The 47,923-nt window shown below is 60.3% G+C and carries 42 protein-coding genes, 1 tRNA gene, 1 other RNA gene and 1 riboswitch; of the genes, 18 read left to right on the forward strand and 26 right to left on the reverse strand.

The features are described 5' to 3' along the window. Positions 1-158 precede the first annotated feature (158 nt). The 4 genes from GOB87_RS10925 (at position 159) to hpnK (ending at position 4,508) form a co-directional block, all read left to right on the forward strand. Complete coding sequence (locus tag GOB87_RS10925) at positions 159-794, forward strand: ABC transporter substrate-binding protein (RefSeq protein ID WP_166316449.1); 636 nt, start codon at positions 159-161, stop codon at positions 792-794. 98 nt (positions 795-892) lie between these two features. Further along, entirely contained in the window at positions 893-2,083 is a 1,191-nt protein-coding gene (gene hpnI, locus GOB87_RS10930; RefSeq protein WP_166316452.1) for a bacteriohopanetetrol glucosamine biosynthesis glycosyltransferase HpnI, read from the forward strand. Between the two features lie 144 nt (positions 2,084-2,227). Further along, positions 2,228-3,655 carry a hopanoid biosynthesis associated radical SAM protein HpnJ gene (gene hpnJ, locus GOB87_RS10935; protein ID WP_194303326.1) on the forward strand — a complete coding sequence of 476 codons (1,428 nt, stop codon included), beginning with the start codon at positions 2,228-2,230 and terminating at the stop codon, positions 3,653-3,655. A gap of 7 nt (positions 3,656-3,662) precedes the next feature. Then, complete coding sequence (gene hpnK, locus GOB87_RS10940; protein ID WP_166316455.1) at positions 3,663-4,508, forward strand: hopanoid biosynthesis-associated protein HpnK; 846 nt, start codon at positions 3,663-3,665, stop codon at positions 4,506-4,508. A gap of 7 nt (positions 4,509-4,515) precedes the next feature. Here hpnK and GOB87_RS10945 read toward each other — a convergent pair whose 3' ends face one another. Further along, positions 4,516-5,613: a cysteine desulfurase family protein gene (locus GOB87_RS10945; protein ID WP_166316458.1), complete on the reverse strand. Its 1,098-nt coding sequence runs from the start codon at positions 5,611-5,613 to the stop codon at positions 4,516-4,518. A 496-nt stretch (positions 5,614-6,109) separates the two neighbouring features. On the opposite strand from GOB87_RS10945, the gene GOB87_RS10950 reads away from it, so the two are divergent. The 3 genes from GOB87_RS10950 to crcB all read left to right on the forward strand — a co-directional run bounded on the left by GOB87_RS10950 (position 6,110) and on the right by crcB (position 8,566). Continuing rightward, a complete protein-coding gene (locus GOB87_RS10950; RefSeq protein ID WP_166316562.1) occupies positions 6,110-6,775 on the forward strand; it encodes an alpha/beta hydrolase in 666 nt (221 codons plus the stop codon). Positions 6,776-6,883: 108 nt separating this feature from the next. Next, positions 6,884-8,164 (forward strand): tyrosine--tRNA ligase, encoded by a 1,281-nt coding sequence (gene tyrS, locus GOB87_RS10955; protein ID WP_166316461.1) that lies wholly within the window; start codon positions 6,884-6,886, stop codon positions 8,162-8,164. A 6-nt stretch (positions 8,165-8,170) separates the two neighbouring features. Next, positions 8,171-8,566 (forward strand): fluoride efflux transporter CrcB, encoded by a 396-nt coding sequence (crcB, locus tag GOB87_RS10960; RefSeq protein WP_166316464.1) that lies wholly within the window; start codon positions 8,171-8,173, stop codon positions 8,564-8,566. A 17-nt stretch (positions 8,567-8,583) separates the two neighbouring features. On the opposite strand, the gene GOB87_RS10965 is transcribed toward crcB, so the two are convergent. The 4 genes from GOB87_RS10965 to ssrA all read right to left on the reverse strand — a co-directional run bounded on the left by GOB87_RS10965 (position 8,584) and on the right by ssrA (position 11,910). Continuing rightward, on the reverse strand, positions 8,584-8,976 hold the full coding sequence (locus GOB87_RS10965) for a VOC family protein (protein ID WP_166316467.1): 393 nt from the start codon (positions 8,974-8,976) through the stop codon (positions 8,584-8,586). Between the two features lie 131 nt (positions 8,977-9,107). After that, complete coding sequence (locus GOB87_RS10970) at positions 9,108-10,799, reverse strand: fumarate hydratase (protein WP_166316470.1); 1,692 nt, start codon at positions 10,797-10,799, stop codon at positions 9,108-9,110. A gap of 46 nt (positions 10,800-10,845) precedes the next feature. Then, positions 10,846-11,400 carry an SspB family protein gene (locus tag GOB87_RS10975; RefSeq protein WP_166316473.1) on the reverse strand — a complete coding sequence of 185 codons (555 nt, stop codon included), beginning with the start codon at positions 11,398-11,400 and terminating at the stop codon, positions 10,846-10,848. Positions 11,401-11,583: 183 nt separating this feature from the next. After that, positions 11,584-11,910: a transfer-messenger RNA gene (ssrA, locus tag GOB87_RS10980) on the reverse strand. 81 nt (positions 11,911-11,991) lie between these two features. On the opposite strand from ssrA, the gene GOB87_RS10985 reads away from it, so the two are divergent. The 3 genes from GOB87_RS10985 to GOB87_RS10995 all read left to right on the forward strand — a co-directional run bounded on the left by GOB87_RS10985 (position 11,992) and on the right by GOB87_RS10995 (position 14,217). Beyond that, complete coding sequence (locus GOB87_RS10985; protein WP_166316476.1) at positions 11,992-12,987, forward strand: methyltransferase; 996 nt, start codon at positions 11,992-11,994, stop codon at positions 12,985-12,987. Between the two features lie 80 nt (positions 12,988-13,067). Beyond that, positions 13,068-13,976, forward strand: coding sequence for an FAD-dependent thymidylate synthase (thyX, locus tag GOB87_RS10990; protein WP_166316479.1), 909 nt, complete (start codon positions 13,068-13,070; stop codon positions 13,974-13,976). Then, a complete protein-coding gene (locus GOB87_RS10995; protein ID WP_166316482.1) occupies positions 13,969-14,217 on the forward strand; it encodes a hypothetical protein in 249 nt (82 codons plus the stop codon). Before thyX ends, GOB87_RS10995 begins: the two co-directional genes overlap by 8 nt. A 7-nt stretch (positions 14,218-14,224) precedes the next feature. Here the strand turns inward: GOB87_RS10995 and GOB87_RS11000 are convergent, their stop codons facing one another. Together GOB87_RS11000 and GOB87_RS11005 are read right to left on the reverse strand one after the other, a co-directional pair. Then, positions 14,225-14,797 (reverse strand): hypothetical protein, encoded by a 573-nt coding sequence (locus tag GOB87_RS11000; RefSeq protein ID WP_166316485.1) that lies wholly within the window; start codon positions 14,795-14,797, stop codon positions 14,225-14,227. Positions 14,798-14,818: 21 nt separating this feature from the next. After that, positions 14,819-16,078, reverse strand: a complete 1,260-nt coding sequence (locus GOB87_RS11005; RefSeq protein ID WP_166316488.1) for an aminopeptidase — start codon at positions 16,076-16,078, stop codon at positions 14,819-14,821. Positions 16,079-16,225: 147 nt separating this feature from the next. On the opposite strand from GOB87_RS11005, the gene GOB87_RS11010 reads away from it, so the two are divergent. From GOB87_RS11010 to GOB87_RS11020, 3 genes are read left to right on the forward strand one after another with little or no spacing between them, the layout of a single operon-like run. After that, entirely contained in the window at positions 16,226-16,420 is a 195-nt protein-coding gene (locus tag GOB87_RS11010; protein WP_166316491.1) for a hypothetical protein, read from the forward strand. Beyond that, entirely contained in the window at positions 16,417-16,965 is a 549-nt protein-coding gene (locus GOB87_RS11015; RefSeq protein ID WP_194303327.1) for a hypothetical protein, read from the forward strand. The genes GOB87_RS11010 and GOB87_RS11015 overlap by 4 nt, the downstream gene beginning before the upstream one ends. Positions 16,966-16,974: 9 nt before the next feature. Beyond that, entirely contained in the window at positions 16,975-17,520 is a 546-nt protein-coding gene (locus tag GOB87_RS11020) for a Dabb family protein (RefSeq protein ID WP_194303328.1), read from the forward strand. Between the two features lie 51 nt (positions 17,521-17,571). On the opposite strand, the gene GOB87_RS11025 is transcribed toward GOB87_RS11020, so the two are convergent. After that, positions 17,572-19,065 (reverse strand): lipopolysaccharide biosynthesis protein, encoded by a 1,494-nt coding sequence (locus tag GOB87_RS11025; RefSeq protein ID WP_166316494.1) that lies wholly within the window; start codon positions 19,063-19,065, stop codon positions 17,572-17,574. A gap of 204 nt (positions 19,066-19,269) precedes the next feature. On the opposite strand from GOB87_RS11025, the gene GOB87_RS11030 reads away from it, so the two are divergent. Further along, positions 19,270-20,352, forward strand: a complete 1,083-nt coding sequence (locus GOB87_RS11030; protein ID WP_166316497.1) for a glycosyltransferase family 2 protein — start codon at positions 19,270-19,272, stop codon at positions 20,350-20,352. 28 nt (positions 20,353-20,380) lie between these two features. Here GOB87_RS11030 and GOB87_RS11035 read toward each other — a convergent pair whose 3' ends face one another. The 8 genes from GOB87_RS11035 to GOB87_RS11070 form a co-directional block, all read right to left on the reverse strand. After that, positions 20,381-21,298: a glycosyltransferase family 32 protein gene (locus GOB87_RS11035; RefSeq protein ID WP_166316500.1), complete on the reverse strand. Its 918-nt coding sequence runs from the start codon at positions 21,296-21,298 to the stop codon at positions 20,381-20,383. A gap of 103 nt (positions 21,299-21,401) precedes the next feature. Continuing rightward, positions 21,402-21,493, reverse strand: a tRNA-Ser gene (locus GOB87_RS11040). Between the two features lie 103 nt (positions 21,494-21,596). Continuing rightward, complete coding sequence (gene ribH, locus GOB87_RS11045; protein WP_166316503.1) at positions 21,597-22,079, reverse strand: 6,7-dimethyl-8-ribityllumazine synthase; 483 nt, start codon at positions 22,077-22,079, stop codon at positions 21,597-21,599. Continuing rightward, positions 22,076-23,380 (reverse strand): 3,4-dihydroxy-2-butanone-4-phosphate synthase, encoded by a 1,305-nt coding sequence (gene ribB, locus GOB87_RS11050; RefSeq protein ID WP_166316571.1) that lies wholly within the window; start codon positions 23,378-23,380, stop codon positions 22,076-22,078. Before ribB ends, ribH begins: the two co-directional genes overlap by 4 nt. 8 nt (positions 23,381-23,388) lie before the next feature. Continuing rightward, a complete protein-coding gene (locus tag GOB87_RS11055) occupies positions 23,389-23,991 on the reverse strand; it encodes a riboflavin synthase (RefSeq protein ID WP_166316506.1) in 603 nt (200 codons plus the stop codon). A 7-nt stretch (positions 23,992-23,998) separates the two neighbouring features. Beyond that, positions 23,999-25,045, reverse strand: coding sequence for a bifunctional diaminohydroxyphosphoribosylaminopyrimidine deaminase/5-amino-6-(5-phosphoribosylamino)uracil reductase RibD (ribD, locus tag GOB87_RS11060; protein ID WP_166316509.1), 1,047 nt, complete (start codon positions 25,043-25,045; stop codon positions 23,999-24,001). 93 nt (positions 25,046-25,138) lie between these two features. Continuing rightward, positions 25,139-25,300, reverse strand: a riboswitch (FMN riboswitch). 147 nt (positions 25,301-25,447) lie between these two features. Continuing rightward, the gene (locus GOB87_RS11065) at positions 25,448-26,062 is read right to left on the reverse strand and encodes an O-methyltransferase (protein WP_166316512.1); all 615 of its coding nucleotides are present in this window, start codon (positions 26,060-26,062) and stop codon (positions 25,448-25,450) included. Positions 26,063-26,098: 36 nt separating this feature from the next. Then, positions 26,099-26,725, reverse strand: a complete 627-nt coding sequence (locus tag GOB87_RS11070) for a PadR family transcriptional regulator (protein WP_166316515.1) — start codon at positions 26,723-26,725, stop codon at positions 26,099-26,101. Between the two features lie 181 nt (positions 26,726-26,906). Here GOB87_RS11070 and GOB87_RS11075 point away from each other — a divergent pair, with 181 nt between their 5' ends. Next, a complete protein-coding gene (locus tag GOB87_RS11075) occupies positions 26,907-27,845 on the forward strand; it encodes an alpha/beta fold hydrolase (RefSeq protein WP_166316518.1) in 939 nt (312 codons plus the stop codon). A 34-nt stretch (positions 27,846-27,879) separates the two neighbouring features. Here GOB87_RS11075 and GOB87_RS11080 read toward each other — a convergent pair whose 3' ends face one another. From GOB87_RS11080 to GOB87_RS11090, 3 genes are all read right to left on the reverse strand, one after another. Continuing rightward, positions 27,880-29,397 carry a CYTH and CHAD domain-containing protein gene (locus tag GOB87_RS11080; protein ID WP_166316521.1) on the reverse strand — a complete coding sequence of 506 codons (1,518 nt, stop codon included), beginning with the start codon at positions 29,395-29,397 and terminating at the stop codon, positions 27,880-27,882. 187 nt (positions 29,398-29,584) lie between these two features. Further along, a complete protein-coding gene (locus tag GOB87_RS11085; RefSeq protein ID WP_166316524.1) occupies positions 29,585-31,735 on the reverse strand; it encodes a catalase in 2,151 nt (716 codons plus the stop codon). A gap of 159 nt (positions 31,736-31,894) precedes the next feature. After that, complete coding sequence (locus GOB87_RS11090) at positions 31,895-32,668, reverse strand: glycosyltransferase family 25 protein (RefSeq protein ID WP_166316527.1); 774 nt, start codon at positions 32,666-32,668, stop codon at positions 31,895-31,897. 305 nt (positions 32,669-32,973) lie between these two features. On the opposite strand from GOB87_RS11090, the gene GOB87_RS11095 reads away from it, so the two are divergent. Beyond that, complete coding sequence (locus GOB87_RS11095; protein ID WP_166316529.1) at positions 32,974-34,341, forward strand: NAD-dependent succinate-semialdehyde dehydrogenase; 1,368 nt, start codon at positions 32,974-32,976, stop codon at positions 34,339-34,341. Between the two features lie 48 nt (positions 34,342-34,389). On the opposite strand, the gene GOB87_RS11100 is transcribed toward GOB87_RS11095, so the two are convergent. The 4 genes from GOB87_RS11100 to GOB87_RS11115 form a co-directional block, all read right to left on the reverse strand. Then, complete coding sequence (locus GOB87_RS11100) at positions 34,390-35,250, reverse strand: glucose 1-dehydrogenase (RefSeq protein WP_166316532.1); 861 nt, start codon at positions 35,248-35,250, stop codon at positions 34,390-34,392. 111 nt (positions 35,251-35,361) lie between these two features. Then, complete coding sequence (locus GOB87_RS11105) at positions 35,362-36,690, reverse strand: cytochrome P450 (protein ID WP_166316535.1); 1,329 nt, start codon at positions 36,688-36,690, stop codon at positions 35,362-35,364. A 138-nt stretch (positions 36,691-36,828) separates the two neighbouring features. Further along, the gene (locus GOB87_RS11110) at positions 36,829-38,820 is read right to left on the reverse strand and encodes a transglycosylase SLT domain-containing protein (protein ID WP_166316538.1); all 1,992 of its coding nucleotides are present in this window, start codon (positions 38,818-38,820) and stop codon (positions 36,829-36,831) included. Positions 38,821-38,983: 163 nt separating this feature from the next. Beyond that, the gene (locus tag GOB87_RS11115) at positions 38,984-39,835 is read right to left on the reverse strand and encodes a uracil-DNA glycosylase (RefSeq protein WP_166316541.1); all 852 of its coding nucleotides are present in this window, start codon (positions 39,833-39,835) and stop codon (positions 38,984-38,986) included. Between the two features lie 174 nt (positions 39,836-40,009). On the opposite strand from GOB87_RS11115, the gene GOB87_RS11120 reads away from it, so the two are divergent. After that, positions 40,010-41,797 (forward strand): tetratricopeptide repeat protein, encoded by a 1,788-nt coding sequence (locus GOB87_RS11120; RefSeq protein WP_166316544.1) that lies wholly within the window; start codon positions 40,010-40,012, stop codon positions 41,795-41,797. On the opposite strand, the gene GOB87_RS11125 is transcribed toward GOB87_RS11120, so the two are convergent. Then, entirely contained in the window at positions 41,787-42,506 is a 720-nt protein-coding gene (locus GOB87_RS11125; protein WP_166316547.1) for a GntR family transcriptional regulator, read from the reverse strand. The two genes, GOB87_RS11120 and GOB87_RS11125, sit on opposite strands and share 11 nt — an antisense overlap. A gap of 304 nt (positions 42,507-42,810) precedes the next feature. Between GOB87_RS11125 and putA the strand changes: the two genes are divergently transcribed. Further along, positions 42,811-46,446, forward strand: coding sequence for a bifunctional proline dehydrogenase/L-glutamate gamma-semialdehyde dehydrogenase PutA (gene putA / locus GOB87_RS11130; RefSeq protein WP_166316550.1), 3,636 nt, complete (start codon positions 42,811-42,813; stop codon positions 46,444-46,446). Positions 46,447-46,661: 215 nt separating this feature from the next. Here the strand turns inward: putA and GOB87_RS11135 are convergent, their stop codons facing one another. Continuing rightward, positions 46,662-47,462 carry an MOSC domain-containing protein gene (locus tag GOB87_RS11135; protein ID WP_166316553.1) on the reverse strand — a complete coding sequence of 267 codons (801 nt, stop codon included), beginning with the start codon at positions 47,460-47,462 and terminating at the stop codon, positions 46,662-46,664. Between the two features lie 43 nt (positions 47,463-47,505). Continuing rightward, positions 47,506-47,670, reverse strand: coding sequence for a hypothetical protein (locus GOB87_RS11140; protein WP_166316556.1), 165 nt, complete (start codon positions 47,668-47,670; stop codon positions 47,506-47,508). Positions 47,671-47,923: the final 253 nt, after the last annotated feature.

Below are 47,923 nucleotides of genomic sequence, written 5' to 3' on the forward strand. Positions count from 1 at the left end.
ATGACGCTGCCCGATCGTTTCATCGACCACAACACACAGACCGCCCAATACGACGAGGCCGGGCTCAACGCGCCCAGCATCGTAAACACCGCTCTCAACGCTATCGGTATGGAGAGCGGACTCATCCTTGCCCCGAAAATGGCAGCCGGAGCCCAGAAATGATTCGTTTCCGTCTTCCCGCCCTGTCCGCTCTCATGCTGGGAGCGGCCATTTCCATCGCCAGCGTCCCCGCCGTCCATGCACAGGCCACCACCGCCGTGACGGCCCCCGTGCAGTCGCTGGATCAGGCGCTGGACACAATCCAGAAAAAGGAATCGGGCAGCTTCCAGGCGCGCACGCAAATCCTCGCCCCCGTGGTGGACCGCGTCTATGACCTCGAAGCCGTGCTGCGCTCCTCTGTGGGCGCCTCGCGCTACATGCAGCTTTCCGCAGAGGAAAAGCAGAAGCTGCTGGCCGCTTTCCGCGAATATACGGTGGCCCGCTATCTCTCGAGCTTCAAGCCCGGTTCGGACGCCAAGTTCACGCTCTCTTCCGAAGTTCGTCCGTCACCTGTCGGGTCTGATCAGATCGTGACGACCCATATCGGCTCGGCGGACAACATGCCCGGCACAGAGATCGATTACATTCTGCGTCAGGAAAATGGTGCGTGGAAGATTGTGGATGTGCTGCTGGATGGCCATATCAGCCAAGCTGCGGCCCAGCGCTCGGATTTCGGCTCCACTCTTACATCTGGTGGTGTGGATGGCCTGATCACCGTGCTGGAGCAGAAAGTGAAGACTTTTTCGGAGAACTGATTTCCGATGGCTGAGAGGCTGCCCGTCCGATGTCCTGCGTCCCGTGTCGTGCGGATGTGGGCGGGAACATATCAGATCATGACGCGGCAGCCTTCCTGATGAGTCTGTTCCATATTCTCGCGCTCGGTTGTGACGTTCTGGGTATTACGGGCTGCCTTCAGGCGGCCCTCGGCGCGGCCCTCGTGGTGTGTTTTCGTGCGCATGAGCGTAAAGAGCCGACGCTGCTCTCTCCGCTACCGGCTGTAACGGTGCTCAAACCCCTTCACGGGGATGAGCCGCTGCTGGATGAGGCACTGGAGAGCTTCTGCACGCAGGATTACCCCAATGTGCAGATCGTCTTCGGCGTGCAGCAGGCCAATGATCCGGCCATAGCTCTGGTGGAGCGTTTGCGTCGTCGGCATCCGGGCATCGACATGACACTCGTGGTCAATGGCGCCCAGCATGGCGAGAATCGCAAAGTCAGCAATCTCATCAACATGCTGCCCGCGGCCAAGCATGAATTGCTGGTCATTTCCGATTCGGACATTCATGTCGGCACGGATTATCTGCGACAGGTGGTGGCCAGCCTCCAGCGAGCCGGCACAGGACTGGTCACCACCCTCTACGCCGGGCTGCCAGCAAGCCACAGCCTGCCTCGGTTGCTGTCCGCCTGTCAGATCAACCACAACTTCCTACCCGGTGTGTTGCTGTCCCGTTATCTGGGACGGCAGGACTGTCTCGGCGCCACCATGGCGCTCTCGCGCACCACACTGACGGAAGTCGGCGGCTTCGAAGCCCTCGTCCCTCATGTGGCCGATGACGCTGTTCTGGGCCGACTGGTCCGCGCGCGGGGCGAGGACATCACCATCGCCGGGTGTCTGACATGGACTACCATCGCCGAGGAAACGTTCGGTGAGGTCATGCGTCACGAACTGCGCTGGGGTCGGACCGTCCGGGCGCTGGCGCCCATCGGTTACCTTGCCTCCTGTCTGCAACTGCCCCTGTTCTGGCTGTCACTTGCCGTCCTCCTGCAGCCCCACGCGGAATGGCCCCTGACAATCTTTTTGTGGGGATGGGCCTTTCGGGCGTGCTGTGCGTTTGTCATGGACCGGGCCGTGGGGCAGCGCTCTCTGCTGCCGCTCTTTCTGCTTCCCGTGCGGGACTGGGTTTCGGCGGCTATTATGGTGGGCAGCATGACCGGCTCACGTGTGGACTGGCGCGGACACACCATGCATGTCGCCCCGCATGTTTTACGCCCTCCGCCGCTCCCTGCCGCCAATGCTCCGCTCACACCGGGGAAGCGGCAGTAGAACGACTTTATTTCAGTTACACTTCGACATAACGGCCATGCGTCACAGCGTGGCTCCCACAGATGACACTTGCCACACAGAGACGGGAGCGATACCCCTCTGCAACTTTTGCGTCGGCAACACTCAAGACAAGGATCGCGCGCCATGGTGATGAAGACCCTGTTCCTCCAGCCGCCCACATTCGACGGCTTCGATGGCGGCGCAGGCTCGCGCTACCAGGCCAAGCGTGAGATCAAGTCATTCTGGTATCCGACATGGCTCGCTCAGCCTGCAGCCCTTGTCGAAGGCAGCCGTCTGATCGATGCCCCTCCCGCTGGCATCGGCATGGAGCCGATCCTTGAGGACGTAAAGAATCGCGATCTGGTGGTGATCCACACCTCCACGCCATCCTTCACCAAGGATGTCGAAGTCGCGCAGATGATCAAGGACGTGAACCCGAACATCAAGATCGGTTTCGTCGGCGCGAAAGTGGCGGTCCAACCGGAGGAAAGCCTGCTCAAGGCTCCCGTGGTGGACTTCGTGGCACGCAACGAGTTCGACTTCACGATCAAGGAAATCGCCGAAGGCCGCGACTTCAAGGACGTGGACGGCATCAGCTTCCGCAACAGCGAAGGCGTGATCGTCAACAACCGCGACCGCGCCATGATCGAGAACATGGACAGCCTTCCGTTCGTGACCGAGGTCTACAAGCGCGACCTCAAGATCGAAGACTATTTCATCGGTTACCTGATGCACCCCTACATCTCGATCTATACGGGTCGTGGATGCAAATCGCGCTGCACGTTCTGCCTGTGGCCACAGACGGTTGGTGGCCATCACTACCGCACGCGCAGCCCGCAGCACGTTGCCGCCGAAATCCGTCTGGCGAAGCAGTATTTCCCGCAGGTGAAAGAATTCTTCTTCGACGACGACACCTTCACAGACGACCTGCCGCGCGCCGAGGCCATCGCCAAGGAACTGGGCAAGCTGGGCGTGACGTGGTCGTGCAACGCGAAGGCGAATGTTCCCCGCAAGACGCTGGAAGTCCTCAAGGACAACGGCCTGCGTCTGCTGCTCGTGGGCTATGAGAGCGGCAACCAGCAGATCCTTCACAACATCAAGAAGGGTATGCGCGTCGAAGTCGCCCGTGAGTTCACCAAGAACTGTCACGAGTTGGGCATTAAGATTCACGGCACCTTCATTCTCGGCCTGCCGGGCGAGACGAAGGAGACGATTCAGGAAACCATCAACTTCGCCAAGGACATCAACCCGCACACGTTGCAGGTGTCCCTCGCCGCGCCGTATCCGGGCACGGCGCTGCACAAGCAGGCGATCGAGAACGGCTGGTTCGACGAATCCCATGCCGAACTGATCGACGAGAACGGCGTGCAGATGGCCCCGCTGCACTACCCGCACCTGTCGCATACGGAAATCTTCAACGGCGTGGAAGAGTTCTACAAGAAGTTCTACTTCCGCGCCCCGAAGATCGCCTCCATCGTCAGCGAGATGGTGCGCAGCCCGCAGATGATGAAGCGTCGTCTGCGCGAAGGGGTGGAGTTCTTCCACTTCCTGCGCGATCGCAACGCGGCCTGATCTCTCCATGCGGCGCGCGATCATCTCTTCGGATGATTTCGGCCTATCGGTCGAAGTCAACGAGGCTATCGAGATCGCGCACCGCGAAGGCGTCCTCTCCACCGCCAGCCTGATGATGGCGGGTCCGGCAGTGGAAGACGCCATTGAACGCGCAAAACGCCTGCCAACCCTCAAGGTCGGTCTGCATCTGGTCGTCATCGAAGGGCCGTGCGTTCTTCCTGCGGCACGTATTCCCCTTCTGGTCTCACCCGAAGGGCAGTTTCCATCCGATCAGTTGACGCTTGGCATCAACTATTTCTTCCGTCCCGATGTGCGTCGTCAGCTTGCCGCCGAGATCGAGGCGCAGTTTGCGGCCTTCACCCGCACGGGCCTCACGCTCGATCACGCCAACGCCCATAAGCACATGCACCTCCACCCCACAGTGGGCCGCATGATGATCGACATCGGTAAATGCTACGGCCTGCGGGCCGTGCGTGTGCCGCTGGAGCCGCCTGAACCCCTGATGGCGGCTGGCACCTATGTCGATACGCTGGGGGATGCGGCGCTGCGGCGATGGACCGGCCTTCTGCGGCATCAGGCCCGCTCAGCGGGATTGGTCACGAATGACTGGTGTTTCGGCATTGCGTGGACGGGTCACATGACCGCTGATCGTGTGGCGGCGCTGGCCGCGCATCTGCCCGACGGCGTGTCGGAAATCTATTTTCACCCAGCCACCAAAAAGAATGCGCTGCTGCAAAAGCTGATGCCGACCTATGACCACGAGGGCGAGTTGGCCGCACTGTGCAGCCCCGGTTTTCGCGCCGGGCTGGAGGATTCGCACACGCAGTTGATCCGCTGGAACAACGTCGTCTGAGGTCGCCTCAGGCGTTCTTGCGACGCTCCGCCAACCGGGCATAGGCCTCGATAAAACTGCCCACATCCGCCTCCGTCACATTCCACGGCAACGAGACACGAATGGCGTAATCCGCCAGATCGTCCAGTCCCATCGCGTGCAACACATGCGATCCTGACACCTTGCCTGACGAACAAGCCGCTCCTGTCGAGACACAGAATCCTGCGAGATCAAGCGCAATCAACTGGGAGTCGCGCCGCAATCCGGGCAAGGCGAGGCAACTGGTATTACCCAACCGAGGCGCACCCTGCCCGCACACCACCGCACCATGTTCCCGCGCAACGGCTTCCAGCCGATCCCGCATGGGCGAAAGATCGCGCATCTCATTCACAGCGACATCCAGCGCCGCCGCTAATCCGGCAATCGCGGGAAGCGGAGGTGTGCCCCCACGCCGTCCGCGCTCCTGTCCTCCACCCGCCTGAACCGGCGGCAGAACCACAGCACTTTCTCCCGCGAGCACAAGCGCAGCCGCCCCCTTGGGACCGCCAAATTTGTGCCCTGACAGCGCGAGACTATCCGCTCCGAGAGTGGTGATATTCACCGGCAGGCGTCCTACGCCCTGCACCGCATCGACATGCAACCGCGCACCTGCTTTCCGGCACAGCCGCGCTATCTCTGCAATCGGATGGATGACACCGGTTTCGTTATTGGCCAGCATGACGCACACGAGGGCATCGCCTTCACCTGCGGCAAGCTTCCGCTCCAGATCGGCCAGATCCAGTTGCCCGTCCGGCGTTACCGCGATCCATTCCACATCTGCGTCCGCAGGCGGCGCCTGCCGCACGGCGTCGTGCTCCGTAGCACCGATTAGCAGTCTGCGTCCCTGCCCCAATCCACGAACGGCCAGCACGTTGGCTTCCGTCCCACCGGATGTGAAAACACAGTTTTCCGTCGAGCCTCCCACCTGGTCCGCCACGACGCGACGCGCCCGATCCAGCACGGCGCGCGCCGCACGACCGGCCCGATGAGCGGAAGCGGGATTCCCTGTCAGATCAAGCGCTGCGAGCATGGCGTCACGAGCCTGCGGACGAAGTGGTTCGGTCGCGTTCGCATCAAGATAGATCACGACGCATCCCCGTTATTCACCCCGTCCATACGTTTTCTGACGATTTATGTGGCAAATCACCCACCTGCCCCGCTATATGTGGCCTTCGGGACACGCCTTCACGCAAAAGCACGAAGGCCATCACCGCATTTGTGGCGCATGATTGCGGACGATACGCAGCATGCCGGGGAAACGGAGTACCATGATGAGCAATCACGCGGGCAAGTCAACCGTTTCACACGGTCGCATCCCAACCGCGCCATCGGCTCCGTTCTGGTGAGACCATCCCGAAACCGGCTTCACATCTTCCTTACTATTCCGCGTCTCCGGGACAGACGCAAGTGATGCCGTGATGACAGTCCCGGCTGGTCGCACCGATGCGCACCGGCCTGTCTCCGTGACGCGAGACATCCTTCTCGACCCGACCGGCGGGCGCGGCATCGTCCCGGTCCGGATAAACTGCCAACCGGCTTCCGTCATGCCCGAAGACGCGAAGCCCCTATACCGTGGGAACAGAATGCCCGAGGTTATGTTTGCCGGCCCGGATGGCCGTCTCGAAGGACGTTATCACCATTCCAGCGATCCCAACGCGCCACTCGCGCTGGTGTTGCATCCGCATCCGCTGCACGGCGGCACGATGAACAACCGCATCACCTATGCGATGTACCGCTCATTCGAAAAAATGGGCTTCTCCGTCATGCGCTACAACTCGCGCGGCGTCGGACGCTCGCAGGGACGCTACGATGGCGGCATCGGAGAAATCTCGGATGCGGCGGCAGCGCTCGACTGGATGCAGGCGGTCAATCCGAACGCCTCCGCCCTGTGGATCGCAGGCTATTCCTTCGGTGCGTTCGTAGGCATGCAGCTTCTCATGCGCCGCCCCGAAGTCACGGGCTGGATCAGCGTTGCCCCTCCGGCCGCGCATTACGATTTCGGCTTTCTCGCGCCCTGTCCCTGCGGCGGCCTGATGATTGCCGGCGGCAAGGACGATCTGGCGCCCGAGCCTGCCATCCACAAGCTGGTGGACAAGCTCAACACCCAGAAAAACGTCACGGTGGATTACCGCGTGTTCCCCGACGCCGATCATATCTTCGCCAAGCAGGCAGATCAGGTGGTCGAGGCGCTGGAAGACCACGTCACCACCGCCATGTCACGCCGCATGCTCGCTCTCGCGGCCGACTGACCCCCTATACCGGGAAGGTCACTCCTTCCCGGTTTCCTCCCCTTGCGGTTCCGCCCTGACCGGTCGCGTGCTAGAGCATCGCCCGGCAGACGACACAGGACCACCGCAATGACCCAGCAGACCGAAAGCCGGCCCGTCGGCACTTTCCGCAGCCGTTTCATGCAGGAAGCCGAAGCCCGCGGCTTTGTTTTTCAATGCACGGATGCAGCGGCGCTCGACGCCGCCATGCTTGCCGGTCCTGTCTGCGGCTATATCGGCTTCGACCCCACAGCTGACAGCCTGCATGTCGGCTCCGCCACCCAGATCATGCTTCTACGCCTGCTCCAGAAGCACGGCCATCGCCCCGTGGCCCTGCTCGGTGGCGGCACGGCCAAGATCGGTGATCCCTCCTTCCGCGAAGAAGCCCGCTCCCTCATGAGCGAGGACACGATTGCCACCAATATCGCGGGCATCGAGCGCAGCCTGCGGCAGATGATGACCTTCGGCGACGGTCCTTCGGACGCCATCCTCGCCAACAACGCGGACTGGCTGGACAAGCTCTCCTATATCGACCTTCTGCGCGAAGTCGGCGTGCATTTCTCGGTCAACCGGATGCTCTCCTTCGACTCCGTGCGCTCGCGACTGGAACGCGAGCAGGGGCTGACCTTCCTTGAGTTCAACTACTCCATCCTTCAGTCCTACGATTTCCGCGAACTCAACCGCCGCTATGGCGTGACGCTGCAGATGGGCGGCTCGGACCAGTGGGGCAACATCGTCTCGGGCATAGACCTCGTGCGCCGCACCGACAGCAAGCAGGTGTTCGGTCTGACTGCGCCGCTGCTCACCACCGCCTCTGGCGCCAAGATGGGCAAGAGCGCCAAGGGCGCGGTGTGGCTGTCCGCCGACAAGCTGCCCGTGTTCGAATACTGGCAGTTCTGGCGCAACACGGAAGACGCGGATGTCGGCCGCTTCCTCAAGCTGTTCACGGACCTCCCGGTTGAGGAGTGTGACCGTCTGGGCGCATTTGAGGGCGCGGACATCAACGAGGCCAAAAAAATCCTCGCGACCGAAGCCACGGCCTTGTGCCACGGACGCGCCGCTGCGGAAGAAGCCGCGGAGACCGCGCGCCGCGTGTTCGTGTCCGGTCAGAGCGCCGCATCGCTGCCCACACGCACACTGCCACGCGCGGACCTGCAAACCGGTTTCCCCGCCTTCCGCCTGTTCGCAGAAGCCGGTCTTGCTTCCAGCAATGGAGAGGCCCGTCGTCTCATTCGGGGCGGTGGCGCACGTCTGAACGATGCGCAGATCACGGATGAAGGACAGGTCATCTCGCTGGCCGATGCCGTGGACGGCGCACTCAAACTGTCATCGGGCCGCAAGCACCACATTCTGGTGCGCCCGGAAGGCTGACGCATCATGTATCCAACGCTCGCGGTGGCTATCGGCGGCGCGCTCGGTTCGGTGCTGCGCTATCAACTCACCTTTCTGCTCACGCGGGAAGGCGAACTACTGCCCTGGGCCACCATCTTCATCAACATCACCGGCTCGTTTCTGATCGCGTTTCTCTCGGTACTCACCGCAGCCGATGGGCGGTTTGCGTCTTCCACAACCACGCGTCTGTTTCTGCTGGTGGGCATCTGTGGCGGCTACACCACCTTTTCGTCCTTCAGCCTCCAGACTTTCGATCTGCTGCGCGCCGACGCTCCGCTGCGCGCTGTGCTGAATATGGTGATTTCGGTTGGAATCTGCCTCGCCGCCACGGCGGCAGGCGCGGTGTGCGGCAGTCTTGTCAGTCGTCTCGGGCGGGGCTGAAGAGGGCTACGGCTTCCTCAGCCCTGATACGACGCAATCTCGATCAGATTGCCATCAGGATCGCGGCAATAGACCGAGGTGATCGGCCCAAGCGCGCCCAGACGCGCCACCGGCCCCTCCGTCACGCCAACGCCGCACTCACGTAAATGCTCGACCACATCCTCACTGGCGACAGCGGTGATGAAGCAGAGATCGCTGGACCCGCAGGTGGCGTATTCCGCCGTCTCCCACCCATCGCGCCCCTCAGGCCGCAGATTGAGCTTCTGCCCCCCGAATTTGAGCGCCGTGCGGTTGTGCCGTCCATATTCCTCGCGCTCCATGCCCAACACCCGCTGATACCACGAGGACGACACCTCGATGTCACGAACGGTCAGGACGACATGATCGAGGCGATCGACAGTAAAGCGCATGAGACGACACCTTGAAATCCAGAGCGTATCATCGGCTTTACCGTTCACGTGAAGGATAAAGCCGATCCACCCATTGGATGGTGCATCCGCAAGGAAAGCAACCCCTTGCGGAGAACGCCAGACAGCGCCGGTCAGGTCAGACCGGCGTAAAAGTCGTCACCCTTGTCATCAATCACGATAAAGGCGGGGAAGTTCTCGACCTCGATCTTCCACACCGCTTCCATGCCGAGTTCCGGATATTCCAGCACCTCGACCTTCTTGATGCAGTCCTTGGCCAGACGCGCCGCCGGGCCACCGACGGAGCCGAGATAGAATCCGCCATAGGTCTGACAGGCATCTTTCACGGCCTTGGAGCGGTTGCCCTTGGCGAGCATGACATAGGAGCCACCGGCTTTCTGGAATTCGGCCACATAGGAATCCATGCGCCCCGCCGTGGTCGGGCCGAAGGAGCCGGTCGGCATTCCCGCCGGTGTCTTGGCCGGCCCTGCGTAATAGACTGGATGATCCTTGAGATATTGCGGCAGTCCCTCGCCACGCTCCAGCCGCTCACGGAACTTGGCGTGCGCGATGTCACGCGCCACGACCATCGTGCCCGTCAGCGAAAGGCGCGTCTTGACCGGATATTTCGACAGTTCCTTACGGATCTCGTCCATCGGACGGTTGAGGTCGATCTGAACGGCCTCGCCCTCCAGATGCTCATCCGTCGTCTCCGGCAGGAAGCGCGCGGGATCGTGCTCAAGCTGCTCAAGAAACACGCCTTCCGCCGTGATCCTGGCCTTGGCCTGACGATCTGCAGAGCATGACACGCCGATCCCCACCGGGAAGGATGCGCCATGGCGCGGCAGGCGGATGACGCGCACATCGTGGCAGAAATACTTGCCACCGAACTGCGCACCGATGCCAAGCTTCTGCGTCAGCTTGAGAACTTCGGCTTCCATGTCCTTGTCACGAAATGCCTGCCCCATCTCGTTGCCCTTATCCGGCAGCGAGTCGTAATAATGCGTGGAGGCCATCTTGACGGTCTTGAGCGTCTGTTCCGCCGACATGCCGCCCAGCACAATGGCCAGATGATAAGGCGGGCAAGCGGACGTGCCGAGCGTGCGGATCTTCGCTTCCAGCCACTTCAGCAGCGTGTCCTTGTTGAAGATCAGCGCCCGCGTCTCCTGAAACAGGAACGTCTTGTTGGCCGACCCACCGCCTTTGGCGACGAACAGAAGATCGTACTGCTCGGGATGATAATCGCCCGGATTGGCGGCCACATCGACCTGCACGGGAAGGTTCGTGCCGGTGTTCTTCTCATCGAAAACCGTTAGCGGGGCCATCTGCGAGTAACGCAGCGCGGTCGTGGTGTAGGTTTTATAGACGCCGCGCGCGAACGCTTCCTCGTCATTGCCTTCGACCCAGACGCGCTGGCCTTTCTTGCCCACGACAATGGCCGTGCCGGTGTCCTGACACATCGGCAGCGCGCCACCAGCGGCGATGCAGGCGTTCTTGAGCAGGTCGAGTGCCACGAAACGGTCGTTATCGGAGGCTTCGGGATCCTTGAGGATGTTCGCCAAGGACTGGAGATGCGCCGGACGCAACAGATGCGCCACATCGTTGAAGGCTTCCGCCGCCAGTGCCGAAAGCGTTTCCGGTTCCACATGCAGAACCGTCTTACCGTTCAGCGTCGAGGTGCTGACACCACCGATGTCGAGCTTGCGATAGGGCGTCGTGTCCTCGTCAAGCTGGAACAGCGGCGCATAGGCAAAAGGCTTTACGCCCGGTGTGCCGGTCGGCGCGGCTTTCGGGGCAGCCTTGGCGGTGGTGGTCTCGACAGTCATGAACGCGGTCTCCGGAACGATCCGATCGGCTGTGGCAGATAGAGTATCAGCGCGAAGGCGGACCCTTTTTGCGAAAGGCATCGAGACTCACGACCGCGGCGTCGGTCTTCGGGGCGGCGTCCTCAGAGGACGGGGCTTCTTCCCCGTTCTCTTCTGAGACCTGCGCCTCCGGAGAGGTGGGCGCCTGCGTGTCCTCGTTTTCCGGCGGATTGAACCGCATGGAGAACTGGATATGCGGATCGGCAAAGCCGGTAATGGCCGCCACCGGGATCGTGAGTATCGAACCGACCCCGCCAAAAGAAAGACCGACCGAGACGCAGCGTTTCGTCCGGTCCACGGTCAGATCCCAGAACTGATGCTGCAACACGATCGTCATCTCATGCGGATACTGGGCGCGCAGACGACTTGGAATCTCCACACCCGGCCAGTCGGTGCGGAAAGACAGATAGAAATGATGCTCGCCCGCAAGCCCTTCGCGGCTCACATGTTCGAGCGCGCGTAGCATGACCTCGCGGTAAGCGTCCTCCATCCAGACATCATAGGGAAGCAGGCTTTCGGGCAGATCACCGTCATGGCCGCCACCTCCATGCATGTCGCTCATCGCAATTTCCTCCATTCTTCCGCGTCTGTCTGGCCATATCCAGCCATTTGCCGCCGCATACGCCCGGCGCGTTCCTCTCCGATGGATGCGGCAAAGACACAACGAAGGCAACCCGCCGTTGTCACGGCAGTGTCACCAAAGAGTGAAGGCCTCGGAGCCGAAGTCATGTGCAGAAAATCGAGGTGGGAGGGCTTCTGTTGCCCGGTGCCCTCCCGAACCGCGCTTATCGCTTATGCAGCGACAGCGAGCACCTCTGAGTTATCGTTGGCACTTGTGATTTAGCCCGATGACGGTGGTACAATGCCGGGCAAAAGAAACGCCTTTACCGCGCGTGTCGAGCCTGTTTCGTCCCCACACTCCCGCAAAAACCGGGAGGATCAATGGTGGAGACGCCGGGTACCGCCCCCGGGTCCACAACGCTTATTCTACGTTCCGTTTATCGCCATAGCCAAGAAGCAAGCTCCTCCTGCACTGAACAAGATAGGGAGAACCCGATACCCGCGCAAGCAGCACATCGAAAAAACATGCGGCTTCGCACTCAGGCGGGTATGTCCTGTTTTTCCGTCCATTCTCCCGGAGATGCCCCGACCAATGGTCTCGAATCGTTCTCGAATCGTGGAAAACATTGATATCCGCACCGCGGCAGGCCTGGAGATCGGAGCGCTGCACAATCCGATCGTTAAAAAAGAGGACGGGCATATCCTCTATGTCGATTATGCCCCCACCGAGATATTGCGACAGACCTTTCGGTATCCCGATGCTTCGCCAGACTCCATTGTCGAGACCGATATCGTATGGGGCCAAGCCCCTCTCGCCAGCAGTGTGGAGCAGCCGGTCGATTACATTCTCGCCTCCCATGTCATCGAACATGTCCCCGACCTCATCGGCTGGCTGAATGAATTACGGGCCGCCCTAAAAGACGGCGGTCAACTGGGACTGATCGTGCCCGATCGTCGCTTCACCTTTGATGCGCGTCGTAATGTCAGTTCACCTGGAGAAATGGTCGAAGCCTATCTTCTGGGATACCGGCGCCCTTCCATCCGACAGATTTTCGACGCCGCCGCCCTTTCCACAAACACACCCGCAGCCGAAGACTGGCCGGCCAATGGCATGACAGCAGGTGTTCCCGCCGAAATCCTTGAGCGCCTTCCCTCCCTGTTCGACTGGGTACGCACGCTTCACGAAACCCAGCACTATCAGGACGCCCATTGCTGGGTTTTCACCCCCGCCTCATTCCTCGACATGCGCGAATATCTGGCTGCCCTAAAGCTTTTTCCCTATGAAATCGAACGGATATTCCCCACTGAGGCTGGCGAGATCGACTTTGCCGTCAGACTACGCGCCGTCACCGGTTCTGAGGCCGTAAAGGACTCCATACAAACGGCCCGTCGCACGCTTACGCCCCATGAGGATGACGCCGTATCCCCCGCGCAGACTGCGGAGCGACAAATACACACACACGATGTCCGCATCGCGGCCCTACAAGAAGAAATCGCACAACTGAAAGCTTCATCAAGCTGGAAAATCACCGCTCCCATCAGAGCCGCCGTTTCTCTCCTACGCAATCAAACGACTGGAAACCCGTAACACCGGCCTGCGGGCTTGGACGGCTCTCGACCGACTGTTACACAGCGATCTATTCCCTTCCCCATGAGGCTCCGACACCCATGCCCCTGACAGACGCCCAGCGCGCCGAAATCGAAGCCCACGCACAGGCCTCCACACCCACGAAACGTCCCACCGTTGCGGCGCTTGAAGACATTCTCTTCACCGCGCACCCGGTGCTGGATCACGGTTTCGTTCGCGTGATCGATTACATGGGGGATGACGCCGCCATCGTGCAGGCGGCACGGGTGTCCTATGGACGCGGCACCCGCAAAGTGTCGGAAGATGCGGGCCTGATCCGCTATCTGATGCGCCACCGCCATTCCACGCCGTTCGAGATGTGCGAAATCAAGTTCCACATCAAACTGCCGATCTTCATCGCCCGTCAGTGGATCCGTCACCGCACGGCCAATGTGAACGAGTATTCCGCGCGGTATTCCATTCTCGACCGCGAGTTCTACATCCCCTCGTCCGAGCATATGGCGGCTCAGAGCACCAGCAACCGGCAGGGGCGTGGAGACGTTTTGGATGCCGAGACATCCGCCCGTGTGATGGATCTGCTGCGCGACGACGCCATCCGCTGCTACGACACCTATGAGAACCTGCTCGACACGGACAACGGTCCTGGCCTCGCCCGTGAACTGGCCCGCATGAACCTGACGCTGAACACCTACACCCAGTGGTACTGGAAGGTGGACCTGCACAACCTCATGCACTTCCTCTCCCTGCGCATCGATCCGCACGCACAATATGAAATCCGCGCCTACGCCGAGATCATGCTCGACATCCTGCGCGCATGGGTGCCCGTCACGGCTCAGGCCTTCACGGAATACCGCGTGGGGGCCGTCACGTTCTCGGCTTCCATGCTGGCTATCCTGCGCAGGATGCTGGCTGGCGAGACCGTGACGCAGGCAGATTCCGGCCTGTCGCGTCGGGAGTGGGACGAGTTTCAGGCTGCGCTGCGTGGCTGAGGAAGAACGCCAGCTCTTTACGGACGAAGTGCCTCCACCGCTGCGGTGGAAGCGCCACCTGTCTTTCGCGCCCTATGTCGCCGCCGCCGTCGCTCTCATCACGATATGGGGCGTGCTGGAATGGATGATGCCCGCCACCAGCGCCCCCGTCCCCGCCATCGTGCCGGTGCGCAATGCGATCGACCATTGGGAAGCGCGCCACGACACGCCGCCCCAGAACACACCCCCCACAACGCCCTGAGGGCAGCTTACTGCTGCTGCCCCTGCCCCGGCTGGGCACCCATTTCCTGCAACAGAACCTGCACACCCGTGGGATTGGACTGAAGCAGCTTCACATTGGCCGGATTGAGCTTCGGCGCCTTGCCGGACTGCTGGGCCTGCGGATTACTCGTGACGGCATATGTAATGCCGAACCCCGTCAGTCCCATCACGAACTCACGCGGCGTGAAACCATGCGCCCGCAGAATCGGGTCAATGCCCGGAACAGCCTGAACACGGGCAATCGTCTCGTTGAGGGAAATATGTCCCCCCGGCGCGGGCGGCTGCAAATTGGCATTGCGCAAAGCCTGAAGGGTGGCGGCCATGCGCGTGAGGAAATCAGGCGGAAGCCGCCATGAAGCCGCTTCCTGCACCTCCTGCCGCATCTGGGCCAGTTGCGCTTCGGTGGGCGGAGGTGGCTGCTGCGGCACATCCTGCGTCGTCGTTCCCTGATCCGTCACAGGACCGGACGACCAGACCGTCTGGGCATGGCCGACCACCGGCACCGCAGCAAGCAGCGCCGCCATAACGGCCGCAGCCCCATGCTTCTGTCGCATCCTCATGTCACGCACTCCCATCCTGTCTCAGACTGCCTCGACCCATTCACCACCGCGCATCAGCGGCGTCTCGCCTCCATCGGCTCCAACGCCCGTCACATCCGTTTCGGCTGAACCGATCATCCAGTCGATATGAATCAGGCTGCTGTTGGCTCCACGCCGGGCCAGATCCTCGGGGCTGCGACCGCCGTCCTCCGTCATGCATTCCGAATACGCCTGACCGAGTGCGATGTGGCTGGACGCGTTCTCATCGAACAACGTGTTGCGGAACAACAGCCCACTCCGAGAAATAGGCGAGGAATGCGGCACAAGGGCGACCTCACCCAGACGACGCGCGCCCTCATCCGTGTCGAGCACGCGGCGGAGCACATCCTCACCCTGTGTCGCGTGTGCCTCCACGATGCGGCCATCCTTGAACACAACCTCGATATTCTCGATCAGCGTGCCCTGATAGGACAGCGGTTTCGTGCTGCGCACCCGTCCCTCTGCCCGCTGCGCATGAGGCGTGGTGAAAACCTCTTCCGTGGGAATATTGGGATTGCACACAATTCCGTTCTTCGCCTCGCTCGATCCCCCCACCCAGAGATGACCGTCCGCCAGACCGAGTGTCAGATCGGTGCCCGGCCCCTTGAAGTGCAAAGCCGCGAAACGACGGGCATTGAGATCCGCCGCGCGGCGGTGAAGCTGTTCGTTATGCGCGGCCCACTCCGCCACGGGATCGGCCCCGTTCACACGGGACGCAGCAAAGATTGCCTCCCACAGCTTTGTCACGGCCACATCTTCCGGCTCGCCCGGGAACACTTCCGCAGCCCACGCCGGCGTGGCGGCCGCCACGATGTTCCAGTTCACGGCAAAGCTGGTGATGATTTCGAGCGCCGGCCGATTGGCGATGGAAGCCGCCCGGCTGGCACGTGAAACACGCTCGGGGTTCTGTCCCTTCAGAAGCGAGGGATTGCCACCCGTCACAGCCAGCCGCGCCGCACCGTCACGAAATCCCTGCGCCATGCCATCGGCCAGCCATGTGGCCGCCGTGTCGAACGTATCCTCAGGAGCATGGCGGTAGCGGGCGAGCGTGGCGTCATCGTCCCCATAGAGCGTCGTCACCAGTGAAGCTCCGGCGGCATAGGCATGCTCGGCGATCCGGCGCACCAGTTCCACCGCATCCAGTGGCGCGGTGACAATCACCTGCTGACCGTGACGGACATTGAGCCCGACATGCACGGCGGTCTTTGCCAGACGGTCGATGCCCTCACGGATATGGGGGGCGGTGGAACGGAAAGCGGCCATGCGCAGGATGATCCTTCGGTCTGTCAGCTTCAAAAGCGCCGAAAGGTGAGCATCCTCCCATCAAAAGCGCAAGCGGCTCCCATGCGCGGGAGGCAACCATTTCGTTGGCCCGGCATTGACTCTTCACCCAACCAAAGGACGCCGCTCATGAATGATGTCTTTCTGGCCGCCATTCTGCCGCCCTCCATCCCTCGTCCGCCGCCCATGCCACCGCCGGACCCCATAGATGAGCCACCACCACGGCCAGAACCCGACCCGGATGAAGGGGACCCGCCCCCCGAAGAGGAACCCTTTGTGCTGAACCTCCCGTTGTCATCGAAGGAAATCTTTTCCGCCTCATGATCGAGTCCCATCAGCCTCTGGCCATTCGCCTCATCAAGACCGCATCACGTCTTTCCTTCTTTGTGGCCAGCGCGATCCTCATTGTGCTGGCCTACATGCTCATCGCCTTCGGCGTGACGGACATGATCCACTCGCTCGGCAATCATGTCGCGGAAGGCAAAAATTTCATCCTGCGCACAGTCAGCTACGTGGTCGTGGCCGTCGCCATCCTCGACGTGGCCAAATATTTTCTTGAAGAGGAAGTCTTCCAGAACCGCGAAAAACAGTCTCTGGAAGAGGCCCGAGCCAGCCTGACGAAGTTCATCACCACCGTCATCATCGCGGTGTTCGTGGAAGGGCTGGTCGCCATGTTCGAAGCCGGCGACAAAGGCGGAAACTCCATTCTCTATGCTGCCGTCATTCTTGGCGTCGCTACGATTATCGTCCTCTCCCTTGGACTGTATCAGCGCATGAGCGTCTCGGCGGAACGCGATAAGGTTCATCAAGGCTTTGAAGAAAAAGATCGCCCCGTGACCGGATCGACCCCGGACGAAAACTCACGCTAAAACAGATCCATGACGGCATCCTTGAACAAAAAATCTCTTCTGCGCCCTATGCGCTGTGTTCTCACGCTTTTGATCCTTGCCCCGTTTGCACTGTCTGGCGCACACGCAGCCCCGCTGTCAGACGCTGCGATCGAGCAGCAAGCGCTCGCAGGCAAGGTCGGGACAGCCCAGTACACCGCTCCCGATTTTCACCCCGGCATCGTGCGCCACATGGTCATGTTCCGCTTTCGCCCGGAAACAACACAGGCACAGAAGGCGGAGGTGACACGACGCTTCCTTGCGCTGGCCAAGGCGTCCCGACGTTCCAACGGCGCCCCTGTCATCGCCTCACTTGAAGCCGGACCACAAAACAGTGGCGAAAACGCAGATGAGGGCCTGCAATATGGTTATCTCGTCACATTCCGCTCGGAAGGCGATCGCAACTTTTACGTGGGGCGTCCTGTCGTGACGGATGCGGCATTTCTCGATCCGGCGCACGATGCGTTCAAGACATTCGCCGGACCATTTCTGGAAAAAGCAGTGGTGTTTGACTTCACGGTATCCGCCACACAGTGATGAACAGGCGGTCTCTTCCTTTTCCTGAAAGAGAGGCCGCCTGTTCAAACATCATGCCGCGCTCTTGCGACGAAACTTACCGCCGACGCCGGAAAAGCGCTTGAGAATCTCATGCAGCATGTCGCGCCGGAAGAGCGCGAGAAGACCGACATACGCCGCACACATGACCACGCCAATGGCCATGCACTGACCGAAGTCCGTGGCGCGGATGCCCGGGATTTGTGCAGCGAGCAGACCAAAGGCAGCCGCCACGGTCGCGAAGAAGGCGGGCATGAAGTAGAATTCCGCGACAGTTGTCCACTTCACACCGTTTCTCATCAGGACGAGATACGAGGTGGCGGGGGGCCATGTGAAATAATAAATCGCAACGGCCAGAGCGACCCCCATGACGCCGTCCAACCATCCGCCCCCTATTACCAATGCGTAGAAAATTGGAGCAGCAGCAAGCATGTAGAAAAAGCTTCGTGAAAACTCACGACGGGCACTCAAAAGAGCGCCAGTAATCCAACTCAGAGCATCAAAAGGCAGTCCAATACTTAAAATTACAACATAAGGAACGGCCGCCATCCACCGTTCACCAAAAAGCAAGTGAAGCCCAGGTTTTGCGAGGGCCGCCTGCAAGAAACAAAATGGCATGACCAGATAGCCTAACAGTCGACAGGCCCGGATCACGGCTTCAACCTGACGAGGCGGATCATTACGAAACTGAGCCAAGGCTGGGAAGACTACATTACTAACATTACCCGCCAGCATCCGCACGGGTTGCGCCGCAAAACGAAAGGCAAAAAAGTAATAGCCAACGGCTGTTTTCGATGCGATCAATCCCAATACTATATAGTCACCTTGATTTACGAATTCAATCAAGGTTCTACTGAGCAAAACAAGAGTACTATTGCCGAATAAATACTCCACCTGTACGCGCCGGAAACTTCGGCCAATTTTTGGAGCAGAACGTCTCCAGAACCAGATGGCGCGCAATAGCCCAACAATAGGGAAAGGAAGGGCGAAAGCATAGGCTTTGAAGCCCAACGCCGCGAGCACAATAGTCAATATCTGCAAAGCAAGAATATCAAAAGTATTATATGTCGCAAGAAAACGGAAATCCATCTCCGCACGAATTCGGGCGGCGGGTACGGTCGCCAACGCTCTTAAAGGTGTGGCCAATGCCATGGCTATAATCAAACCGCTAAGTTCTGGCGAGTGGTACCAATAGGCGGCAACGGGTGCCATTGCGCACATACCGAGCATCCCCACTACGCTGATGATAAAACTCAACCAGAAGGCAGGCGCTTCCCATAAAGGAATAGATTTTTGACGCTGCAATAAAACCTCATCGATACCAAAACCAATGAGAGAATTTGCAATAGTCGTTACCGTAAAGGCCAATCCGATGGCCCCAAAATCTTCCGGCAGCAACAGGCGGGCAAGGATCAGCTGAGAGAAAAAACCGATACCTCTCGCGGCAAAGCTTTGCATGACCAGCCAAAGAAATCCACTGGTTGCCGCTTTGCCCACACTCCCTGATTTAGCCGTTGGCATCGTCATGACGCAGACCGCACGATTAAGAGGCACCTCTCAGCCTGCACCTGTCTCATCATCACTCCTATCTAAATTAACCACTCACCAAGGAATTAAATCACCATGTTTCTCGCGACAGAAAAAGGCCTTCATGCGAAAATCCTGCACACCATGATCGATTTTCAAGCTTATTAAAGCTATCACAACACCACATCGAAAGGAGGAAGGGCCATGTCAGAGATTGATGTTTTAATGTCTGTGTATAACTGTGAATCCTATATTTTAGAAACACTGCAAAGCATTCAGGGACAATCAATTCAGGATATTCGCATTATTATCGTGGATGATGGATCAACAGATCAAACAGCAAAAATAATTCAAAAAGAAGCCGAAAATGACCCTCGCATATTCTATTTTTATCAAAAAAATGCTGGCATCGTATCGGCTCTGACAACAGGCTTACAATATTGTTCCGCTCCCTTTATCGCCAGGCATGATGGAGATGACATCTCTCATCCTTTGCGCTTTGAAAAAGAACTGACTTATCTTAAAGAGAATGAAGATTGCGTCGCAGTAAGCTGTTATATTGACTTGATAGATGAAAAAGGTCACGCAATACCACGTGCTCCATACACATATCCTTTGGATACAACTGACCCTTATTCTTTTCCAGCAGTAGAGCCTTATATCTCACAGCCATTTCTTATGTTACGAGCCGACAGTCTCCATGCTATCGGTGGTTATCGATATCTGCGCAGTTCAGAAGATACCGATTTGTATTGGCGTCTGCGGGCCGTAGGTCGCCTGCATGTCTTACCAGAAGTCCTTGGAACCTATCGTATCCATGGAAACTCAACGACATCCGGATCAAAAAAGAACATGCGACAATCAGCCGTATGGTCTCAACTTGCAGCCATTTCCGAACAACGTAGATTAAACAATTATGCGGATAATTCTTTCACTCATGATTTCATGACCACCTTAAGCGAAGCCGAAAACTGGCGAGATATTCTTGACCGGGCTGGACAACAACTGACAGAAAATGAAAAAAAATGGCTTCAAACAGCGTGCGCAGCCAAATTTCTTGAGCTTTGCAAGATGCGAGCAACATCAGCCAGTAAAGAAGACTTGATATTTATCAGAACTGCTCTCGCCGATAATCCTGCCATTTCCGAAGGCGCTATCATGGAAATGACGCGCTTATGGAACAGCGGACAGAGGCGCGAAGCCATTCTTATGGCCATAGCACTGAAACAGCCCAAACTTGCTGCACGAGCGACAATAAGGAATCTTAAGAAGAGCCTCACATCATAATAATACTAGAATTCTTAAAACCTTACCTTCAATAATCCGGATGAACAAACGCCTTCTTCCCATTCAACCGCCACTTCAGGTTCAACCAGACCCGGTACAGGAAGAAGGCAACCTTCAGATGCAGCGGCAACACCACAACTGAATTCCGGTTGACGGAATAATGCCGCCCATCAACATGATTATCTCGCCCTGTTATGGCGTAAATCAGGTGAATATCCCGGTCATAACGATACAATTTGTGCCGATAGCGGCTGACCAAGGGGTAGATCGTATTTGAATACATAATCGGACCGGTCACGTTCAGCACACCGATGCGCCCCGTCAGATGCGTCCATGGACTATAATCATCCACCGCTTTCAACATGGCGGGGATGACAGCCCTTAGAAACGGATGCCCCTTACACCCGATGACGTGCCATTGTTGATACTCGCCACCGGGAATGGGAACGGCCTTACGGAGCCCCACTCCTTCGTCAGGTTGCCCCGGCTGATTCTGCCATTGCGTAAGGATGAAACCTTCATCCCCTGAAATGGAAGCGTCGATCTTTCCTTCGATTCCGCTTTTCACATCGAAATACAGCCCGCCCACCGCGTAAATGAGCAGGTACCGCAAAAAATCCGATCGTGCCGCCGCATATTCCGGATTGATGCGCTCATAATAAGCCAGCACCTCAGGGCTGTAATATTTGAGAATGAACGCTCGCGCGCTGGCTTCGTCATACTGACGGAACTCGTAATCAGGATTATTCGCCTTCATCTGATCGATGTAGCGTCGATAAACCTCGGGAATCGTGCCACCAAAATAAATATGATGAACAATTTTTGGGATTGTCTCACCTTCCTCAACAAACGGAACCAGCAAATCATAGTCCATGAGGCTGCGCGGTTTGTTCATCAAGGCGGTTCCATCTGTTTTATGCCAACAGATCAGCGCGTACGAACCCACGCTGATATTCTTTCTGTCTAGCGTCCAGAAAACCCTGCGTCCATGACAGAGAACATTCTGGATTAACAGATAATGCCTGTATTTATATTGGATATTTTGAAAATGGCGGAGGGGATGGGATTCGAACCCACGATACCAGTTTCCCGGTATAACGGTTTAGCAAACCGCCGCCTTCAGCCTCTCGGCCACCCCTCCGCAAGGCCCCGTCATATAAATCCTGACGAGACAGTGCGGGCGGGAACATAAGGTATCCCGCACGCGGCGTCAAACCCTCCCGCACGTCTTATTCACCCGTATTTCAGGCACGAATCTGCCGCAGAAGCGCGATGGATTCGACGCAGGCCGCCGCTGCCTCGCGCCCCTTGTTGTGCACGTCTTCGCGTGAGCGCGAAACCGCCTGCTCCTCGGTGTAGGTCGTAAGAATACCGAAGGCGATCGGCGTCTCTGTGGCCAGCGATGCCTGCTGGATGCCCACCGTCGCGCCAAGGCTGATGAACTCGAAATGCGCCGTGTCGCCCTTGATGACACATCCAAGGCAGATCACGCCTTCATACTTGCCGGTCTTGGCCAGCGTCTGCGCCAGCAGCGGAAGTTCGAATGCGCCCGGCGCGAGGAACACATCATCCGAAGCCACCTCAATCCCGTGCTCGCCCAGCCACTCGATGGACCCGCGACGCAGCCCGCCCGTCACGTCTTCATTGAAACGGCTGACCACCAACGCCAGACGCGGCGCGGGCGAGAGGTGCTGCGAAGGAATGGAGTCCGGAGAACGTGTGCTCATGATGTGACCTTATTCGAAGAAGGAGTGACCGAATCCGCCCGCAAGGCATGGCCCATGCGCTGACGCTTGGCCTCCAGATAGGCGCGGTTGAATCGGTTGGGAGTAATTTCCACGCCAACGCGCGCGCGCACGGTAAAGCCCTGCGTTTCCAGAGCCTGCACTTTGGCTGGATTATTCGTCATCAGATCGAGCGTAGTGATGCCGAGATCGCGCAGGATCGCACCTGCAGCCGCCCAGTCACGTTCATCGGTGGCAAACCCGAGATGATGATTGGCGTCGATCGTATCCAACCCCTGATCCTGAAGGGCATAGGCCCGGATCTTGTTACCCAACCCGATGCCGCGTCCTTCGTGACCGCGCACATAAAGCAGCACGCCACTCTCGGCCTCACCAATCCGGCGCAGCGCCGTGTGAAGCTGATCGCCGCAATCGCAGCGCATGGAGCCGAGGGCATCACCCGTCACGCATTCGGAATGCATCCGCACCAGTGGCACAGCCTCCTTCGCTGTCGGATTACCTTTTACAAGCGCCACATGCTCCACGCCTTTTTCGTCACGGAAGGCATGGACCACAAGATCCTCGCCGCCATACACGCTTGGCAGGGACGCTTCGGCCAGTTCCGCCACAACCGCACCTGCCGCAGGTGCGGTCTGAGCAACGGCAGCCTGAACAGTCTTGCCCACCACAGGGTCGAGGCCGTATGCGCGCACCCACTCCACCAGTTCGGCAATCGAGACGATGGGCAGGTCATGCTCACGCGCGAACACTTCCAGCTCCGGACGACGCGCCATCGTGCCGTCTTTGCTCATAATCTCACAGATGACCGCCGATGGCGCGCATCCGGCCAGACGCGCAATGTCGATGGAGCCTTCGGTATGACCGTTGCGTTCCACCACACCTCCGGGCGCGGCCCGCAGCGGAAAGACATGACCGGGCGAGACCAGATCGGCCGCCGTGGCGTCGGGGGCGACGGCCGCCTGCACGGTGCGCGCGCGATCATGCGCCGAGATGCCGGTGGTTACGCCGTCGCGCGCCTCAATGGATACTGTGAAGGCCGTGCCACGGGGCGCGGTGTTGTTCTTCACCATCATCGGCAGGCCGAGCCGCTCCACGCACTCCGCTGTGAGCGGCAGGCACACCAGGCCGCGCCCATGCGTGACCATGAAGTTCATCGCCTCGGGCGTCATGAACTCGGCCGCCATGACCAGATCGCCCTCGTTCTCACGGTCCTCGTCATCGACCATGATGACCATGCGACCGTCCCGAATGGCCTCAACCGCCCGCTTCAGCGGGAGAGGCATTTCGTTCATCACCGATACCGACATACGCTCTCCACATATTTCGCGATTACGTCCACCTCGACATTCACCGGATCACCCGGCAAGAGCGAGCCCAACGTGGTATGTTCCCACGTGTGCGGAATGATCATCAGCTCGATGGTGAAATCGTCACCCTCCGGCTCGCCCACAGCGTTCAGCGTCAGGCTGATACCGTCGAGCGTGATCGATCCCTTTTCGACCAGATAGCGGCGCAACGCGCTCGGCACGCTCATGACCAGCCGCCGTGCGTCTCCCACCATTTCAGTGGAGCGGAATGTCGCCAGACCGTCCACATGGCCCTGAACGATGTGCCCGGATAGCCGTGTGGTCGGTGTGACGGCCCGCTCCAGATTGACGCGGTCGCCTTCTTTCAGACGACCAAGCGCCGTTCGGTCCAGCGTCTCGGCACTGACAAAGAACTGGACACGTCCATGTGCGTCGAACTCGGTCGCGGTGAGGCAGACGCCATTCACGGCAATGCTCTCACCCAGAGCCACATCGGTCAGGCCCGTGTCGATATCGAGAACACGAGATGCCTCGCCCTCTCGCACCGCCGCGACCTTTCCAAGATGCTCGATAATTCCTGAAAACATCTGTTCCTCACACCAAGACCGGCGCGACAGGCGCATGCGCCCCGGCCAGTTCCCCGAACAGGGCCAGCGGTGTGTCCGCATGACGCTGTTCGACTGAAAATCTCTCGCTTCCGTCTGGCTGTATGCCAATCGTCAGCCAGTCGTCCCACACGTCCTGCTCCCGCAGGGTCGCAAGCAGTTCAGGCCCGGCTTCCACAAGTGCCCACAGCGCACCGGCTTCGGCCAGACGCTGCGGAATATCCCTGACATCATCGAGGAAGATCACATCAAAGATCTTTTCCGTCTGCTCCAGCCACGCGGAAGGCACTTTCTGCGTGCGCGAACACACGGCCAGCACCCTCTTTCTGCGCTCGGCATGATCGCTCACACGCCGCACATTCAGGCCGGGCAGATCGGCGCGGACCGTGCCGCCAGACGTCACCACGGCATCCGTGGCGCGACGCAGCCGATGCGCCAGATCGAGAGCCGCTGGAGAGGTAAAGGTTGTGCGCCCGACAGGAGGAATCATGCCGCCACGCTCATCCACTGCCTGCTTGACGGTGAGCCATGTGCGCCCCTGCGTGCTCCAACGGATAAAGGGGGCGATCAACCCGCGGCACTGCGCCAACAAATGTTCGCCATCGGGCAGATGTGTGTATTCGCGCTCCAGCCAGCGCACCGCGCGGCCAGCCGCTTCAAGCCGCGCCGCTCCACCGCCCGCCACCTGCGGGTTGGGATCGGCGCAGGCAATCCAGACCGTCTTCACAGGCGTTGCGAGCAGCGCTTCGGCACAAGGAGGCGTGCGACCGGTGTGATTGCAGGGTTCGAGAGTGACGATCGCCGTGACGATCCGGTCCGTCAGACCACGCTGCGCGCACTCATGAAGCGCGCGCGCCTCGGCATGGAATGCGCCAGCGCGATGATGCGCCGCAACAGCGAGGATCTGGTCATCCGCATCGAGCAGCGCGCAACCAACGGGCGGATTGGGAGCTGTGGCGCCAACGAAGCGACACGCCTCTCCAACCGCTGCGCGGAAGGCTTCACTTATCTGCTGATACTCTGAACGACCGGCCATCAACCTCGTCCGCCATACGACACGCACACGTCGACTCAGGGCAGACATACGGTTGCTCACACAGGACACACCATGTGCGCCTGTATCGTTCACCGCCGCTCTCTCTCATCCGGACTATACCGTCGGCTCCGGAATCACACCGGATCTGCTGACCCTTCCCCAGATGAGGAAGGCGCTCGCGGGCTTCCGATCCATCTCACAAGAGAAAAACCGGTTACCGCCGGTGGGGAATTGCACCCCGCCCTGAGAACGTCTTTCAACACTATGAAGGGCGTCTTTGCGAAAAAGCAACCCACTTTTGCCAATGCGTCACTTCACAACCGCTTAATCGTTGCGAATCCGATAGAAACGAAAAACCCGGAAGATCGGCATTTCCGCCAACCTTCCGGGCTGTTATGCGCTTCAACCTTCGAAGCGGCTGACCTCAATACCAGTTCCCACCGGAAGCAGGACGCTTGTGATGCCGGGCTTCTCCCGGATGGCGCGACCATAGCGCCGGACATCTTCCGTGCCGGGACGGATCATGTTGTCCGCCACCACAATCGCGCCGGGAGCCAGTTTGGGATAGAACGCCTCCAGACAGGGAACGTAGAGATCCTTCCACAGATCAACGAAGACGAAATCCACTTTCCCCGCCACGTCATTAATAAGCTGCACGGCATCACCGACGCGAAACTCAATGTGTTCCGAAAGACCGGCACGTGCCGCCATCTCCTGTGCATGACGTGACTTGTAATCATGCACTTCCATCGTGATGAGACGACCGCCGCTCGCTCGAGCGGCGTCCCCCAGCCACATAGCGGAATACCCAAAGGATGTTCCAAGTTCGAGGATCGTGGGATGCGCAAGACTGCGGGCCAGAATGTTGAGCAACTGCCCCGTATCCGGTCCGATGGAGCGCATACGTTGATCCTGCCCACCGTCCCGTCCACCCGGTGGTTCCACGCGCGGCCCGTCCCGTTCCGCGCGCATCCGTTCGTGATAGATATCGAGAACCGAAGAAAGCGCTTCGTCCATCAGTCAACTCCCTGCTTCCATAAAACCGTTCCGGCTTCAGCTACGCTCGATAGCCTGCGCTGCCGCGTCCAGCGCGGCCGCGATCTTTTCCGCCGTCTCGGGTGCCAGATCGCCTTCTCTCAGACGCAAACGCATGGCCAGCTTGAGGTTTTCCATCGCCCGGACCACGGGAGCCGGTGCGTTCTCACGTCCTTTGCCCTGCCGGCCCACACTGCGTGAGAGCACCTCATCCGCAGCAGCCTTGTTGGCGACAAGGAAAGCCTCGCCTTCCGGTGTGATGCGGTAGCTCTTGCGACTGCCTTCCTCGCTTTTGGCGACATAACCAGCGTCATCGAGCCAGGAGAGCGTGGGATAGATGACACCGGGGCTGGGTGTGTAGCTGCCACCGAATTTCTCTTCGATGGCGCGGATCAGTTCATACCCATGACGAGGCTCCTGAGCGATCATGGTCAGGATGAGCAGGCGGAGTTCGCCATAATCGAAGAGGCGCTTTCCGCGATGACCGCCACGTCCATGATGCGGGCCACGGCCCCGTCCCTCAGGACGTCCACCGCGACCACCTTCGGGGCGATCCTCCCTTGGGCGACCACCGGCTTCACCGGTTTCAGGAGAGAAGAAAGAGTGACGGTGACGACCGCCTGCGTGTCTGTTTGTGTGTTTCATGACTTCCGATATAGATCACGATATATCGTATATCAAGATATATCTGAAATTATATCGTAAGGATATGTAACAACTCCACGCTCACCTCGCCCAACCGCAAATGTTGCAAAACAGAAACAGATATGATGCGCTGCCTCCGTCACTCTCGGTCCACACTTCACAGATGGATGCCCGCACAACCATGACTCTGTGTTTCCTGTCTCCTCGCTTCGCCCGGCGTGCCGTCACAGCCGCACTGATCGGCTTCGCCATTACCCACACCGTCGTCCCGGCTCAGGCCGAGACGTCCACGCCTGTCCAACAGAACCTCCCCCTGTGGCAGACCCTTCCGCCCACTCCCGTCGGGTTGGAACAGGACGCCAACGGCCTCCCTGTGCAGGCCGGTCGTCTCAGGATCGAAGACGGCGCGCGCATCTATTACGCCGAAGCCGGAACAGGCACGCCCGTCCTTCTTCTGCACGGCGGCCTGGCCAACTCGGATTACATGAGCGGTCTGGCGCGCAGCCTGCTTGCGGCCGGTTATCGCGTGATTGTGGTGGACTCGCGGGGGCATGGCCGCAGCACACTCGGCAAGACGCCGCTGGGCTATGATCGCATGTCCGACGACGCGGTGGCGGTGCTGACGCATCTGAACATCGACCGCGCCGCCGTTGTGGGCTGGAGCGATGGCGGCATTCAGGGCATCGACCTCGCGCTGCGCCATCCGGACCGCATCACCCGCGTGTTCTCTTTCGCCCCCAACATCACCATCGATGGCGTGGACACGTCAGCCGATCGCACGCCAACCGTGCATACATTCATCGAGCGTGCCGCAAAGGAATACGCACATCTTTCCCACACGCCCCACGGCTACAAGCGCTTCCTCAAGACGGTTGAAGGCATGTGGGCGAGCCAGCCCAACTGGTCCGATGCACAGGTGGCCGCCATCACCACGCCCATGTGGGTCATCGATGGCGATCATGATGAAATGATCCACCGTCCCCATATCGAACATATTGCCCAGACCGTGCCGAATGCCGGACTTCTGCTTCTGCCGAATGTAAGCCACTTCGCATTTCTTCAGAACCCGACGCTCTTTTCCCAGACGGTTCTGAACTTCCTTGCCCTACCGACGCCCTGACACCCCAAGGTATCGTGACAATGGGGATGCGCTTCTATCTCCAGAACAGGGGCGCGTCCCGCAGTTCTTTCCATGCGACCGGCAGAGATTTCAACGCCTTGCGTCGTCGCTGTTCGCTCCACGCCACCAACTGACCCGCCGCTGGCGCAAGCGCAACATTTCCCACATCCAGTTCGTCCGTAAGCTGTGCTGCCACCGTCATGTCGTTGATCTCACCCAGCGTCTGCTGCAACCGCTTGCACTGTTGCAGACAGCTCTTAACCTGCCGGGACGGATAAAGACCGGCAAGGTAGTCCACGGCATAACGGAACTTTTTCAGACTTTTACGCAGAGAATGCAGGTCATCCTCCGCAAGTTCTTTAATGTCATGTCCCCTGCGGTGAACCTTGCGCCATATCCTGTCCAGTAGATCCGGCGCGATGTCCGACAGGCGCTTCTTTGCGATATCCTCTTTCACAAAAGGTTGCTTTTCGGACCAGACCATAAGAGACAATACCAGTTCCGTCAGAGCGGAGCTTTCCAGCTCGACCTTCAGCGTTTCATGCGCCTGTCTGCGTCGGACTTCGGCCGCCTGCGTCAAAAGACTGTGCCATTCGTGCGCCTCCCCTGCGGGAAATGCCGCCGGAAGTGTCCCGCTTACGAACACATCCCAGTCTCGCGCGGCTCCCAGAATCCGGCCCAACCGTTGCAATTCCAGCGTAAATCGTTCGCTGCTGTGTGGCTCAAGACGTGGTGCGAAAAGCTGGAGGGCGGAGCGCAGTCGCCGGACCGCCACACGCATCTGATGCACACCCTCCACGTCTCCCAGTCGCGCAGCAGGTTCATTGCCGATAAGCGTGCATAATCCAGAACCAAGGATGCGCTGCAGCCCCTGCGCTGCCGACACTTTCTGTTCCAGAACCGGCGTCTTTCCATGTACGGAAGCTGGCAATGTGTCGGTTCGCAGGCGATACCCACGCTCGGCCTTGGTCTCGACGCCCAACCGCAAAGGCAGGGACGTGACCAGTTCCAGCGCCAGCTCATGCAACGCCGCTGCCGAACCGCTCTTGATTTCCAATTCCAGTTCGCGGATCGGCTCCTCTGCCTGTCCTGCCCGCACCATCCCTTCGTCGAGAGCCACTTCCACTGTCGCATCGCCATGTGTGAGGAGATGCTGTGTGCGCTCCACATCCGAGAGCCAGACCGGTTCCAACTGCCCATCAAGATGCGGCATCAGGCTTTCCACTGGAGTGCCCTTGAGCCGTGCAAGCTCTGGCGTGTCGGTGGAAACGGGCCATTCCCATTCGCCCCGTTCAAAAAGAGATCCATCTTCCGAAGACTGGGATTTCAGCGTCTGAACGAACCGCCCACCCACTTCCCGCACTCGCAGCGCGAAGCCTTTTCCACTCAGAAATAACGCGGCCGTGTCATAATAGGTCGTAATCTGCCGCTTGGTCACAGGAACTGTTGCGTGTTCCCGCAGCACGGGAGATGCCTCAATTAGGGAACGCGTCTCTGCTTCGAAAAGCAGTTTGATCTCGATTTCCGACGGTACGGCGTGGCTGTCCGGCATGACTTTCGCGCACGGTCCGGTATATCGGACCGTCCTCCCTGTGTTTCAGATCATCCTATTTCACAATCCTCTCGCATCCGCTCCAACATATCGTGTCAATGACTTGCAGTTTTCACTGGTCTCCCAACGAAAAAGGGCAGCCAATACATCGGCTGCCCTCTTCTGATTTACTCTTTTCGGTCACGTCTCACGCAAGATCGCGTACCTTTGGCTCACGTGCCCAATGCCGCTTCACACCCACCTTTTCGAACTGATCGAGCGGCACCACACCGTCATCCTTCTCAACTCCAGCCCGATCCAGAATCACCTGCGTGCCTTTGCAGTGCGCAATGGTTTTGCAGTGGGAATAAGCATCCATGAACCACTGCACTGCCGCAGAATCATGAGCCAGTTTGGCCGCCTGATCGGGCATCAGAATGGAAATCACCGCGTCGAACAGGACCGAGGGTGATCCGGCAAGCAGTCCGTCGGCCTTGAGCGTGCCGCCCTTGACCGCAATACCCCCGACCTTGGGCGCCACCAGAACCGGCGTGCCACCCTCGCTCTCGATCAGCCGCTTGAAACGATTGATCTCCTGAAGATCGGACCCTTCGGCAAACAGGATGGCGATGGAGCGACCCTGCATGGTGTTCTTTGCCTGCTTCTGGATGGATAGGGCATCGGACGTGCCCCAATCCTGCGGCTCCCGCGCGGCCTTCGCTTTTGCCGGCAGATCCATAGCCAGACCGTCGGCCACGCGCTTGGCAAGGCTTTCATCCACATTGCGCAGATTGGCGAGGAAGCGTTTGCGCACATGCTCAAGCTGCACCTTGGACAGTTCGAACACCATGGCCGAGGCAATGTGTGCCTGTTCGCTCTCGGTCTGGGAGCGGTAGAACATCCGCGCCTGACTGTAATGATCCGCAAAACTCTCCGGCCGGATGCGCAGTTTCTGCGTCGGATCGTTGCGCTCACCATTCTCGGGGAAAGTCACATATCCCGTCTCTGGACAGGCACGTGGGCCGCCCTCTTCACCCGCTTCTGCCAGACTGTTCGGCTCGTAATTCGCCCGTCCCACCGGCACCAGTGTCTGCATCATCCCGTCACGCTGGAAATTATGGAACGGGCATTTGGGCGCGTTGATGGGAATCTGGTGAAAATTGGTGGTACCCAGCCGCGACTTCTGCGTGTCGAGATAGGAGAAGAGGCGCCCCTGCAACAGCGGATCGTTGGTGAAGTCGATGCCGGGAATGACATTGGTGGGCATGAACGCCACCTGTTCGGTCTCGGCAAAGAAATTGTCCACATTGCGATTCAGCGTCATGCGACCGATGATCTGGACAGGAATTTCCTCTTCGGGGATCAGCTTCGTCGCATCCAGAACGTCATAGGGTTGTTTTTCGGCCCATTCTTCATCGAACACCTGCACACCCAGATCCCACTGAGGGAAATTGCCCTCACGGATGGCCTCGAACAGATCGCAGCGATGGAAATCCGGATTGGCGCCGGCGATTTTCACCGCTTCATCCCATGTCGTGGACTCTATGCCCAGAACCGGCTTCCAGTGGAACTTGATGAAGTGACCCTCTCCCTTTTCATTGACGAAACGGAAAGTGTGGACACCGAACCCCTCCATCATGCGCAGGGACCGTGGAATCCCGCGATCCGACATGGCCCACAGAACCATATGCGTGCTCTCGGGCACGAGACTCACGAAGTCCCAGAACGTATCATGCGCCGAGGCCGCCTGCGGAAACCCGCGATCAGCTTCCATCTTCACGCTGTGAACAAAGTCCGGGAACTTGATAGCGTCCTGAATGAAAAACACCGGAATATCGTTGCCCACTAGATCCCAGTTGCCGCTGTCCGTATAGAACTTGACGGCAAAGCCGCGCACGTCACGCGGCGTATCGATCGATCCCGCGCCACCCGCCACGGTGGAAAGCCGGGCAAACACGGGACAGGTCGCACCGACATGCTGAAAAATGGAAGCCTTGGTCAGTTCCGGTATCGCCTTGGTGCATTCGAACACGCCATGAGCCCCTGACCCACGGGCATGGACGATACGCTCGGGAATGCGCTCATGATCGAAGTGAAAGATCTTCTCGCGGAGAATGAAATCTTCCAGAAGCGTCGGCCCACGCGCGCCGGCCTTGAGGGAGTTTTCGTTGTCTGAAATGCGATGACCGAAATTGTCCGTCAGATGCGCGACACCATCCGAATGGTCCGCGTCATGCGCAATATGTTGCTGTGGCTCACCGCCCGCACCAACTGTCTCCACCACTTTGGTCTTTCCGGCGCCCGGAGCGTGATCGTGCAATGCGTTGTCGGTGCTGGGAGATGATTTTTCGTGTGACATGACGTTCTCCGGAAAATAGGGCGACGACCGGTGGGACCATGCACGAGAACATTGCCTCGGAGACCCGCCAGTTCATGCATGAGCGTCAGGACGCCATGCTTCAGTCTTCCCCAAACGCCAAGGACAGAGCCGGGTTGCGATCACGCCGTCTCGTATCCCCTATGCCTGCACGACATGCCCTTTACGTTCGAAGGAAGACTCGGCCCAGTCATTGGGCGACGTGGCGAGGAATGGAAGACACACCCACATGTCGAGCGCCTCCGCCTGCCGGCTGATCTCCACGTCCAGTCCCGTATTCTGCCAGTTGATCGGATGGGACCGAACGCCGATCCCCGCTTCGAAATGACGGGCATGGGCTGGAATGTTTCCAACTGGCAGGGCGCGATCCAGCAGGCGCTGCGCTCCTTGCGGAGAAACCGTGTAACAGCATATGCCGGCCAGTCCGAGCACCCTCATGAGCGTGGGGGACGACTCAGACTGTGCCGACAGCGCACGCTTTCCGCCCGTGGTTTCGTCAAACAACAGGGTGGCATCCGGCAGACCGCCACCCAGCCGCACGCTCAGCGGCCAGTCCGTGTTCGCTCCCCAGAACACGGCGTCGCACTCATCATGCTCCGCCATCAGAGCGCAGGTCCGCACATCGAAGTCCTCGCGCACGATCACATCGTCTTCCATAATGGTGAGAGGAACATTTCGCGTCACCGCTTCCCGCCAGAGCGTGACATGAGACATCAGAACACCCAGCGCCGGTTCCACATAAGTGTTCTCGGGAGCAATTATGCCCTGCGCCACCAGTTCAGGGCGTGAGAGCGCCCAGCCATCCACGGCCGAAAAGACATTCACGTCCGACAGATGCGGGTTGTTGCGAAAAAAAGCATCGCGCCGCCGACCATGCCGCGCCAGACTGATAACGTGTTTGTGAGGAGGCGTCATGACGACAGACCCGTGGGGAAAGTTCGGCGCCACGCGCAGTGGGAACCCTCGAATGAGACCCACCCATGCCTTAATAAGGTTGACACTCCCTTTCTCCGTGCCTGTGGTGGCGCCACGGAAATTTCGCACGGACAGGCATTCACAGCTTCTGCCCGTCATGCTTCACTCTGCAACCGTAACGAACCGGCGGGACGCCCACGTGTTCGATAGGAAACAGGAAAGCGCTCACATCGATGGACAAAATCATCGCCTCGACACTGCGAGCAGCCCTCTCCTTTCCACAGATCAGATAAGGTCCGAACAGCATGTATCAGACGATCAATCCTTCAACCGGCAAGGTCGAAAAAACCTTTGAGCTGCACACCGACGCCCAGATGCTGGCCAAACTTGAGATGGCCCATACGCTGTGGCGCGATGACTGGCAGCACCGTCCCCTTTCCGAGCGCAAGGCGCTTCTTCTTAAAGTCGCCGAACTTCTCAAGAATGACCGCGAAGCCCACGCGCATCTGATCGGGCGCGAAATGGGCAAGGTGTTCGAGGAAGCGCTGGGCGAAATCGACTTCACCGTCTCCATCTTCACCTATTACGCCGAGAACGCCGAACGCATCCTTGCCCCGAAGGACATCGCGGTCGACAGCGGCAAAGCAACCGTCGTCAGCCAGTCTCTCGGCGTGATCTACGCCGTTGAGCCATGGAACTACCCCTATTATCAGCTCGCCCGCGTGGCCGCGCCGAACCTGATGTGCGGTAACACCGTCATGATCAAGCATGCACCGGGCGTGCCGCAATGCGCTGTGGCGTTCGAGAAGCTGTTCCGTGATGCGGGCGCGCCGGAAGGCGCCTACACCAACCTGTTCCTGACCAATGAACAGTCCGAGGCGCTCATCGGTCGCATGGAAGTGCGCGGCGTGGCGCTGACCGGCAGTGAGCGGGCGGGCAGCGCCGTGGCTTCACAGGCCGGCAAGGCGCTCAAGAAAAGCACCATGGAACTGGGGGGCGCGGACGCCTTCATCGTGCTGGATGACGCCGATCTCGACGCCGTCATCCCCAATGCCGTGTACGGGCGTTATGAAAACAACGGTCAGGTCTGCACCTCCGCCAAGCGCATGATCGTGCATGAATCCATTGCCGACGACTTCACCATTCGGTTGAAAAACGCCATCAGCGAATTCCGCTATGGCGCGCCGGATGAGGAAGGCGTCACCCATGGCCCCATGAGCAGCGAAGCCGCCATGAACCGCACGATCGAGCAGGTGGATCAGGCTGTAAAAGGCGGAGCCACTGTCGTCACAGGCATCGAGCGTCTCAACCGGGAGGGTTTCTTCCTCCGCGCAGGCATCCTGACCAACGTGACCAAGGACAACCCGGTCTATTATCAGGAAATCTTCGGTCCGGTTGCAATCATCCATCGGGTGAAGAGCGATGAAGAGGCCATCGCCCTTGCCAATGACTCCCTCTACGGTTTGGGCGGTTCCGTCTATACGCGCGACGTCAAGCGTGGCCGCGCCATCGCGGAAAAGGTCGAAACGGGCATGATCGGCATCAATGCTCTCGGTGGACCCGGTGCGCAGCTTCCCTTCGGCGGCGTCAAGAACTCCGGCTATGGCCGTGAGTTGGGCGAATTCGGGATCGAAGAGTTCATCAACCGCAAGCTGATCTATCAGGCGGACTAAGCATCGGATTTGTGGGAAAGCGGTGAAACGCCGCCTTCCCACATTGCCTCACCCGTTGACGATCATGCCACCGTTCACATGCAGGGTCTGGCCCGTAACGAAGGTGGAATCCTCACTCGCCAGATACACATAGGCGGGACCAAGTTCCCACGGCTCGCCAGCACGTCCCATCGGGACACTCTTACCCAGATCCGCCACTTTCTGCGGATCGACCAATCCCCAGCTTGCCGGCTGAAGCGGTGTCCAGACAGGCCCCGGAGCCACGGCGTTCACGCGAATGCCCTTATCCACAAGCTGAAGCGCCAGTGAACGTGTGAGTCCCATCTCGGCCGCCTTGGTCGTGGAATAGGCCACCAGCGCATCGTTGCCGGCAAAAGCATTGATGGATGACGTGGCAATGATGGACGCACCTTTCTTCAGATGAGGCAGGGCCGCGCGGGTAATGTAGAAATATCCATTGATGTTCACGTCCATATGGCGCTGCCACATCTCATCGGAAATATCCGTGAGGTCCATGCTGACATACTGGACGGACGCATTGTTCACGACGATGTCCAGCCCACCGAACGCCTGCACAACCTGTTCGACTGCCTTACGGCAGAAGCCACTGGACGACACGTCACCCGCAATCGCCAATCCCTTGCGGCCCTCCGCTTCGATAAGGCGCACCGTCTCATCCGCGTCTTCCGTCTCGTCCAGATAGACGATCGCCACATCCGCGCCCTCCCGCGCGAAATGCAGGGCCGCCGCCCGTCCGATCCCGCTGTCACCGCCGGTGATGAGCGCCTTGCGTCCTTCCAGCTTGCCGCTGCCACGATATTCGGGGCGAATATGAACTGCGAGAGGCTTCATCAGCTTCTCGACGCCGGGCTGATGGTCCTGTTTTTGGGGCGGGATTTCGAGTGCCATGATTGGGCTCCCTGTCAGTGGGGGGACGTCCCCTCACGCCAGCATGACGCCGGGGCACACCCCATCCAACGAGAGCATGTCACCAGAGGTTCCGGATCGTTCCGGCTGCGGTCAGGCCTGCGCGCGCCGCAGGAAACGGAACGGCACGCTGCGTTCGGGCCGCGTGGAGAGCACGCCCACCGGCAGAACGGCCTCTCCATCCACCACCGAAATGGCAAAGAGCTGCACCATACGTGCCAGCACCAGCACCGCTTCCGTCATCGCGAGTTGGGCGCCGATACACACATGCGGCCCAGCCCCAAAGGGAAGAAATGTAAAACGTGGGGGCTCGACGCCACCGAGAAAACGGTTCGGATCGAACCGTTCGGGCACAGCCCACAACGCCGGATTGCGGTGCAACATCCACAGCGGCAGAAGGATCATCGCGCCCTTGGCCACACGCTGCCCGCACAGTTCCGTGTCCGCTGTGGCTTCGCGTCCCGTCATGAAGGCGGGTGGGAATAACCTGAGCGCCTCTTTCACTACTGCCGTCGTGATCGGCAGGCGCTCCAGTGCTTCCGCAGCCCCCGAAGGAGACAGATCGACTTCACGCACTTCCCGCGCCACCGCGTCCTGCCAGTGCGGCGCATGGGCCAGCAGCCAGACCGCCCAGAACAACGCTGTCGCCGTGGTTTCGTGTCCCGCCACGATCATCGTGGCGACTTCGTCCAGAACCGCCTGTCCGGGAACACCGTCTTTCTCGCCGAACGCCTGCGTCAGCAGATCGAACAGATCGCGCGGACTTTCACCGTCCCCGATGACAGGCCGCTCAGCGACGATCGCCCCGATCAATTTCACCCACTGCTTGCGAAAGCGGGCACGCCGCCAGTCCGCCACGCTCGGCACGGCGGACGGCAGCAGGAAATCGGAAGGGCGCGGCTGACCGATGCCGTTCATGAATCCCGTGACCATTTGCCGCAGGGCCGCGCCAAAAGAGGCGCTTGTCATGGAGAACATCGTCACGGCTGCGATGTCGAGCGCGAGTGTCTGTGTCAGGGCGAACACATCGACAGGGCGACACACCTCCACAACGGGCAGGCTCGCATCTGCGCATGAGGCGATATGACGCGCCAGCGTCGGCACCACGCGCGGCGTGAAGGCGGGCGCCATCGCCTTGCGCTGCCGACGCCATGTCTCGCCTTCGCTTACGAGGATTCCCTCCCCCACGATGGGACCGAGCACGCGCCGCCCCATGCGCAGGCGCTGGAAGCTGGCCGCGTCCGTGGCCAGTACGGCCTGCACGGCGTCCGGCCCACTGGCCAGAACCAGCGAACGTCCCAGCGCGCGCAGACTGACCACCTGCTCCTGAAAGCAGCGCGACGGAAAAGCCGCAAAGCCATTACGCCTGAGACGTGTCAGTACGCCCAATCCGGACACATTGTCCGGCGCGGGCGCGGGCATGAAAGGGGTGAATGAAAGAGGCACAATAAAAAGAGGATACTGTCCCGCTACGCGTACGAGAATCGCACGCACGGGCTGGCAGCTCTCTCTTTGTCACATGACAGAACGGTGAACCCCGACCGACACTAGGTGGCGGCCTCAGTGGATGACGCGGGGCGTCCTGCGGGAACTGGCCAGTTCAAGCTCGGGACCGAAAGCTGGCCAGTCACCTTCCGCCAGTGCCTCCAGCGAAGGCGTGGGCAGGTCAAGTCGGTCCGCATAGGTCCAGAGATAGGAGAATGCCTGCGTGACATAGGCGCGGGTTTCGGTGTTGGGCAGACGCTCGATATAGAGCAGCGGATCCTCGGCCACGCCTGTGCTGGCCTCCCAATGCGCAATCGCATTGGGCCCGGCGTTGTAGCTGGCCAGCAAACGGATCAGATCACCGCCTGCTGGAGCGGCCGTGGCTACCGTGGTGGCATGTGCCAGATACCGCACATAGCGCTGACCGATCTCAAGATTAAGCGCCGGATCGTGCAGCGCCTGAGGCATCGCCACGAAACGCTGGGCCTGACCGGTCACGAAATCCGCTGTCAGCGGACGAAGCTGCATCAGGCCATGAGCCCCGGCACCCGAGACAGCGCCTGCATCGAAGTTCGATTCCAGCCGCGTGAGCGCATAAACAAGCGCCGGATCCACGGTAAAGCCATGGCGCGGATGCAGGGCGGGCAGCGGCAGGTTCTCGCCATGACGACCGGAGGCCTGCTCCATCGAATGGATGGAATCCGCCATCTCCAGCGCCAGATCGTTCAATCCCGCCGCCTGCGCCACAAGCTGGAACGAGCGCGCCAGCGCGACATCCCCGGTAATGCGCGGCCAGTAACGCCGCAGGGCCCGCTCGGCGCGTTCCTGTTCTCCCACCTGAAGAAGAGCGAATACACGCGGTCCGACATCGGTGGCGCCCACGGCCTCGACATCGATTTCCGTCAGCACCGGCTCGGATGGCGCGGCTTCCGTCGCTACTTCCAGCACCGCCTCTTCCACCTCAGGCTGACGTGCCACATGACGGGGATGACGATCGAGCAGACGACGCGCCAGAAGGCCGTAAAAACTCCCGGGGGCAGCAAGAGCGCGTTGCAGCCACGGACGGATCGCGCCGCCTTCCCCAAGTTCCCTATGACCGCGCGCGGCCCAGAAACTGGCGGCCGAAATCAGTTCCGGCGTAGCCTGCGCGGCGCGCGAGACGTCCTCGAACAGCGTCACAGCCTCCGCTTTACGGTCGAGCGTCCACGCCGCAAGCCCGGCCACGTAAGCCGGCAGTGCCACATCGCGATGGCCGCGCACAAAAGCGTCCCGTCCGATGCGAAGCGCCTCCTGCGCCTCTCCCTGACTGAGAAGAAGCTGTGCAATCTCCCCACCAAGCTGAGCGGCATAAGACGGCGTCATGCCCGGCGTCATGGCAATCAGATGCAGAGCGCTCTGCGCACCCTTCACACCAAGGGCGGCCCGCTCCTGCACCGTACGGTCCAGAAGCGCGTTGCGCACAAAACTACGGGCGGAATTCCCCCCGATTCCAGCACGCGCCCCCCCCAGCATTGCCAGCGCGGGCGCGGGCGGCAGGGACGCCTTGTCCGTCAGAGTGGACAGACGGCTGAAGATCGCCGGAGCGTCGGCCATGTCTGCATGGGCATGCAGCCAGCGACGCAGTTCGGCCCCTGTGGGGTGATAGGAAGGATTGAGATAACGCTCGGCTAGCACATCGGCCAGCAACGTCGTGTCCGTCAGACGGGTCGTGCTGGTCAAAGCCTCGGCAAAAGCACCCTGTCTTTGGAGACGGAAGATCGACCGCACGAGCGTCGCCATCTCGGAAGTGAGCGGACGCGGCAACGCCACGCCGCTGTCTTCTCCCGTCCCATCGACGGAAGGACGCGCCACGGCCATGGCCACTTCTTCGCCGCCACGACCGGCGTCCTGCTCTTCGCTGTAGCCACGCTGCTCCCCACTGAAGGGGCGCGACGCATCGTCCTCACTTGCCGAGGCCGCAGCGCTCGCCGACCGCGCCCCCGTAAAGGAAGCACCCGTCAGAAGGGCGGCGCCAGCCAGCATAAACCGGGCGGCAATGGAATTGGATATCTGTCCGATGGCTCGCATGGTGGACGGCGGTCTATAAGTTCCCATTCCAAAAGGCAAGCTTTATGCAAATCACCAGAACCGAAGCCATGGGAAATCGCGGTACAGAGCCTTGAATTTACACTCATCTCGTCTCCCGAAACCACCTGTAACATTACAGTCTATTCCAGTGCTCTCGGTGCCATTATTCTGCCATTACGCTTGTTATCCCTGCTTCATCATTAAGTGTGACAGACAACAACAGCACATCGTGCCATATTTCCCGGCGAGCCCGCGCACCCGCACGCAACTGGAGAGGGTGCCGCATGGGCAGAGCGGGCTTCTGAGGCCCCCATACCGTATCCCACTGCGTGTCACGCCACTTCCCCCGCAACCGGAGCGGATTGGCCTGACTCCCGAACATCATCCGCACCGCGAGCCCCCCGCATAATAACAGGCGTTGCGGGCGGAAGAGGGAGATGCTCGCAAGAAGCAAAGGCAGACAGACCGCAACCTCCGCGGGAGAAGGCGGTCGGCCTCCCGGTGGACGCCACGGAATCGCGGCCGCCACGACCAGTTCCTCCCGCGTCAGCCCGATCGACGCCAGCATCCGGTCGAGATACTGCCCCCCTACGCCTGAGAACGGGATTCCACTGCGATCCTCATCTTCATCGGGCGTGTCTCCGATCACCATCACCCGCGCGCCCACCGGGCCACGCGGCAGAACGGTCGTCGTTGCCGTGCTGCGCAGACTGCACCCGGAAAAACCGTCAATGGCCGCCGCCAGCGCGTCCACCGTCTCCAGTCCGCGCAGGAATCCAAGATCGGGCACAGGTTGCGCTACAGGAAGGGGTGCCTGCGGCGAACGTGAAGCAGGACGCGCGAACACCGGTTCACCCTGCGGCTGCGCATCGACAGGAAGCGAACGCTCCCGCTCTTCGCGTGACTGGGCGAACCGGTCCTGCGGCTGCTCGTCCACAAGGATGTCCACACCCCACTCCATCTGGAGTCGCAGCAGGGCCGCCACCGCGCCACTTTCCGTCACATCCACGCGCATCCGCCTCTCTGCCTGCTCACTCCCGGCCGCCTTCCGCCCTGCCCCACCGCCATCTCCAACGATCCACAGACGGCGTTTGGCCGATCACGCCACACGGGTTACACCTGCCCGACGCTCCGCCCGCAGGGTCACGCGCCATCGTCGAGCCGCTTATTCATAGGGTACCGTATCATCATGCCAAGCCGTCCGGTCCTGCCTGTCCTGTTGCTGGCCTCCCTCCTGTCCAGCACCGCACTCGCCGCCGGACACGCCGCTCCGACCACCACGGGCAAGACCGCCACCACGACACACCTTCCCGAAGTACCCTTTCCGGTGGACGCACCTGCTTTTCTGACCGGTCTCCTCGCCGCGCGGGCCGACGATTACACCACGGCCGCACGCGCCTACACCGACGCGCTAAAAACAGATCCGAACAACACCGAGTTGCTGCGTCAGGCCTTCTCGCAGGCCGCGCTCGCCGGCAGTCCCGAAGCCGTTGACCTCGCACGGCGCACCGCCCGCCTTCCCGGTGGCCGAACCATCATCACGGCTTTCGTGCTGGGCAACGACGCTGTGCTCCATGAGCGCTGGCAGGACGCGGCGGAAGCCTACCGCTCCGTCCCCGCAGACGCCCTCACCCGTATTCTGGCCCCGCTGCTTCAGGCGTGGTGTCTCACTGGCGAAAAAAAATACGATGACGCGCTGCGCCTGCTGACGTCTCCGCCCAGCACAAGCTCCCCCGCCTCTCCCTTCTATCTCGGCCATGCCGGTCTCATCGCCTCACTGGCGGGCAAAAGCCAACTGGCCGGACAGTTCTATGAGCGGGCGAACACATTGCTTCAGGGGGGCGATCTGCTTCTGGTTCGCGCGCGCGCCAACTGGCTGTGGCAGAGCGGACACCAGACCGAAGCCCGGGATCTGATGCGCAACGCCATCCGACGCGATCCGGTTCTTTCCCTCGCGGAACCGGAAATGCAGGCCACGCTGGACACGGCGCCTGTCGCGTCCGCCAAGGATGGCGTCGCGCATGCCTATATTCTTGTAGCCTATATCCTGCGTCAGCAGGCGCTGCACGCCTCCGACACCAACGGCATGCAGCAGATGAACATCGCCTCCGCCATGATGCTGCGCATGGCGCTCACACTCGATCCGTCGCTGGCCGTGGCCCGGCTGATGCTGTCCGAGATCGAAGACTCGATGGACCATCCCGATGTCGCCATCGCCACTTTGCGGGTCGTGCCCCCTACCGATCCGCTGGCCCGCGTCGCCCGCTTCCGCCTCGCCCTGCTCGAAGATCGCGCAGGCGATCGCAACGACGCCCGGACGATTCTGGAAGGCCTCGCACACGATGCGCCGGATCTCGTGCTGCCCATTCGCGCGCTCGGCACATTGCTGTTCGAGACCAAGGATTACACGGGCGCGATCACGGCGTTCGACAAGGCCATCGCCAACGCCCGTGCCAGTCATGCCCTCGACTGGAGCCTCCTGTTCGAGCGCGCCGCCGCCTATGAGCGCACCGGCAACTGGCCCAAGGCCGAAGCCGACATTCAGGAGGCTCGCAAGATGGTGCCCGACGAGCCGATCGTCCTCAATTTTCTCGGCTATGGCTGGGTTCAGCGCGGCCAGCACCTGAAAGACGCCACGCAGCTTCTCGAACACGCCCTGGAACTGGACCCCGAAGACGCCGCCATCCGCGACAGTCTCGGCTGGGCCTTCATCCGCTCGGGCGATCTCAAACGCGGCACCGACCTTCTGGAACACGCCGCCGAGGAAACGCCGCTCGACCCTGAGGTGAACTATCACCTTGGCGTCGCTTACTGGAATCTTGGCCGTCACACCGAAGCCATCGATCAGTGGAACGTGGCACTCGGTCTCAAGCCCGAACCGGACGATCTGGCCCGTATCAATACGGCCTTGGATTTCGCCAAAACGGCTGGTCCTGAGGCGAAGCTCTCCATTCAGGACGTGCCGACTACCCCCTGATCGAACGGGCGCGATCCGCTTTCTTCTTGGGGCGGCGCATCACCTCTATGGAGATCGCCGCCGCTTCAAGGATGTGCTCGCGCGTCAGGCGGGCGCACAGATCCGCATCGCGGGCACGACAGGCGTCGAGAATGGCCTTGTGCTCCCGATCCGTGACCTCCTTGCGCCCTTCGATCACCAGATGCCCGCGAATGTAGCGGTCGAGCCGCGTGTGCAGGTCATCAATCATCTCGAACAGACGCGGTCGCCCTGCCGCCACATAGATCGCATTGTGAAACGCCCGGTTCAGCGCGCCGGAACGCCTCTGTCCATCGGCTGCCGCCACGCCCTCGACAAATGCCTCATAGGCGTCTTCCACCTGAGCCAGTTGCACGCGTGTCATGTTGCGCACGCCATCGGCCGCCGCCTGCTCTTCCAGTAGCGCGCGGATGCGCGAGTATTCCTCGATATCGGCCTCGTTCATCCCCAGCACCATCGCACCGCGATTGGGTGGACTGGTGACAAACCCCTCAGCTTCCAGACGCTTGAGCGCTTCACGCACGGGAATGATGCTCACACCGAATCCATTGGCCAGTTCCGCCTGCGGCAAAGCCTGCCCTGCTGGCAACATGTTCTCGCTGATGGCGCTGCGCAAAGCATTGCAGATCGTCTCCGCCGCCGTGCCATGACCGATTGCCGCAGCACGGGAAAAGAGGGTGGAGGGCAACATGACCGCATTTCCAGTCGTTGTTCAGGCAGAAGAGGGAAGCCCGATAGTAAGCCTCCCGCCCCAAGGAGCAAGCAGCCCTCACAATCGGGGGCATATTCCCGCCGGAAGATCCTAATGAGCCTGCGGATAAACCTGCCTGCCCCATCTCATGGTTTCCAGTATGGGGCTCATTCACATCGTCGATAATATAACATCTTGCAGATAATATATTTCCATGACATGAGGCAAGAGTCATTGTGATATCGGAACCAGTTGCCCGTCCCCTCGGCGCGAGGATCGGACCGGCTTTTCGGAACGCACGCCCATGCTCTCCACCGTCACGTCTTCGCCTGATTTCTCCTCCCGCGCGCCCCTGCGCCAAGCGATTGTCGCGGCTTTCCGCACGCCCGAAGCCGCGTGCGTGGAAAAGCTGACATCCGCCGCCATCCTCTCGGACGAGGAAGAGCGCACCACCGCCACTGTGGCCACCCGTCTGGCCGAAGCCCTGCGAGCGCGCCGCAATCCGGGGTTGGTGGAAACACTGGTGCAGGAGTTCTCGCTTTCCTCAGCCGAAGGCGTGGCCCTGATGTGCATGGCCGAAGCCCTGTTGCGCATTCCCGATGTCGCCACCCGTGACGCACTGATCCACGACAAGATCGGTGAGAGCGACTGGCTGGCCCATGTCGGACGCGGCAAGCCCATGTTCGCCAACGCCGCCGCCTGGGGGCTGGCGCTGACGGGCCGCCTCATCGGCGATCACGATGAAAAGAAGCTGACCGGCGCACTGATGAATTTCGTGGAACGCAGTTCCATGCCGGTCGTGCGCAAGGCCGTGGACGCCGCCATGCGCCTGATGGGCGAGCAGTTCGTCCTCGGCCAGACCATCGAACAGGCCCGCAAGAACAGCGCAAAACTCGAAGCCCTCGGCTTCTCCTATTCTTATGACATGCTGGGAGAGGCCGCCTTCACCGCGCCGGACGCGGCCCGCTACCGTCAGGACTACATCAACGCCATTCACGCCATCGGCAGCACCGCCAAGGGCGCCAATGTCTATGAACGCCCCGGCATCTCCATCAAGCTGTCCGCCCTGCACCCGCGCTATGTCCGCGCCCAGCGCGACCGCGTGATGACGGAACTGCTGTCGGTCGTGCAGGATCTGACACTGCTCGCCCGCTCCTATGACATCGGCATCAACATCGATGCCGAGGAAACCGAGCGCCTCGATCTCTCGCTCGATCTGCTCGAAGCCCTGTGTCACACGCCGGGGCTGGAAGGCTGGAACGGCATTGGCTTCGTGGTGCAGGCTTATGGCAAGCGCGCGCCGTACGCGCTGGATTTCATCATCGACCTCGCCCGTCGCACCGAACGCCGCATCATGGTGCGTCTGGTGAAAGGGGCTTACTGGGACAGCGAGATCAAGAAAGCACAGCTTGAGGGCATGACGGATTTCCCCGTCTATACCCGCAAATGCCACACCGACATCAGCTACATCGCCTGCGCGCGCAAGCTGCTGGCTGCGCGCGACGTGATCTTCCCGCAGTTCGCCACCCACAATGCCCGCACGCTGGCCACCATCTACACGCTGGCCGGACCGGACTTCGAAGTCGGCTCCTACGAGTTTCAGTGTCTGCACGGCATGGGCGAGACCCTCTACAAACAGGTGGTCGGCCCCGAAAAACTCAACCGTCCGGCACGTATCTATGCCCCTGTCGGCACGCATGAAACGCTGCTGGCCTATCTGGTGCGCCGCCTGCTGGAAAACGGGGCGAACTCCTCCTTCGTGAACCAGATCGGTGACGGCAGCATTCCGCTGGCCTCCCTGATCGAAAACCCGATCGACGTCGCCCACCGCTATACGCCGTATGGCGCACCGCACACCGAAATCCGCAAACCCGCCGATCTATTTGCCCCGGAGCGCACCAATTCAGCCGGTCTCGATCTGGCCGATGACCGCGTGCTGAAAGAACTCGCCACACGCATCGCAGCCGCCCCGCAGATCTGGACAGGCGGCCCCATCGTCAATGGTGAGACCACCACCGGCGCGGGCATCCCCATCACCAACCCGACCGACCGCCGTGACGTGGTGGGCAGCGTGACATGGGCCACGCCCGAGATCGTCATCAAAGCCGCAGACGCTGCCGAGAAAGGTGCCGCTGACTGGGCGGCTACGCCACCCGCACGCCGCGCCGAGATTCTGACCAAAGCGGCCGATCTTCTGGAAGAACGCCACGCGCTTCTCATGGCACTTCTGGGACGTGAGGCAGGCAAATCCCTGCCGAACTCGGTGGCTGAAGTGCGCGAAGCCGTGGACTTCCTGCGTTATTACGGCGCGACCGTCGCCCGCGAGTTCGACAATGCGACCCACAAGCCACTGGGCATCGTGACCTGTATCAGCCCATGGAACTTTCCACTGGCGATCTTCATCGGTCAGATTGCAGCAGCCTTGGCGGCCGGTAATGTCGTGCTGGCCAAACCGGCCGAAGAAACGCCACTGATTGCCGCAGTTGCCGTCGGCATCCTGCACGAAGCAGGCGTTCCCGTCTCCGCGCTGCACCTGCTTCCGGGCGCGGGCGAGATCGGAGCCGCCGCCGTGGCGGATGCGCGTGTCATGGGCGTGATGTTCACCGGCTCCACGACGGTGGCCCAGATCATCAACCGCCAGCTTGAAGACCGCCGCACGGCGTCCGGACAGCCGGTGCCGTTCGTGGCCGAGACGGGCGGCCAGAACGCCATGATCGTGGATTCCTCCGCGCTGGCGGAACAGGTCGTGGCGGACGTTCTCGCTTCCGCGTTCGACAGCGCGGGCCAGCGCTGTTCCGCGCTGCGCATCCTGTGCGTGCAGGACGACTGCGCCGACCGTGTGCTGACCATGCTGCGCGGCGCGATGCAGGAACTGCACATCGGCAACCCCGCCCTCCTCTCCTGCGATGTTGGTCCTGTCATCACGGAAGAAGCTGCAAGTGGCATCACGGCACATATCGAGGCGTTCCGTCAGCGCGGTGCATCCGTCCTGTCGCTCGACCTGCCCGAAGACTGCGCCCATGGCAGTTTCGTCGCCCCGACGCTGATCGAGGTGAACAGCATTGCCGAGATCGGTCCCGAAGTGTTCGGTCCGGTCCTGCATGTGCTGCGCTACCGCCGCGAAAAGCTGGACGACCTGCTGCACGACATCAACGCCACGGGTTACGGCCTGACATTCGGCCTGCACACACGCCTCGATTCCACGGTGAACACCGTACTGGCCCGCATCGATGCCGGTAATCTCTACGTCAATCGCAATACCATTGGCGCGGTGGTGGGCGTGCAGCCCTTCGGCGGTCGTGGCCTGTCCGGCACTGGACCGAAGGCCGGTGGCCCGCTTATCCTCCGCCGCTTGCTCAGCGAAACGCCAGTCCTGAACGCGGCAGGTCAACACACCCCGACGACCGCCATGACGACATGGACCGACTGGCTACGTGGCAAAGGGGAAGCAAACGCCGCCGATAGTGCCTCTGCTTGTGCGAACTCATCCCCACTGGGAGAAGAGCGCATCCTCCCCGGTCCGGTGGGCGAACAGAACCTCTACCGCCTGATGCCACGCGGCAATGTTCTGTGTGTGGCCACGACACGCGCCGGACTGTTCGCACAGATTTCGCTGGCACTCGCGGGTGGCAACACGGCGCTGGTACTGGCTGAACGCACGTTGACGGACTGGATGGTCTCGCTGCCCGACAGCCTGCGGAGCGCGATCCGCCCGGTCGTGGACGCTACCACCCTGCCCTGCGCCATCCTGCTTGGTGAGGAAGATAATGAGGCCTTCCGCGCAGTCCGCAAGGCGCTCTCGAATGGAAACGGCCCTATTGTCCCAGCATGGCTTACAGGTAAGGCGCTGCCATCCATTGAGAGTGTTCTGGAAGAACAGTCCCGCAGCATCAATACGACAGCGGCGGGCGGCAATGCGAGCCTGATGACACTGGCATAAGTTCTTTCATCATGACCGGGAAGGCGCTTCGATATTTGCACATCGGGGCGTCTTCTGTGGCTGGTGTTGCATGTCGCTCTCTGACGCGCTCGTCCATACAAGAGCGCGGCAGTTCAGAAAAACAGAGACACACCTGTAACCGTGGGAATATGTCGCTGCCAGAAACACACGATGATCGGCATCCGCGACCACATACGTCGTGGATGTAAACGTCGTCACGCCCGGCGCTCAATCACCCGCACCTCGTCGCCCACCCGGATCATGCCCGGTTTTTCCACCAGTGCGTTCTGCCCGAACATCACCCCTCCCGGCACATGGCGAAACTCAGCCAGCGCCTTGAGCGGCTGACCCGGCTCAGGCGTCTGGCCCGTCTCCTGATCGATGGTTGTGACCACACAGCGCGAGCACGGCTTCACCAGACGCAACTCCACATCGCCCACGCCAAGACGCACCCATGCATCCTCCTCCCACGCAGAGGCCCCGGTAACGACCAGATTGGGACGAAATCGCGCCATGGGAACCGGCATGGCAAGGCGCGTATTCAGATCGACCAAAGACGCCTCCGTGCAGAGCAGTACCGGAAACTCGTCCGCAAAGGAGACCGGATAATCCTGCCCCTGCCAGTTGCGCAGACGCGCGGCCCTCGGTTCGATCATAAAAACCAGCCGACATGCGCGCCCCAGATGAGCACTGAGCCACTCAGCCACCTCATCGCCCGCATCGCATCCTCGCACGGTATCGACCCACACCCGCACATCCCGCTCTTTGCCGACAGGATACGGCACGACGTGTTCGGTTCCATCCGTATGCTTGAGCGTTACTCCCGTCTGGCTGGGATGAGCAGCAATCCGCGCCATGGCAGACATCGTGCGCTGCGTGAGAAACTCGCCTTTCGGCGTCACCACAAGCCATCGACGATCGTTAAGCGGACCCCATGTCTCCAGTTCCAATTGCTCCAGCGACAAGGCGTGCAAGCCCTTAACAGGATAAATATGAAGCGACGCGATACGCAGCATGAAGACTCTTTCTCCTAACAACAAAAAGTGTGCAAAATCGCCTTTACGCTGCGCTACTACTCAAAAGCGTCATTTCGGCTTTTTCAACGGCGACGCTTTCCTCCCATTTGCCATCCCCCAGCCGCAGGCTGAACATTTTTCCCGGCATCTGTGCGGTCAAACGCAGGCTTTCGCACTCAGCAGGAATGTCAAAGACCCCAAAGATCATGTCACGAAAAACACGCTGAAAAAGCAAAGGAAAGCGCGTGCCAGCCCCATTCCCGTTTTCCACACGCAGGACGTGAATGAATCGTGCGTCCTGCACCCCCACCAGAAGACGGCTTCCCTTCCGAACCGGAGGCAACGTCACCTCGACGCGGAAATCTCACAGAAGGGTTGTACATCGGGTTAGATTATGAAAAAGTCTGTTTTGTAGAAAAGAAATTTCCATAATCATCAAGAAAACCCGATGCAGACAGAGT

Origin of the sequence: Acetobacter estunensis, assembly GCF_011516945.1 — a bacterium.
GTDB classification, from domain to species: Bacteria; Pseudomonadota; Alphaproteobacteria; order Acetobacterales; family Acetobacteraceae; genus Acetobacter; species Acetobacter estunensis.

Bases quoted from the DNA above. Each gene is read 5' to 3' on its own strand.
- tyrS (WP_166316461.1), top strand. From the start codon at position 6,884: ATGACCCAGCAGACCGAAAGCCGGCCCGTCGGCACTTTCCGCAGCCGT.
- GOB87_RS10925 (WP_166316449.1), top strand. From the start codon at position 159: ATGATTCGTTTCCGTCTTCCCGCCCTGTCCGCTCTCATGCTGGGAGCG.
- GOB87_RS11095 (WP_166316529.1), top strand. From the start codon at position 32,974: ATGTATCAGACGATCAATCCTTCAACCGGCAAGGTCGAAAAAACCTTT.
- GOB87_RS11030 (WP_166316497.1), top strand. From the start codon at position 19,270: ATGTCAGAGATTGATGTTTTAATGTCTGTGTATAACTGTGAATCCTAT.
- GOB87_RS11070 (WP_166316515.1), bottom strand. From the start codon at position 26,725: ATGAAACACACAAACAGACACGCAGGCGGTCGTCACCGTCACTCTTTC.
- GOB87_RS11010 (WP_166316491.1), top strand. From the start codon at position 16,226: ATGAATGATGTCTTTCTGGCCGCCATTCTGCCGCCCTCCATCCCTCGT.
- thyX (WP_166316479.1), top strand. From the start codon at position 13,068: ATGCCCCTGACAGACGCCCAGCGCGCCGAAATCGAAGCCCACGCACAG.
- GOB87_RS11100 (WP_166316532.1), bottom strand. From the start codon at position 35,250: ATGGCACTCGAAATCCCGCCCCAAAAACAGGACCATCAGCCCGGCGTC.
- GOB87_RS11065 (WP_166316512.1), bottom strand. From the start codon at position 26,062: ATGGACGAAGCGCTTTCTTCGGTTCTCGATATCTATCACGAACGGATG.
- hpnK (WP_166316455.1), top strand. From the start codon at position 3,663: ATGCGGCGCGCGATCATCTCTTCGGATGATTTCGGCCTATCGGTCGAA.
- GOB87_RS11080 (WP_166316521.1), bottom strand. From the start codon at position 29,397: ATGCCGGACAGCCACGCCGTACCGTCGGAAATCGAGATCAAACTGCTT.
- GOB87_RS11115 (WP_166316541.1), bottom strand. From the start codon at position 39,835: ATGCGCGTGGATGTGACGGAAAGTGGCGCGGTGGCGGCCCTGCTGCGA.
- GOB87_RS10965 (WP_166316467.1), bottom strand. From the start codon at position 8,976: ATGCGCTTTACTGTCGATCGCCTCGATCATGTCGTCCTGACCGTTCGT.
- ribB (WP_166316571.1), bottom strand. From the start codon at position 23,380: ATGCCTCTCCCGCTGAAGCGGGCGGTTGAGGCCATTCGGGACGGTCGC.
- ribD (WP_166316509.1), bottom strand. From the start codon at position 25,045: ATGGCCGGTCGTTCAGAGTATCAGCAGATAAGTGAAGCCTTCCGCGCA.
- crcB (WP_166316464.1), top strand. From the start codon at position 8,171: ATGTATCCAACGCTCGCGGTGGCTATCGGCGGCGCGCTCGGTTCGGTG.
- GOB87_RS10950 (WP_166316562.1), top strand. From the start codon at position 6,110: ATGCCCGAGGTTATGTTTGCCGGCCCGGATGGCCGTCTCGAAGGACGT.
- GOB87_RS11120 (WP_166316544.1), top strand. From the start codon at position 40,010: ATGCCAAGCCGTCCGGTCCTGCCTGTCCTGTTGCTGGCCTCCCTCCTG.
- GOB87_RS11000 (WP_166316485.1), bottom strand. From the start codon at position 14,797: ATGAGGATGCGACAGAAGCATGGGGCTGCGGCCGTTATGGCGGCGCTG.
- GOB87_RS10975 (WP_166316473.1), bottom strand. From the start codon at position 11,400: ATGAGCGACATGCATGGAGGTGGCGGCCATGACGGTGATCTGCCCGAA.
- GOB87_RS11015 (WP_194303327.1), top strand. From the start codon at position 16,417: ATGATCGAGTCCCATCAGCCTCTGGCCATTCGCCTCATCAAGACCGCA.
- GOB87_RS11105 (WP_166316535.1), bottom strand. From the start codon at position 36,690: ATGCCCGCGCCCGCGCCGGACAATGTGTCCGGATTGGGCGTACTGACA.
- GOB87_RS11110 (WP_166316538.1), bottom strand. From the start codon at position 38,820: ATGCGAGCCATCGGACAGATATCCAATTCCATTGCCGCCCGGTTTATG.
- GOB87_RS11025 (WP_166316494.1), bottom strand. From the start codon at position 19,065: ATGACGATGCCAACGGCTAAATCAGGGAGTGTGGGCAAAGCGGCAACC.
- GOB87_RS11125 (WP_166316547.1), bottom strand. From the start codon at position 42,506: ATGTTGCCCTCCACCCTCTTTTCCCGTGCTGCGGCAATCGGTCATGGC.
- GOB87_RS11135 (WP_166316553.1), bottom strand. From the start codon at position 47,462: ATGCTGCGTATCGCGTCGCTTCATATTTATCCTGTTAAGGGCTTGCAC.
- GOB87_RS11005 (WP_166316488.1), bottom strand. From the start codon at position 16,078: ATGGCCGCTTTCCGTTCCACCGCCCCCCATATCCGTGAGGGCATCGAC.
- GOB87_RS11090 (WP_166316527.1), bottom strand. From the start codon at position 32,668: ATGACGCCTCCTCACAAACACGTTATCAGTCTGGCGCGGCATGGTCGG.
- GOB87_RS10970 (WP_166316470.1), bottom strand. From the start codon at position 10,799: ATGACTGTCGAGACCACCACCGCCAAGGCTGCCCCGAAAGCCGCGCCG.
- GOB87_RS11075 (WP_166316518.1), top strand. From the start codon at position 26,907: ATGACTCTGTGTTTCCTGTCTCCTCGCTTCGCCCGGCGTGCCGTCACA.
- GOB87_RS11020 (WP_194303328.1), top strand. From the start codon at position 16,975: ATGACGGCATCCTTGAACAAAAAATCTCTTCTGCGCCCTATGCGCTGT.
- ribH (WP_166316503.1), bottom strand. From the start codon at position 22,079: ATGAGCACACGTTCTCCGGACTCCATTCCTTCGCAGCACCTCTCGCCC.
- hpnJ (WP_194303326.1), top strand. From the start codon at position 2,228: ATGGTGATGAAGACCCTGTTCCTCCAGCCGCCCACATTCGACGGCTTC.
- GOB87_RS10985 (WP_166316476.1), top strand. From the start codon at position 11,992: ATGGTCTCGAATCGTTCTCGAATCGTGGAAAACATTGATATCCGCACC.
- putA (WP_166316550.1), top strand. From the start codon at position 42,811: ATGCTCTCCACCGTCACGTCTTCGCCTGATTTCTCCTCCCGCGCGCCC.
- GOB87_RS11055 (WP_166316506.1), bottom strand. From the start codon at position 23,991: ATGTTTTCAGGAATTATCGAGCATCTTGGAAAGGTCGCGGCGGTGCGA.
- hpnI (WP_166316452.1), top strand. From the start codon at position 893: ATGAGTCTGTTCCATATTCTCGCGCTCGGTTGTGACGTTCTGGGTATT.
- GOB87_RS11140 (WP_166316556.1), bottom strand. From the start codon at position 47,670: ATGATCTTTGGGGTCTTTGACATTCCTGCTGAGTGCGAAAGCCTGCGT.
- GOB87_RS11085 (WP_166316524.1), bottom strand. From the start codon at position 31,735: ATGTCACACGAAAAATCATCTCCCAGCACCGACAACGCATTGCACGAT.